Below are 57,671 nucleotides of genomic sequence, written 5' to 3'. Positions count from 1 at the left end.
TGCCCGATCCGTTCCCGACGCTCGTCGCTGGCTACCGGCAGTGGCAGGCGTTGGGGCGGCAGGTGATGAAGGGCCAGCCGGGCTACATGATCTTTGCTCCGGTCACCGGCAGGTTCGCTACGGCCACGCCGTCGGATGCCGGGTCGTGGCGGCGGTTGGGGCCGCGGGAGAAGCCGCAGCCCGGTGAGGTGGTGCGCTCCCGCATGGTCGGCGCCCGGCCCGCGTACGTGTGGGATGTCTCCCAGACCGACGGCGAACCCCTCCCCGCTACGCCCATGCCGGTGCTGTTGGAAGGCGAGGCCCCGGAAGGGCTCTGGGACGGCCTCGCCGCGCAGATACGGGCGGCCGGATTCGAGGTCGTCTCCGTGCCGGACGAGATGGCGATCATGGGCGCGAACGGCATGACCGACTACGAGGCGCGCACCGTGTCGGTGCGGGAGAACATGCCTGCTGCTGCACGAGTGAAGACGCTGGCGCATGAGCTCGCACACGTGCGGATGCACGATCCCGACGACGTGGAAGTGCGGCAGCATCGCGGTATCCGCGAGGTAGAAGCCGAGTCCGTCGCGCTGATGATCGGTGCCGCGCACGGCATGACCACCGATGGTTACACGATCCCGTACGTCTCGACCTGGGCCGCCCGCGTCGACGGCCAGGATGCCGCCCAGGTAGTGCAGGCTACCGGCGAACGAGTCCGTAAGACCGCGCTGGCGATCCTCGACCAGCTCGACACCCTCCAGGTCGGTGACGGCACCCCACCCGGCCTGGAACGCGACACCCCGGCAGCGAAGCCTGCCCGCGCGACGTCTCGGTCGGTTGAGCCTGACCGGCCGCATACTGCGCCGGTGCTGGCGGGACGGGGGCTGTGATGCCCGACCCTCTCGACGTTCTCGCCGCGCTCATCAGAGTCGACCGGGCACCGGACCTCGCAGACGCCGCACGCAGGCTTGCGGCGGCGGGTGTCCCGGTGTTCCCATGCGAGCCCGATGGGAAGCGACCGCTCACCCGTAGGGGGTTCCTCGACGCGACCAGCAACCTCGCGCAGGTCGCTGCGTGGTGGTCGCGCACACCGGATGCCAACATCGGCCTCCCGACCGGGCAGGTGTCGGGTGTCGTCGTGGTGGATGTCGATGTTCACGGCCCTATCGATGGTCGCGTGGCATGGAAGCGCGCGGCAGACGCGGGGCTCGTCAGCGGAGCGGGTCTGCTGGTGCGGACCCCGACCGGCGGCACGCACGGCTACTTCCCGGCGACGGCAGGCGTGGAGCAGCGGTCGTGGCAGGCCGCCAATGCGGGTGTCGATTTCCGGGGCGACGGCGGCTACATCATCGCCCCACCCTCCCAACGGACCATTGACGGCACTATGCGGCGCTACCGGGTCGCTGACATCGCCGCCCACACGGTCGGACCCGTCGATGCTGCACGGCTCCGCGACTTCCTCGACCCCCGACCGACCCCAGCGACACGTAGCGGCGGGAGCATCGTCGCGGTGGATGCGGAACGGCTCGCGGCCTGGGTCGCCGGGCGGGGTGAGGGCGAACGGAACCGGGGCCTGTTCTGGGCAGCCTGCCGCCTTGCCGAGAACGGCACCCCATCCACCGACGCACTCGATGCCCTCGGCCCTGCCGCAGCACAGGCCGGACTCAGCGAGCGTGAGATCACCACAACCGTGCGCTCGGCCTACCGAGCCACCCAACCCACACCCGCTCCGCGCCCCTCGGCTGATGGGCCTCGTGGTGGGGCGGATCGCTGGCGCAGCCGCTCCGCAGCACCGTCAGCGGTCTCTCTCGGGAGGGCAGGGCTGTAATGCGTGAGACGAGTCCGCGGCGCTGGGCCGCTGGAACAGCAGTGGCGGGGACGGTGTTCATCGCCGCTGGTGCATTCTGGCTGTCCTTCACCTCACTGGCCGATCTGGCAGCACGCTCCGGGATCGGGGCAGGGCAGGCGTGGGCGTGGCCGCTGATCGTGGACGGCATCATCGTCGTCGCCACCGTCGCCGTCGTCGCTCTCGCCGGGCAACGTTCGGCCTGGTATCCGTGGGCGCTGCTGGTCGGCGGCGCGCTTGTGTCGGTGACGGCGAACGCGATCCATGCCGTCGTCGCCGCTGACGCCGACGTACCGCGCATCCTCGCGGCATCCGTAGCCGCCGTCCCGCCGGTGGTGCTGCTCGCGATCACCCACCTCACCGTCATCCTCACCCGCGCCCCGGTTCCCGCACCGGAACCTGACGCGCCAGACCGAACCGCTGTCACCGTGCGTGCCGAGACCTCCGCCGAGTCAGCGCCGAGCGCACTGGAACCAGTCTCGGCATCTGCCGGTCCCGTCGAACTCTTCCCGGTGCCTGCCGAGGCCGACTCGCTCGATCCGGCGGATCGACGAGCCGTGGGGTGGGAGCTACGGGAGGCGGGGTGGTCGAACAAGCGGATCGCCCGCGAGCTCGGCGTGCATCCCTCGACCGTCGGCCGCTGGTTCGCGCCCGCACACCTTCCCACTGACATCACCGACTCCGCCGACGAACGGGAGGAGACCACCTCATGAACAGCACCGACAACCCACAGCACACCGACCCCCGCCATGACCAGCAGCGCGTCAAGCCGCCCCCAGCAGACGAGGCACTCTCCGTACCTCGGGATCGCCCCGAAACCGAGGCCGCGACGACTCCCGAGGCAGTGCGGGCAGCGCAGGTTGCTCAAACAGGGAAGCAGCAGACCGCCGCGGTGCGTGGCCGGGGCGTGGAGTGGGTGCGCCCGACCGATCTGATGGTCCGACACTCCGCACACGCCGCCGGGCGCGGCCTCGATTTCCAGGCCGAGCTCGCCCGCCGCACCCGCACGCCGCTGCGGATCGGGATGCACGCCGCTCGGGATCGGGCACGTCGCCTGCCGCCAATCACGGCGTTCGGGCGACGCACCGTCACCTCGACGGCCCCGACGCGGCCTGGGGTCGGGATGGGGTGACAGGTCGTGGTCAAGACGGCAACCACCACAGGAGGGCGCGCTCGTGGAAGCGGGCGCGCACCTACCTGCCAGGAGGTGCCGACACCATGACCACAACCACCACCCCCAGCGGCGAGTTCGAAGCCGAGGACTTCACGACAGGCGAGGGCCTTCGGGCCCTGCTGTACCGGCTCCACACCGGCGGTGAGCACGCCTGGGTCAATGATCCGGTCGCCCGCGACCTGATGGAGTTCGCCGCCGAAAAGTACAAGGCGCTGGCGCGCAAGCACCGCCTCGATACCTGGGAGGCTGTCGCGGCGGCGTTCGACGCGATGCAGAACCGCTCCACCCGCGAAGCCAACGACCCGTGGGCGATCATCACCCACGCTGTGCGGATCACCTGCATCTACGAAGAACGCGCCCAAGGCCTCCTCTGCTCGGTGCACCAGGCCCGCCGCGCGCACGTCTCCGCGTTCCACGACCCCGAACGATTCTCCGACCGCGACACCGCACTGGCCGACTACCACCCTGCGCTCCAGGTCCGCGACAATCTGCCCAGCGACCTTGAAGCCGACCCGCACGAGCTGCTGGGTTCGGCGCAGGCGTGCATGTCAGCCACGTCCGCTGCAGAGGACGCGATCGCGCTGCTGTGCCTGCTCGACTGGCCCACCGACACCGCGCGGGCCTCGGTCGAACACGTCTGCGGCGCACTCACCAAAGCCGGAACCCGCCAGTCCGCGTACGAGGCGCTTCGCCGCGACCGGCACGCCCGCGCGCTGCTCGACCTGCCCCGCCGCACCTGGACCGTGCTGCTGAGGGCGCTGCTCGGGAACCACCACCCCGCCTACGCGGCCACCACGGCCGGGCGCGGGGTGCTGCTGCGGCTGCTCCTCGGCGAGACCTTGGAACTGCTGCTGCGCGACGACGACTTGATTCTCGCCCTCGCCATTGCTGCGCCCAGAGCCCGGGGTGGTGACCAGCGATGACCGACCCGCAGACCGGTATCCAGCTCGACCGGGCCGTCGATTCCCTGATCGTCGGCAAGCGCCACCGCACCGACCTCGGCGACATCGAGACTCTCGCGGCGTCCATCGACCGCGACGGGCTGCTTCAGCCGTTGACGATCACCATCGACGGGGTGCTCGTCTGCGGGGCACGTCGCCTGGCAGCGATCAAGATGCTCGGCTGGCGCACCGTCAACGTGTGGGTGCGAAGCGGTCTCTCGGACCGGCTCGGGCAGCTCCTCGCCGAGCAGGACGACAACATGCTCCACAAGCCCTACACCCAGCTCGAAGCCGCCGGTCTCTACCGCGAGATCAAGCAGCTCATGGCCGAAGACGCCGCCCGCCGCAAGGCCGCGACCCAGTTCAGCGCCGAGAACCAGCCAGGTGATGACGGTCCCGGAAAATTTCCGGGACCGTCAGGTGCGCTCGGCGACGCACGAGAACTCGCCGCCGCGATGATCCCCGGCGGCGGGTCGTACAAGACGCTGGAGAAGGTCGGCTACATCGAAGAGATCGCCGCCAACCCCGCCCAACCCGAGACGATTCGCACGGAAGCGGCGGCGGCGTTGGAGCGAATCGAGGCCGGCGACCCGGTGCATCCGCTGTACCTGGCGATCCACGAATCTGCGGAGGCTGCGCGTGAGGTACGTGAGGCGACGATGCACGCACTCGCCGAGGATGCCGTCGCGCGCGCCAACGCGATGAAGAAGGGCAAGAAGCCCAAACCGAGACTCAAGCCGCTCCTGCCCGACGACGCACCGCCAGTGCGCTACCCGCTGCGGGCGTTCGTCCAGACCTGGGGCGAACTGGCGAATTGGTGGACCCACTACGACGCCGACACCCTCGCGCGTGAGTTGACCGACGAGCAGTTCGACAACTTTCTCGCCACCGTCGAAGGCACCACCGGCTTCGCCGAGACCCTCCACGCCGCCCGCAAGGACACGGCTGTGCGGCCACGCCTGCGCGCCCTCTGACCACCGGCGCGGGCGGCGGGTGCTGGGCGCGCACCTGCTTGGCATGAGCCCTGCATCCACTGACCCCTCGAATCGCCGCCGACTCGTCGCCCTCGTCGCCGCCGGCATTGTCTTGCTGCTCCTGGCCGGCGTCGGCATCTACGGACTCCTCACCGGCCCCCGCAACACGACTTCGAGCACCGACGATCCGAAACCCGGCCCGGTCACGACGGAACCGCCGACCGTGCCACCGAGCACGCCCCGAGCACCCCAGGTTCCGGCGGTCCCGCGTTCCGTCGACCCGGCCACGTTCGCCCAGGGTGTCGTGTCCACGTTGTTCGCGTGGGACACCGCCTCAGGGTTGTGGCCGCTGGACTACACCTCGGCGATCCTCGCGGTCGGAGACCCCTCCGGCGATGAGCAAGCCGGGCTCGCCTCCGACGTGGCCGCCTACCTGCCGAACCGGGACGTCTGGATCGAGCTGCGCCAGTACGCCACCAGCCAGCACATCACCATCGACACCGCCTACGTCCCCGACGCATGGGCCGATGCCGTCGAGCAGGCACAACCGGGACAGCTCGCCCCTGGAACGGTCGCGGTCACGATCGAGGGCACCCGTCACCGCGAAGGCGTCTGGAACAGCCAGCCGGTCACCTCGCAGCATGAGGTGACGTTCACCGTGTTCGTCGTCTGCGCCCCGACGTATCCGACCTGCCATCTGCTGCGGCTGTCGCAGCTCGACAACCCACTGCGCTGAGAGATGTCGTCGTGTTCCGCAAACTCGCCATCGCAGCCCTCGCGCTCATGTTCTTCGCACCCGCCGCAGCACTGCTCGGCATCGGCGTGCTGATGAACCCCGCCGCAGCCCACTGCGCCACCCCCGCCGGGACCGTGAACCTCGGACCCATCCCGGACTCGCTCACCGTGACCACCGCGAACGGCGAGACCTTCACCCTGAACCGTCAGCAGCTCACCCACGCCGCCACGATCATCGCCATCGGCAACGGGCTCGATGACGTGGGACGGCCCGGAATCAAGATCGCACTCATGGCAGCGCTCACCGAGTCCACGCTGCGGATGCTCACCAACACCGGCACCTACCCCGAGTCGGCGAACTACCCCAACGACGGCAACGGCTCCGACCACGACAGCCTCGGTCTGTTCCAGATGCGCCCCCAATCCGGCTGGGGAACCGTCGCCGAACTCATGGACCCCACCTACCAAGCACGCGCGTTCTTCGGCGGACCGGCCGGCCCGAACTACCCCTCACCACGCGGCCTGCTCGACATCCCCGGCTGGCAGCAGATGGACCCCGGCGAAGCTGCCCAAGCCGTCGAAGTCTCCGCCTACCCCGACCGCTACCGCAACTACGAACCCGTCGCCGAAACCATCCTCACCGCCCTCACCAGCAGCAGCTCCAGCGTGACACCGGCGGGGTCCGGTGGACCAGCGGTGTCGTCGTCGCGCGTGGTGTTCCCACTGCCCGAAGGAACCTGGGTGGCGACATCACCGTTCGGGATGCGCGTGCACCCGATCACCGGCGAATACAAGCTGCACACCGGCGCCGACTTCGCAGCCCCCGACGGCACCCCGATCCTCGCGGTCGCCGACGGCACCGTGACGCACGCCGAGTTCACCGGCACCTACGGCGGCCTCGTCATCATCGAGCACCACATCGACGGGCGCACCGTCGCGACCGCGTATGCGCACTCATGGGAGAACGGCATCCACGTCCAGGCCGGAGACCAAGTGCGCGCCGGGCAGCACATCGCTGATGTCGGCTCCTCCGGCTACTCCACCGGGGCACATCTGCACTTCGAGGTCCGCGACGGAGGCGCGAACGGCGAGTTCATCGACCCTGCCGCCTGGCTGAACCAGCACAACGCCGCAGACCTGCCCACAGCGACCAGCGGATCACCAGCCTCCTGCCGCACGGTGGGAACCGCAGGACCGCCCTTCGGGGTCGATGGAGACCCCGACCGGCTCGTCGACGATCCCACCACCGGCGGGCAGATCACGGCCCGGATGCTGCACCTCTACCAGCAGACCCTCGCCGCGTTCCCCGACACCGGCTGGGGCTGCTACTCACCCCGACCGGGCACCAAGTCCGAGCATCCCCTCGGACGCGCCTGCGACATCACCTTCGGCAACCAGATCGGCCAACGTCCCAACCCCGCCCAGCTCGAAGCCGGCTGGCGAGTCACGAACTGGATGAAGGAGAACGCCGGGGTGCTCGGCATCGAGTACCTGATCTGGCAAGGGCAGATCTGGTCTCTCGCCCGCGACGATCAAGGCTGGCGTCCCTACAACGGTGGCGGCATGCACGACCCCACCTCGATCACGGGATCGCACAGCGATCACCTCCACGTCACAGTCAAAGTTGGTGCGTGATGGGCGTCTTCCCCGACTTCGACGGCCTCGGCAGCATCGGCGACCTCCGCGCCGTCGTCGGCGCGCTCTTGACCTTCGTCCTCATCGTCGCCGTACTCATGCTGATCGTCTCCGCGATCGTGTGGGCCATCGCGACCTCCCACGGCAACTACGCCACCGCAAGCAAAGGCCGAACCGGAGTCCTCGTATCCCTCGGCGCTGCCGTCCTCGCCGGAGGCGGCGTCGCCTGGATGAACTGGCTCCTCAACCTCGGGCAACAACTCTGAGCCGCAAACCTCCAACCCCGGCGGTGCCCACGTCCTCGATGACGTGGGCACCGCTGTTTCTGCTGACGGCGGGGCGGGAGGGCGCGCGGGCGCACCTGCCGTGTGTACCCCGTCTGCGAGTTCGTGGGCGGGCCGCCCGTCGCCAAGGAGACCTACCGTGTTCGATCTGCTCGCCAACGTCATGTCCGCGCCGATGCTGGTGCCGATGGACATCAACATCGACCCCAACACCAACGGGCTGCCGGGGATCAACCAGCTGCGCACCATCGTGGGCGCGGTGATGACCATCGGCCTGATCCTCAGCGTCCTCGCCCTGATCGTCTCCGCGATCGTTTGGGGCTTCGGAGCCAACAGCAGCAACCCGCACCTCGCCTCGCGCGGAAAGATCGGCGTGCTCGTCTCCTGCGGCGCAGCGGTGATCTGTGGCGCGTCGGTGACGCTCATCAACTTCTTCTGGAACGTCGGCCAGCAGGTCTGACCAGCCGGTCGTCGTCGAGAGCTGGAGTTCGAGATGGGCGTGTGCGACGTTCCTGTGATCTCGTCGGTGTGCGATGCCGTCGGCGAAGGTGCCGCTTCCTTGGTTGCGGCCCCGTTCGACTGGCTTGCCCAGGCGATGGGTGCCGCCGCCGGGTGGCTGTTCGAGGCGGTCTGGTCGGTCTTCGACACCACCACGCTGGTGGATGTCACCAAGCCCGGCTACGTCGCCGTCTACAACCTGCTGTTCGGCATCGCGGTCTTCGTGATGCTGATCTTCTTCTGCCTCCAACTCATCACCGGCCTGATCCGCCGCGACCCCACCGCACTCACCCGCGCCGCCCTGGGGCTGGCGAAGTCCGTCCTCGGGTCGTTCGTGGTCATCACGCTCACGGCGCTGCTGTTGGAAGTCGTCGATCAGCTGTGCATCGGGATCGTGCAGGCCGCCGGGGAGACCACCGAGTCGATGGGCGACAAGATCGCCCTCCTCGCCGCCGGGCTGGTCGGGATCAATATCGCCGCCCCCGGTGTCGGAGCGATCATCACCATCTTCATGGCCGGCCTTGCGATCACCGCCGCCGCCATCGTGTGGCTGTCCCTTCTCGTCAGGAAAGCGCTGCTGCTGGTCGCGGTCGTCTTCGCTCCGCTCGCGTTCAGCGGCGCATCCTGGGACGCCAGCCGGGGATGGATCGGGAAGTGGGCGATGTTCGTCGTCGCCCTGATCTGTTCCAAGCTCGTCCTCGTCGTTATGTTCCTGGTCGCGATCACCCAGGTCTCCGCACCCATCGACGCGGACCTGGCGTCGGTCAGCGATCCCATCGCGGGGATCGTGCTGATGGCGATGGCCGCGTTCGCTCCCTATCTCACCTACAAGTTCATCGCGTTCGTCGGGTTCGACATGTACCACGCAATCGGCTCCGAACAGGACGCCAAGAGCGCACTCAACCGCCCAATCCCAGTCCCGTCCAAGCCGCAAGGCGGCGCAGACCCGAAGAAGGTACTCGACGGCAGCAGTGGCGGCGGCAACGCGAGCGGAAGCTCCGGGAGCGGGAGCAGCGCGCCGCCACCGCCGAAGACCCCGGCACCGACACCCGCTGCGAGCGGCGGAGGCGCGGCAGGCGGTGGAGGTGCCGCAGCGGGCGGAGGTGGAGCAGCCGCGGCCGGTCCCGTGGCCGCGGGCGTGGTGATCGGGGCGAGTGTCGCCAAGGGTGCCGCCACGGCTGGACCCAAGGCCGGGACGGCGCTGGGAGCCCAAGGCGAGCACGCCGCCGACGCTGCCGCGCAGACCCCGCCGCCACCGTCCGCGTCGCCAGCGGTGGCATCGCCGTCGACCCCCACACCGCGCCCGCCGAGTGCCGATCCGTCGCCGCCGCCGAAGCAGCCTCCGCCGCCCGCGCCACGCCCGACGAAGGAGTAGACGATGAGCAGCACGAACAACGACCGGCCGACCGCGGGCGAGCTGGTGCCGGTGAAGTTCTCCCGCCTCACCCGACGCGGTGTCCTCCTCGGCCTCTCGCTGACCCAACTCATCACCCTCGCCATCGGCGGAGCCACCCTCATCGGCGCGTTCTACGCCGGAGGCGGAATGCTGCTCGCCTACACCGCCCCGATCTGGGTACTCGCCGCCGCACTGACCTGGATACCCATCGCGGGCAGACCGATCGTGGAATGGCTACCGATCGCCTGCTGGTGGCTATGGCGCACCACCGGCGGGCAACTGCTCTACCGGCGCAGGATCGTCGTACCCCGCCCCGTCGGCACACTCGCGCTGCCCGGAGACATGGCACGGCTGCGCGAGTACACCGACCCCGACACCAGCGCCGGGATGATCCATGACCCGCACGCCGCCACCCTGACCGTGGTGTGCGAGGTCACGCATCCCGCGTTCGTGCTCCTCGACCCCGGTGAGCAGGAACGCCGCGTCACCTCCTGGGGCCGAGTCCTTGCCACCGTTTGCCGGTCCGGGCGCATCGCAACCCTGCAAGTCCTCGAACGCACCCTCCCAGACTCCGGCACCGGCCTAGCCGAATGGTGGGCCACGCACGGCACCCCCGACGGGTCATGGGCAGCCGACACCTACGCAGAGTTGATCGAACGTGCCGGTCCCGCCGGCGAGCGCCACGCCACCACACTCTCGCTGTCGCTCGACATGCGTGCCAGCGCCCGGCAGATCAGAACCGCCGGCGGCGGGATACGCGGTGCCGCCGCCGTGCTGCGGCAAGAGATGAACACCCTCGTCGCCGCGCTCCGCTCCGCCGACCTGTCACCGTCAGGATGGCTCGCCCCAGGGCAGATCGCGGTCATGCTGCGCTCGGCTTACGACCCAGCCATCGCCGCCACCCTGGAACGTCACGGCAGGCTCGGCCAGTCGCTCGCCACGGCAGGTCCAGTCGCAGTCACCGAGACCTGGAGCCGGCTGCGCACCGACTCCGCCCACCACGCGGTGCTCTGGGTCAGCGAATGGCCGCGGTCGCTGGTGTATCCGGGGTTCTTATCACCGGTCCTGCTGTCCACCGGCATCCAGCGCTCGTTCTCGCTGATCTGCACCCCGATGCGCTCCGACCAGGCCGCCCGCGACATCCGCAAGAAGAAGGTCGAGCACATCTCCGACCAAGCCCAGCGCGCGAAGATCGGCCAGATCGAGGACGCCTCCCAGACCGCCGAGTACCACGACGTACTCCAACAAGAAGCCGACCTCACAGCCGGTCACGGCATCCTGCGCTACACCGGCCTCATCGCTGTGTCCGCACCCACCGTCGAGGAACTCGACGCAGCGGTGGCCGCCATCGAGCAAGCCGCGATCCAAGCCTCCTGCGAGACCCGGCTGCTCGTCGGCCAGCAAGCAGCCGCGTTCACTGCCGCCGCGCTACCGCTCTGTCGCAAGGTGTAGAGGCTACGCGGACGGCAACTCAGCAGCAGAGGCACTGGCAGCCCGAGCTTCGGTGCGACCAGAAGCGCCATCTGCGATCACAGTCACGAGGGCATCGATGCTCTCGTGGTCGGCGTCAGCAGGGAACATCCACTGGACATCACTTCGTTCTGTGGTGACGCCGATGGTTGGCCGCACTCGATCTCCGTGATTCGTTCTCGGACGCACGTACTTCACCTCATCGAGTGGGTAGGTGGTGCCGAGCTCGCCACGACGTAGAAGCGCCTTCGGTGTCGCGGTGACGATTCGGCGGTCTGTCACTGCGACGAAGGTGCTGGACGTGAGTATCTCGGCCATCGCGCCGGCCCTTCCGGGGGCGAGCGCGTCCCAGGCGGTATCGACACGCTTGGCCAGGAGCGCTGGCACCACTCCTGTGAGGTTGTGTGCGCCGGTCTCGTACGGGAACGCAATGCTGCGGAGTTGTTCACCGTCCTCCAGGAACCACCGAAGCACATGCAGATAGGGATCAAGATCGAGCCCTTCGGGTGCGCACACTGTGGCCGGCACTGCTGGCATCTCGACTGCTGGCTGGAGCATGTCGGCCAAGGGCTCGATGGCTTCGAGGAGCTGCCTGCAAGTGAGCTGAGACGCCTTTGCATCCTTCCGCTTCTTCGTGAGAGGCACGGTAGCGCGACCGGGGAGCTCGGCGATGATCCGCAATTCACGCACGAGTGACTCGGTCAACGAGCGGATTTCGGAGAGCGACTCGTTGATCTCGGCGGGCGTGTTCCGGGCGATCCGGTCGAAGAGCTGCGCTTCGCTCTCGTCGTTGGTGCTTCGTGTTCTGGCGAGGGCAGCCCGGACCGCCTGGTACTCCGCGTGGGTCTTCAGCGAGCTGAGCAGCGCGTAGGTATCGAAGACGATTGCTTCGGCGTTGGATTCGAGGTACTGACGGCGAGCGCGACCCTCCACCTTCCCGAGTTCCAGAACGTGGCCAGCCACGTTCTTGCGGTACAGCTTCAGTTGCTTGCGGATGTTGGGGCCGCTGGGAGCGATGGGCTCCCAGACAGAGTCTGTGATGGCGTCGAGTTCGCGGGTCTCCTTCACCGCCTCATCCACGGACTCCGCCAGCCCTTCAAGCTCTGCCCATTGCTCGTTCCGGATGACCTTGAGCGTCTGCGTCGTGAGCTGAATGTTGGAGCGGACGAGGCCCGAAATCTCACCGAGCTGCATCTGGAGCGCGATCATGGCGACAGCCGGGCCGATGGCTGCGATCGCCGTGGCGGCCGTCATCGAAGCGGGGATGAAGCGTGCCTGCGCGACCATTTCACCGTTCTTGAAGATCGCCCCGAGCTTGGCGCCGTCCTTTGCTGCCATCTGGCCGCCGCTCTTCAACAGAGACAGCGTCGCATCGTTGACGCGGAAGAGGCCTTGCGCGCTCGACACAGCTTCCGCAACGTTTCCGACGATGGTGCCTGCGTTGCCGAGGGAGCCAAGAGCGGTGGAGAGCTGGGCGCGGTCAAAGGAGGGCACCATGTCGAGGCTGATGAGTTCAAGACCGTCGGGGACTTCGCCGAATACGACTGCGACACCTGGTGTCACTTCGACGAGGGTCGTGGATGTCGCGAGTTCATGCGCGTCAGACCTGATCTGACCATCTTCCTTGGCCTGCCCGTCAACGGCCTCGTCGCTACCGGACTCGTCGCGCGCGTCGTCCATGTGGGCTCTCCTTCTCGCCGGTGACTGCCTTGTGCCTCCCTCCGACGCCTCCGTCAAGTATGTCAGCCGACTCCGACAGCGCCGGGGTGCTTCACAGTGCACCTCCTCATCACACGACTCCCGAGGAGGCCGACCATGCCCACGTTCTTCGATTCGACTGCCGACGCTGCTGAGGCGTCCGAGGCGCTGCGGGGGTTGGCTCACGCGAGCCGGGGCTTCGATCAGCCCGCGCAGATGTATGGGGTGATCGGCGACCTCTCGTCGGGGATGCGGTCGCTGCGGCAGGTGCTCGATCAGATCGCGGATGTTCACGAGCGCAAGGTTGCGCACGCGTTCAACGACGACGGAAGCCACGAGGCCGGGGTGCGGGACGCGCTGGCTACTGCGGAGGAGTTGCGCCAGTCGGCGAACCTCGTGGACCGGGCCTACGACCGGCTCGCGGAGGGCTTCATAGCGGCCGGCCGGATCGCCTGGCACCCCGACCCCGCCGTCGAGGAGGCCGCGCCGTCCAGGTGGGTCAACGTGGTGTTCCTTCAGGGCGATGAGGCCGACAGGCCGTTGCGCATCCTCGGTGAGCTGGGGCATGTCGATGCGGTGGACTACCTCGCGAAGTGGGACTACGGGGACGAGACCACGCAGGCTGCGCTGGAGAACGGGTACGTCTACGACGAGCCCGGCCAGGGAACCAACGACCAGGTGGCGATCGCCGGCGACTACGCGCTGGTCGTCAACCCACACGTCGGGTACGTCTCGCTGCTGCGCCGCTACACCGAACCCGACACCGAGGCTCAGGAAGCGGCACAGACCGGGCCGTCCCCGACGCGGAACGGCCCGGAGCTGCGGGTGTCGCACTCATCGCCGAGTGCTCCGAAGCGGACCGACCTTTCGTCCTCGAAGCGGGATGGGTCATGGTTCGAGCCCGCGAAGATCGCCGCGGTGAAGCAGGCGCGGGGGCTGGGGCTGTGACCCAGGATCGGGAACGGCTGCACACCGCTGTTCTGGTGGCACCGTCGAAGGAACGCCGGAAGCTCCGCAAGCAGCGCCACCGCGCAGAAGCCCGCTTGCATGCCGAGCAGCGCAAGGCCACACTCGCGTCCGCCAAGCTCAAGGCCGAGCAGGAGCGGGCCGAGCGGCGCGCCACGATCTACCTCCCGAAGGCCGGCGAGCCAGGTGCCGCGCGGTTGCGGACGCCAGGCCGGTTCCATCTGACCAGGCATCAGGACACCTCGGCGACGCTGGCGGGCGCGTATCCGTTCGTCGCCGAGGGCGGCCTCGGCGCCGATGGAGTGTTCGTGGGGCAGGACCTGTACTCGGGTGGGAGCTTCGTCTACGACCCGTGGGTGCTGTACGCACGCGGGATCATCACCGCACCGAATGTGGTGCTGGCCGGGATCGTCGGCTCCGGGAAGTCGAGCCTCGCCAAATCGCTCTATACGCGGTCGTTGCCGTTCGGGCGGCGCGTATACGTTCCCGGCGACCCGAAGGGCGAGCACACCGCGGTCGCCAACGCCGTCGGCGGACGCGCGATCGTGCTCGGCCACAGCCTCAACACCCGCCTAAACCCGCTCGACGAGGGCCACCGGCCAGCGGGCCTCTCGGATGAGCAGTGGACCAACACGGTCGCGGCCCGGCGTCGTGACCTGATCGGTGCGCTCGCCGAGACCGTGCTCGCACGCGGGTTGTCGCCGTTGGAGCACACCGCGATCGACATCGCCCTGACCCAGATGGTGCGGGAGAACGATGTGCCGATCCTGCCGATGGTCGTCGACCGCATCCTGGCACCCAGTGCGGATGCCGACGGCAGGCTGGCCGAGGACGGGCGTCTGGTCGGTCACGCGCTGCGCCGTCTCGTGGCCGGTGACCTGGCCGGGCTGTTCGACGGCCCGTCCACGGTCAGGTTCGATCCGTCGTTGCCGATGATCTCCCTCGACCTGTCCCGGGTCACGGAGAACTCGACGCTGATCTCGGTGTTGATGACGTGCTCGTCGGCGTGGATGGAGTCCGCGCTGCTCGACCCGAACGGCGGGCAACGGTGGGTGATCTACGACGAAGCCTGGCGACTCATGTCCCACCCGGCGTTGCTGCGGCGGATGGACGCGCATTGGCGACTGGCCCGGCATTACGGGATCGCGAACATGCTGATCTTCCACAAGCTCACCGACCTCGACAACGTGGGCGACCAAGGCTCCGCGATGCGGTCGCTGGCCAACTCACTGCTCGCGAACGCCGAGACCCGGATCGTGTACCGCCAGGAATCCGACCAGCTCGGCCCGACCGCGACCGCGCTTGGCCTGACCGGCACCGAGCAACAGCTCTTGCCGAACCTCGGCGTCGGCCAAGGGCTGTGGCGAATCAAGGCCAGGAGCTTCGTCACACAGCATCAGCTGCACCCTGCCGAGCTCGCCTTGTTCGACACCAGCAGCCGCGCGGCGGGAGGCCACCGATGAACCTCACCAGCCCGCGCCGATCTGACCCGAACGACGACGAGAGTATGGCTCCGGTTGAGTTGCCGCACGTCCTCGTCATCGTCGCCGTCGACGGGACACTGACCGCGACCGTGGATGGGAGACCATTCCCGGCACCCGGTGAGACCGCGTGGACGCGAACGACGTTCGGGCCGCTCATGGATGCGATCACCAAGGACCGAACCGTCGCGGTGCGGGTGGAGGTGCGGGAGTGCGATGGGAGCGTCTTCACTGACATCATCCGTCCCCGCGCACCCCGACGCGCCGTGGCGTTGCTGGAGAAGCCGGTGCCGGAGACGCGGCGGAGTCGTCACGCACGCCGGGTGCCGCGTTTGATGGAGGTCACCGCCGACGGGTTCGTTCCCGGTGAGGATGTCGCCGTCGCGACGATCGTCTCCCACACCGACGCCACCGGAACCGGTGAGGCACGCGCGCTCATCGACCTCGACACCATCCCCGATGCTGCGGGGCAGGAAGTGATTCTGCTCGGGCGTATCTCGGGCACGTTCGCGGTGCGGCGGTTGACATGAGCCAGCGACAGGCAGGGGGCATGGGCGACGAACTCACCAACGCCGCCCTGATCGGGCTGATCGGCATGTTCGGGATCGCGCTCGTTCTGCGCGCGGCCGGCAGCGTCACCGCGTTCCTCACCGGCCTGCCGCAGCCGGACGCCGGCCCGGCTGCGGGCCTCGGGGTGCTGTTCAACCCCGCCGACCCCGCGACCGCGCTCAGCGCTGACGGGCTCAACCCGATCCTGTACTGGCTCGTCAGTGCCGTCATGCTCGGCGGGCTTGCCGCCGCGGCCGTCTGGGTCTGGATCATGCTGCGCCACCACACCAGGAAGACCGAGACCGACCCTCACCGCCTCGCCGGAATCGCCACCAGCCAGGAAGTGAAGACGGCCGCGTCAGCGAAGGCACTGCTACACCGTGCTGGGACGCTGCGGCCGTCGCTGGAAGCCCCGACACCGGAGGATGTCGGCTACCTGCTCGGAGCCAGTCGCGGCACGAAGGTATGGGCATCGGTAGAGGACTCGATCCTGCTGATCGGCCCACCCCGCTCAGGCAAGGGCCTGCACGTCGTCATCAACGCGATCCTCGACGCACCCGGCGCAGTCGTCACGACCAGCACGAGGCCTGACAACCTCACAGCGACCCTCCGCGCTCGACGCCGCAAGTGTGGGCCGGTCGCGGTGTTCGACCCGCAACACCTCGCTGAGGGCATCCCCGCCGGGCTGTGCTGGTCGCCCATTCGCGGCTGTGACGATCCGTTGACCGCGATGATCCGAGCTAACGGCCTCGCCGCCGCCACAGGACTCAGTGCTGGCGGGGTCGAGTCGGGCGGGTTCTGGGAGGGCAAGACCCGCACCGCACTTCAGAGCCTGCTGCACGCTGCCGCGCTCGACGGCCGCCAGCCGGCCGAGTTGTTCAGATGGACTCTTGACCCCAGCGCCGCGTCGGAGGCCGTCGCCATCCTCAACTCGCACCCGAACGCCGCGATGGGCTGGGACGACTCCCTGGCCGCGATGATCGACGCCGATCCCAAGACCCGCGACAGCATCTGGCAAGGCGTCTCCCTCGCACTCGCTGCCCTCGCGGACCCGCGTGTACTGGATGCCGTCACGCCAGGACCGCACGAACACTTCGACCCCGAGACCTTCCTCACCGAGCAAGGCACCCTCTACCTGCTCGCCACCGGTGCCGGTGCAGGAGCGTCCGCGTCACTGGTCGCGGCGTTCGTCGAAGACCTCATCGAAACCGCCCGCCGACTTGCGGCCCGCTCACCCGGAGCGCGGCTCGATCCGCCACTGTTGCTCGCACTCGACGAAATCGGAAACCTGGCCCCTCTGCCGTCACTGCCGACGCTCATGGCCGAAGGCGGCGGCACCGGCATCACGACTATGCCGGTCTTGCAGTCCCTCGCCCAAGCCCGCGACAGGTGGAGCGAACACCAGGCCGGCGCGATCTGGGACGCCAGCATCGTCAAGATCATCCTCGGCGGCGCATCCAACAGCCGCGACCTCCAAGACCTCTCCACTCTCATCGGAGAGCGAGACGAGTACACCGACAGCGTGACCCTCGGCGACCACGGCACCCGCTCGAATCAGCGCTCGATCCGCCGCGTCCCGATCCTGCCGCCAGACCGCATCCGCACCCTGCCATTCGGCGCCGGCATCACGATGCTGCGCTCCGCGCCGCCCATCGTCACCGACCTACGCGCCTGGCCGACCCGCGCCGACTCCGCGCAGCTCCGCAGCGACCGCGACGAACTCGAAGCACTCTTACGGCGACCTGCCTCCTGACGCTGCGCCTGGGTGCCGAAGCGCACCTGCCTGACACAGCGACCACACACGGCTGGTCGCCCGAGTTCAGGAGGACGCCATCATGGCCATTCGCACCCACCAGTCCATCTCCGGTTTCGTTGCCTCGGACCCGCAGCTCAGCTACACCGACCGCGGCGACGCGCGTCTGTACATGAAGGTCGGCATCGAGCACTACCGCAAGGAGCCCGACAACTCCTTCACGCAGTTGGAGACGACCTTCCACGACCTCATCGCGTATCGCGGTGCCGCCGAGCAGGGAGCCGAGCGGCTCGCCAAGGGCGACAACATCATCGCCGACGGGCGTGTGCGCGACTACTCCTACGAGCGCAACGGCCAGCGGTACGAAGGTGAGGAGTTCATCGCGACGCGCATCGGACACGATCTCGCCCGCACCCGCTACGAAGTGGATCGCAGCGAGCGCACTTCTGGCCGAGACGCCACGGCGTTCGCCGCCCCTCAGCAGGCCGCAACATCCGCCGCGACCGCCATCGGAATGTGAGCGACTCAGCCATGACCGATCAGTTCCTTCCCGAGCACGACGACATGCCACCCGAGGCCGGCCCGGCGTCATCGCGATTCGACGTGCCCGAGCCGCCGCACCCGGTCAACTGGAACTTGCTGACCGCCAACGATCTCGAAGCAGAGTTGCTCGAACTGAACCGCTGGGTGGACTGGCTTCGCCACACCTACGGTCTTCCGGCCAGTGTTGTGCCGCCCTACTGGCACCGTCACCCCGAACTCCTCTGGGAGCTTTCCGCGCTGCACCTGCACTGGCTGTGCGCGTACGACCCCGAGCAGAACGGCTCCGCGCCGCTCGGCTGGCACCGCGACTTCGCCGATACCCGCGCCCGCCTCCGCGACTGGGTGGCGGCCTGCGGCACCCGCCTCGACCGGGACCGCCCGACTCGCCAGACGAGCTGGCCCGGCGAAGACCCCGCCCAGCCCATCGAGGACTCACCGATCACGGATCGCGACGAGGACTTCGTTCGGTTCGTGATCGACATGGTGAACGCACGCCAAGAGGCAGAGGATGCCTTCTTCGCAGGCGTCGACCCGGAGACCGGCGAGGTGTGAATCGTGGCGCGCCGCTATGAACGGAAGACCGGGCAGCGTCAGCAGAGCGAGCGCGAGCTGACGATCCGCGCCGAGTTCCACGAGCCGCCCGACCTGGACAAGCTGTGCGAGCTGCTGATCCGCCTGGCGCTCCAGCAATCGGGCTCGTGCCGTTCAGAAGGCGCGACGCGACCGAAGCGCCCTCGCGCCACGGCGAGCACGTCGTCGTAGAATGTAGGCATCCGTCGCGGATGGCGGATGTTGTGGTCCTAGCGCTTCGCCTCGGCGGGGCAAAGTAAACGTGGCCGATCCGGCCTAGTCCTACAGCCTTCGGGCTCTTCTCACGATCAACATCCGCTCTCACAAGTCCGCGGCGGCAGGACCAGTGACTGTGGAGAAGAGCCATGACGATCATCGACGCGGACCGCACCGCGATAGACAGCCTCGTAGCGCCAACCCCGTTCCCCGGATCGTTCGCCGTCTCGTACCTGCGGGTCTCCACCAAGGAGCAGGCGGAGAAGGGCGGCCAGGCGGAGGGATTCTCGATCCCCGCGCAGCGCGAGGCGAACCAGCGCAAGGCCGACCAGCTCGGCGCAACGATCATCGAGGAGTTCGTGGACGCGGGCGAATCGGCGCGCAAGGCCGACCGGCCCGAGCTGATGCGGATGATCCAGTACGTCGCGAAGCACAAGACGAACTACTGCATCGTCCACAAGGTCGACCGGCTCGCCCGAAACCGTGCCGATGACGTGACGATCCACCTTGCGCTCAAGGACGCCGGCGTCACGCTGGTCTCGGCCACGGAGAACATCGACGAGACCCCGTCCGGGATGCTGCTGCACGGCATCATGTCCTCGATTGCCGAGTTCTACTCCCGCAACCTCGCCACCGAGGTCGTCAAGGGTCTGTCGCAGAAGGCCGCGCAGGGTGGCACCGTGACGAAGGCACCCATCGGATACCTCAACGTCGGGGTACGCGACGAGTTCGGGCGGGAGGTGCGTACCGTCGAGATCGACGAGGAGCGGGCGCGGCTGGTCAGGTGGGCGTTCCAGGTGTTCGCATCCGGCGATTGGACGACCAGCCAACTCCACCAGGAACTCGTGGCGCGCGGGCTCACGACCGCGGCGTCGCCGCGGCGACCATCCCGGCCCATCGGGAAGTCGTCAGTGCATCGGATGCTGACGAACCCGTACTACAAGGGCAGCGTCCGCTACCAAGGCGTGACCTATGCCGGAGCGCACGAGGCCATCGTCCCCAACGAGGTATGGGATCAGGTGCAGACCGTGCTCGGCACGCACCGCTCGGCCGCGGATGCGACCCAGGTGCACGAGCACTACCTGAAGGGGACGGTGTTCTGCGGGCAGTGCGGCTCGCGGCTGCTGGTGTGCAACGCGAAGAGCAGCCAGGGGACTATCTACCCGTACTTCGTGTGCGCCAGCCGCCACGGTGGCAGAGGCGACTGCACCCGGCAAGCGATGCTGATCGAGCAGGTCGAACGACTCATCGAGCGCTTCTACGACAAGGTGCAGATCGACCCGGAAACGATCGAGGCGGTCTCGGCGATGATTCATGCCAGGTTCGACGAGATGATGGCCGAAGGTGCCGCCGAGCTCGCCGACCTCGCGTCCCGGAGGACCCAGCTCGAAGGCGAGCAGCAGAAGCTGCTCCAAGCCCACTATGCCGGGGCCATCCCGCTCGACCTGCTCAAGAGGGAGCAGGATCGGATCACCGCGTCGTTGGAGACCATCGAGCACCGGATCAACGCGCACCACGGCCACTACGCCGACGCGCGGGCGAACCTCGACGACTCGCTGAAACTGCTGTCCAACGCAGCCGACCTCTACGAGCACGCCGACGACGCGAACCGCAGGCTGTGCAACCAAGCACTGTTCAAGGCGATCTACATCGACGAGGACAACGACGTGCGCGTCGGCTACCGCAACCCGTACGACGGGCTGAGCCTGTCCGGCCTCCATGCCGACGCCTTGAGCTGGGCCGCCGAGGCGAAGAAAATGGGCCAGGTGGGAACCGCGACCAAGGGTGGCCCCTTGGTCGCAAGTTCACACCTGACCCGTTTGGGGTGAGTAACGGGACTTGAACCCGCGACGTCCTGGACCACAACCAGGTGCTCTACCAGCTGAGCTATACCCACCATGACCACACATCAACCGGCTGAACCGGCTCGAAAGAGCATACCCATCATTTGCTGGAAGTGCGAATCGGCGTCCATCGCCCGCCCTACTCGACGTCCTGTTCACCGATCGGCGCCGACCCCAGGTTCTTCGCGACGGCACCGGTCAACGAGCCCTGGTGGCGGCGCGAGATGATCCGGGCGTCCTGGGTGGCCGGGCCGGGGGCTGGGACGAAGACGGCCTCGCGGTAGTAGCGCAGTTCCTCGATGGACTCCTGGATGTCGGCCAGCGCACGGTGGTTGCCGGACTTCGCGGGGGAGTTGTAGTAGGCCTTCGGGAACCAGCGGCGGCTCAGCTCCTTGATGGAACTGACGTCGACGTTGCGGTAGTGGACGAAGCCCTCCAGCTCTGGCATGTCCCGAGCCAAAAAGGCGCGGTCGGTGCCGATGGAGTTGCCCGCCAGGGGCGCCTTGCGGGGTGCCGGGACGTGCTCGCGGATGTAGCTGAGCACCATCTCTTCGGCCTCACGCATGCTGATGCCGTGCGGCAGGTCCTCCAGCAGGCCCGAGGTGGTGTGCATCTCTCGGACGAAGTCGCCCATCTGCTCCAACGCCTGGTCCGACGGCTTGATGATCAGGTCGACGCCCTCACCCAGCACGTTCAGTTCCGAGTCGGTGACCAGGGCGGCCACCTCGATCAGGGCATCGGCACCCAGGTTGAGGCCGGTCATCTCGCAGTCGACCCAGACCAGGGTCTCGCTGGTAACACTCACCGTTGTCGGCTCCTTGGGCAGTGGTGGCGCGGGGCGCCCCAGGCAGGACTCGAACCTGCGCACTACAGATTAGAAGGCTGTCGCTCTATCCGCTGAGCTACTGGGGCTCGGCCCGAAAGGGCCTCAGCAAGCATATCCCGGTCCGATCCGGCCGGGCGCTACGCTGGGGCCCATGGCCACCACTGCGAGACTTGAGCGTCGGGCGCGCGTGCTCAACGGCATTCCGCGCAAGCCGGACCTCAGCAAGCCCCGCGCCCTGCGGTTGGCCAGGAACCCGTGGATCTGGTCGACCATCCTGCTCGCGCTGATCAGCTTCATCGGGCTGTGGGACATGTACGCCATGATGCATCCCGACGTCGTCGTCGAGGGTGGCGTCATCCCCGGCATCCAGAACCAGTCGTTCATCCTGGCCGCGAAGTACGCGTGGCCCACCGCTGCCGTCTACGTGGTCCTGTTCATCCTGCTCGACCGCTTCCGCCGGCAGAACATCTGGATGTACATCACGGCCTTCCTGTGGGGCGGGGCGATGTCGACCTGGTTCAGCATCTACGTCAACACGTGGATGGGCGAAATGCTGGGGGTCACCGGCGCCGATCCCAGCACCGGGTCCCGCTCGGCCGTCTTCTCGGCGCCCTTCGTGGAGGAGGCCGTCAAGGTGTCCTTCCTGTTCTTCCTGGCGATCATGGCCCGCTACCGGCTGGTCAGCAGCCTGCAGATGGTCAGCATGGCCGGCATCAACGCCATCGGTTTCGCCTTCGTCGAGAACATCGTCTACTACTCCCGGGCCCACAACTTCGCCACCCTGACCCCGCAGATCGCCGACCCGGACGCCGCGGTGCTCGACCTGGTCATGCTGCGCGGCGTCTACACCTCGTTCGGGCACCCACTGTTCACCAGCCTGGCGGCCTTCGGCATCGTCGTGGGGCTGCGCCACCGCGCCAAGGTCGTCCGGATCTGCGCGCCGCTGGCCGGCTTCGCCTTCGCCGCGCTGGGCCACATGGCCTTCAACGGCATCGCCTCGATCATCCCCGAGGACAAGATCCGGATGTACTGGTTCATCGGCCTGGGCGTGGTCGCCATGATCATCATCACCCTGATCGGCCACGCCATCGCCGAGGGACGACGCATCCGCGCCCGGCTCACCGACTACGTCCGGATGGGCTGGCTGCAGCCGTCGGACCCGTTCATGTACTCGCGCACCCGCAGCCGGGTCGCCATGATCACCATCGCCCTGTTCCAGCCGCGTCGGCTGCCGGCCACCCTCACCGTGATGAGGCACATGACCGACCTGGCCTACCTGCGCGACAGCATGACCCGTGGCCTGATCGACGAGGCCGGCTACGAACGTGCCCGTGACCTGATGGAGGAGATCGAGGCGCTGCGCCCGGTGGCCGTCACCTCGAATGCCCACGGCGAGAAGATCGTCTGGCCCAGGGTGAAGCTGCCCAACCGTCTGCGCGGCGCCCTGCCGGCGCGGGTGCCGGTCAATGCCAGCCCCGTCAACCCCCAATGGGCGCCCCCCGGCGGCCGCTGAGGAAGCACCGCACCGTTGCCTCGAGGAGATGGTGACCGGTTGCGGCCAAGCCGGGCCGCGGCATGTCATTGTGGTCTGCGTGTCGACGAATGATCTGGTCCAGTCGCTGACGGCGCTGCGCGCGCAACTGGCCGCCGTGCAGCTGCCCCTGCCGCTGCCCGGCGCGCAGGCACAGCAGCGCACCGCCCGTGCCATGACCGAGCAGTTGGACGACTACATCCTGCCGCGGCTGGCGAGCATCGACGCGCCCCTGCTGTGCGTGGTCGGCGGCTCGACCGGCGCCGGGAAGTCGACGTTGGTCAACACCCTGCTCGGTGCCCAGGTGACCCGGCCCGGGGTCATCCGTCCCACCACCCGCAGCCCTGTGCTGGTCCACCACCCCGAGGACGTCGCGTGGTTCAACGACGACCGCATCCTTCCCGGGCTGATCCGCTCAACCGTCTCGACCCAGGACGCCCGCTCACTGCAACTGGTGGCAGACCCGACGCTGCCGAAGGGACTGGCCCTGGTCGACGCGCCCGACGTGGACTCGGTCGTCGAGCAGAACCGGGCACTGGCCGCGCAGTTGCTGCAGGCCGCCGACCTGTGGCTGTTCGTCACCTCTGCGGCCCGCTACGCCGACGCGGTGCCATGGGAATACCTGCGCCAGGCCGTCCAGCGTCGCGCCGCGGTGGCGGTCGTCCTGAACAGGGTGCCGCCGGCGGCCATGGCCGAGGTGCCGCCGCACCTGGGCCAGATGATGACTGAGCGCGGGCTGGGCGACTCGGCGCTGTTCGCGGTGCCCGAGACCGCCACCGACGAGCAGGGAATGCTGCCCGATTCCGCCGTCTCGCCGATCCGCACCTGGCTGGCCGACCTGGCCGCCGACCAGGGCACCAAGGCCGCCGTCGTCATGCAGACCCTGGACGGGGCCATCGCGAACCTGGTCGCGCAGGCACCAGTGGTCGCCGCCGCCGCGGACGAGCAGACCCAGGCGCTGGTGCAGATCCGCGAGGATGCCCTTTCCTCGTTCGTGGAGGCCAGCCGTGCCGTCGCCGTCCAGACCGCCGACGGCACCCTGCTGCGCGGTGAGGTGCTGGCCCGGTGGCACGAACTGGTCGGCACCGGTGAGTTCATGCGCGCCGTGGAGCAGAAGATCAGCTGGCTGCGCGATCGGGCCTGGGCCGCCATCGTGGGCAGGCCACCCGAGGTCGACAACATGAAGGTCGCCGTCGAGAACGGACTGGAGGCGCTGGTCCGCGAAGAGGGCAATGCCGCCGCGGAACGCGCCGAGGCGGCCTGGCGGGCCAACCCGGCCGGCCGTGACCTGCTGGAACGGCACCTGGCAGCCGGTGGTGAGGACCTGGCTCGGGCCTCGTCCGGCTTCCCGACGGCGGTGGCGCGGATGGTGCGCGACTGGCAGGGTGACGTCATCGACCTGGTCACCAACGAGGGCATGACCAAGCGCTCCCGGGCCCGGCTGATGGCCTTCGGGGTCAACGGTGCCGGGGTGGCATTGATGGTGGTCATCTTCGCCCACACCGGTGGCCTGACCGGCGCCGAGATCGGCGTCGCCGGGGGCACCTCGGTGATCGCCCAACGCCTGCTGGAGGCACTCATCGGCGATGACGCCGTGCGCGCCCTCGCCACCCGGGCCAAGGCCGACCTGGACGCCCGCGTGCAGGCGCTGCTCGCCGGCGAGTACGCCCGCTACGAAGCAGTCCTGGACGCGGCCGTCAACCCCGACCAGGTCGAGGGGCTGCGACAGGCCATCGCCGCGGTGCAGTCGGTGCGCGGGGACGACGACCGGGCCCTTCCCGGCGGGGCCAGCCTCGAACTCGAGTCCGGGGGACCGGCGGCCATCGGACCGGGCGAGCAGCCGCAGGTCGTCACCATGAACCAGCTCGCCCCCGGGAGTGACCTGGGCGGCGCCGAACAGGTTCAGGCCGAACTCCTGCAGTCCAGACCCGAACCACGCCAATCGGGGGGCGACCGATGAGCAAGCAGCGTCGCCTGCCCGAACGTCTGGTCGCCCTGAGGCAGGCAGCCGAACTGGCCCGGGGCCGATCCGACGACCATCTGGTCGACCGCGCCGAACAGGTGGCCACCAAGGCCGACGGGCGACTCGCCTTCAGCGGTGACCACACCGTCGTCGCACTCGCCGGTGCCACCGGATCGGGCAAGTCCTCGGCCTTCAATGCCATCACCGGTGCCGAGATCGCCGAACCGGGAGTGCGCCGACCCACCACCTCCAAGGCGCTGGCGGCAACCTTCGGAGCGGCACCAAGTTCCGACCTGCTCGACTGGCTCGACGTGCCCCGACGCCAGGTCGTCGCCGAGGTCCCGAAGGGACTTGACGGTCTGGTGCTGCTCGACCTGCCCGACCACGACTCGACACAGACGCAGCACCGGGTCGAGGCCGACCGGTTGGTCGAACTGGTTGACATGCTGATCTGGGTGGTCGACCCGCAGAAGTACGCCGACGCCGCCCTGCACGACCACTACCTCAAACCCATGAGGCACTACGCCGCCACGATGGTGGTGCTGCTGAACCAGGTCGACACCCTCACCCCGCAGCAGGTCGAGGACTGCCTGGCCGACCTGCGCCGACTGCTCGACTCGGAGGGCTTGTCCGGGGTGCGGGTGTTCGGCGTCTCGGCGCGCACCGGGCAGGGCATCGACCAGGTGCGGGCGCTGCTGGCGAAGGTCGTCAAGGACAAGTCCGCGGCCGCGCAGCGTCTGGGCCAGGACGTGTCCGAGGCGGCTGACGGGCTGCGCGAGGGCCTGGGTGCCGGCACGGCCGGCGCCGTGTCCGGGGCCGCGCAGAAGCAACTGGTCCGCTCACTTGCCGGCGCCTCCGGGGTGGACGTGGTGGTTGAGGCGACGCTGCAGGCGACCCGCCGCCGGGGCGCAGTGGTCACCGGATGGCCGGCGCTCAGCTGGATCGGGTCGCTGCGTCCCGATCCGCTGCGCCGACTGCGACTGGGCGCCCTGCCCAAGGCCACCAGCAAGCAGGAGCTGGAGCCGGCTCGGGTGCAACGCACCAACATCGTCCGCGGTGAGGGTGCGTCGAGGGCACGCGTGGACTCCGCGATCCGGGTCGTCTCCGACGACGTCTCCGCGGGCATGCCCCGCGGGTGGGCCGACGCGGTGCGGGCAGCCTCCCGGACCCACCAGGCAGTGCTGCCCGACGACCTGGACCGCGCCGTGGCGACCACCGACCTGGCCATGGACCGCGGCTTCGGCTACTGGCGCGCCATCCAGGTCGTCCAATGGGTGCTGATGGCCGCCGTGGTCGTCGGCCTCGGCTGGTTGCTGGTCGACTTCGTGCTGGCCTACTTCCAGATGCCGCCGTTGCCAACGCGTCAATGGCGTGGGGTTCCGGTGCAGACCTGGCTCGTCGTCGGTGGTGTGGCCGCCGGCCTGCTGTTGGGTCTGATCAGCCGGGTCCTGGTCGAGGTCACCGCCCGATCGAAGGGGCGACGGGCCCAGACGGTGTTGAACCGCTCGATCACCCGGGTGGCCGAGGAGAAGGTGATCGGACCGGTCAACGCGGAGCTGGCGAGATACCGGCAGTCAGTCGAACAGGCCGACCTGGCCCGCTGAGCCGAGTCGTCCGCTGAGCCGAGTTGTCCACAGAGTGTTGTCCGTTCGACGACGGGCGGCACGAGGGGCCCATGGTCGGTGCGCACCCACTGCCGCACTCTTGAGGAGAACCCATGGACGCACTGATCACCCTGTCGGGCAATGTCGGCACCGACGTCGAATTCACCCAGGGCGAGGGCTGGAGCTATGCCCGCTTCCGACTGGCCTGCACGCCACGCTTCCTGCGCAACGGGGAGTGGACAGACGGTGAGACCACCTGGATCAACGTCCGGGTCAGCCACCGCACCGCCGTCAACGTCAAGGAGTCGATTCGCAAGGGCGACCCGGTCCTGGTCACCGGCAAGCTGCGCACCCACGCCTGGACCAATGGTGACGGCGAACGCTTCGACCGCCTGGTGGTCGAGGCGACGTCGCTGGGGCACGACCTGACCCGCGGCACCACGTCGTTCACCAAGAACGAGCGCTCCGAAGCCGAGCCGAGGGGTGGTGAGGATGACGGTGACGACTCGGCGACTGCCGAGGTCACCGCGGCCAAGGTGGCGTGAGCCCGAACGGTGGTGCGGGCCGGTTCGTCGGGGTACTGGCATACTTGACCACGGCCCGCACACCCTCCACCAAAGGAAATGACCTTCTCGATGGCTGAGTACATCTACACCATGCACAACGTCCGCAAGTCGGCCGGTGACAAGGTGATCCTCGACAACGTCACGTTGTCATTCCTGCCCGGGGCAAAGATCGGCGTGGTCGGCCCGAACGGGGCTGGCAAGTCGACGATGCTGAAACTGATGGCCGGTCTGGACAAGCCCAACAACGGTGAAGCCCAGCTCGCGAAGGGCGCCACCGTCGGCATCCTGCTGCAGGAGCCGCCGCTCACCGAGGACAAGACCGTCTGGGAGAACGTCGAAGAGGCCGTCGCCGAGACCAAGCAGATGCTGAGGCGCTTCAACGAGATCTCCGACAGCTTCGGTGACCCGGACGCCGACTTCGATGCCCTGATGGACGAGATGGGCAAGCTGCAGACCGAGCTGGACGTCCGCAACGCCTGGGACGTCGACACCCAGCTGGAGCAGGCCATGGAGGCGCTGCGCTGCCCGCCCGGCGACACCCCCGTCAACGTGCTGTCCGGTGGTGAGCGCCGTCGCGTCGCGCTGTGCAAGCTGCTGCTGCAGCAGCCGGACCTGCTGCTGCTCGACGAGCCCACCAACCACCTGGACGCCGAGTCGGTGAACTGGTTGGAGAGCCACCTGAAGTCCTACCCCGGCGCCGTCCTGGCCGTCACCCACGACCGGTACTTCCTCGACAACGTGGCCAGCTGGATCTGCGAGATCGACCGTGGTCGCCTGCACCCCTACGAGGGCAACTACTCCACCTACCTCGAGACCAAGCGCAAGCGCCTGCAGATCGAGGGCCAGAAGGACGCCAAGCGCGCCAAGATCCTGGAGCGCGAACTCGAATGGGTGCGGTCGAGCCCCAAGGCCCGCCAGGCCAAGAGCAAGGCCCGTCTGGCCCGCTACGAAGAAATGGCCACCGAGGCCGAACGCAACCGCAAGATCGACACCGGCGAGATCAACATCCCCGCCGGCCCCCGGTTGGGCGCCGACGTGCTGCAGGCCGTCGACCTGCAGAAGGGCTTCGGCGATCGCATCCTGATCGACGACCTGTCCTTCACCCTGCCCCGCGCCGGCATCGTGGGCATCATCGGGCCCAATGGCGTTGGCAAGTCGACCCTGTTCAAGATGGTGGTCGGCGAGGAGCAGCCCGACGACGGCCAGCTGAAGGTCGGCTCGACCGTCTCGTTCAGCTACGTCGACCAGAGCCGCTCCGGGCTCGACCCGCAGAAGAACGTGTGGGAGGTCGTCTCCGACGGCCTCGACTTCATCAAGGTGGCCAACTTCGAGATGCCCTCGCGGGCCTACGTCGCCAGCTTCGGCTTCAAGGGTCCCGACCAGCAGAAGAAGGCCGGGGTGCTGTCCGGTGGTGAACGCAACCGGCTGAACCTGGCCCTGACGCTGAAGATGGGCGGCAACGTGCTGCTGCTCGACGAGCCGACCAACGACCTGGACGTGGAGACCCTCTCGTCGCTGGAGGACGCGCTGCTCGAGTTCCCCGGCTGCGCCGTCGTCATCTCCCACGACCGCTGGTTCCTCGACCGCACCGCCACCCACATCCTCGCCTGGGAGGGCACCGACGAGAACGAGGCCAAGTGGTTCTGGTTCGAGGGCAACTTCCAGGACTACGAGGCCAACAAGATCGAACGGCTGGGTGCCGAGGCTGCTCGCCCGCACGCCTCCAAGCACCGCCGCCTCACCCGCGACTGAGTTGTTCGCGGGGGATGACCCCCTGCACCCCCACCGCGGACTCAACGCCTCGGCCAACCGGCCGGGGCGTTGTCATGTCTGCATCCGACGGCAACGCCCGCTAGCGTGGAGGCGTGAAGCTTCCTGCCAACAACGACGCCCACGCGCCTCATCCGACCTCAGCTGACGTGACCGAGGAGCTCCCCGAGATCAACTTCGACGAGCAGTTCTTCGCCGCCCGCCCGTCGCGGCTGCGGCCGAAGGCATTGCGCCGGAAGATCACCAACAACCCGATGGTGCCGCCGTTCGAGGCGACCGGTTCGAACGCCGCCTACGTGGCGTGGCTCGAAGAGCAGTCGATGCTGCACGATGCCGAGCAGATTTCGCGCCAGCTCGCCGGCAAGCACTCGATGTGGTCCAACCCCTACGCCTACCCCGACCCGCGCGCGGCGCTGGCCCGGGCCTCGGTCTGGTACACGGCCTACCCGTTGTCCCACATCACCAAGCCAGGGGAGTCGTTCCTCAGCTCGATCGGCTCCATCGAACTGTGGGAGGCGTTCAAGGCGATCGGCATTGACGCCATCCACACCGGCCCGGTGAAGCTGGCCGGTGGCGTCAAGGGCTGGGACCCCACCCCCAGCGTCGACGGTCACTTCGACCGCATCTCGATGGCCATCGACCCGCTGTTCGGCACCGAGGACGAGTTCCGGGCACTCAGCGAGACCGCCGCCCGGATGGGCGGCACCGTCATCGACGACATCGTTCCCGGTCACACCGGCAAGGGCCCAGACTTCCGGCTCGCCGAACTGAACTACCACGACTACCCGGGCATCTTCCACATGATCGACATTCCCGAGGAGGCCTGGCACCTGTTGCCCGAGGTCCCCCCGGGCCGGGACTCGATCAACCTCACCCCCGAGGCCGAGCAGGCACTGGCCGAGGCGGGCTACATCATCGGCGCATTGCAGCGGGTCATCTTCTACGAACCGGGCGTCAAGGAGACCAACTGGTCGGCCACCCCGCCGATCCGCGACTACAAGGGCACCGTGCGCCGCTGGGTCTACCTGCACTACTTCAAGGAGGGCCAGCCCACCATCAACTGGCTCGACCCCACCTGCTCGGGCATGCGGCTGGTCATGGGTGACGCCCTGCACTCCCTGCTCGACCTGGGCACCGGCGGCCTGCGACTGGACGCCAATGGCTTCCTCGGGGTCGAGCGCAGCGTCGATGCACCCGGCTGGTCCGAGGGCCACCCGCTGTCATTGGCGGCCAACCAGTTGATCGGTTCCCTGGTCCGCAAGGTGGGAGGGTTCACCTTCCAGGAGCTGAACCTGGCCATCGACGACATCCAGCAGACCGGCGCCGTCGGCCCCGACCTGTCCTACGACTTCATCACCCGCCCCGCCGCCCAGGTGGCGCTGGCCACCGGCGACACCGAGTTCCTGCGCCTGGTGCTGCGTGAGGCCATGGCCATCGGCATCGACCAGGCGGCGCTGGTCCACGCCCTGCAGAACCACGACGAGTTGACCTACGAGCTGGTCCACTTCGCAGCCGCGCACCGCGACGACGTCTACCACTTCGGCGGCGAGGAGTACACCGGCCACCGGCTCGCCGAGCACATCCGGCAGACCATGCGCGACACGCTGACCGGCGAGGCCGCCCCCTACAACGCCATCTTCACCACCAATGGCATCGCCAGCACCACCGCCTCCATCGTCGCCGCCAGCCTGGGCATCACCGACCTGGACGAGATCACCGACGGCGTGACCCGCCGCATCATGGCCGCCCACCTGCTGTTGTGCAAGTACAACGCCTGGCAGCCCGGGGTCTTCGCCCTGTCCGGCTGGGACCTCGTCGGGGCGCTGCCGCTGCCCCGCGAGCAGGTCAAGGCCCTGATCAGCAATGGCGACACCCGATGGATCGAACGCGGGGCCTACGACGTGCTGGGCGTCGCCCCCGAGGCGACCGCGTCCGCATCCGGGCTTCCCCGCGCCCGCAGCCTGTACGGCTCGCTGCCCGAGCAGCTCAAGCGCGAGACCTCGTTCGCCAGCCGACTGGCCGACGTGCTCAAGGTGCGCAAGCGCAACCGGCTGGACTCGGCCAAGCTCATCGACGTGCCCGAGGTGGGCAACAAGTCGCTGCTGGTGATGATCAACGAGCTCGAGACCGGGTTGACCCAGATCACCGTCCTCAACTTCGGCGCCGAGAAGATCGAGGCCCGCATCCAGTCCGAGGTGCTGCGCCCCGGCCGCGTCTTCGACCTGAGCACCCGCCGCAAGGTGGGCGTGGTCGACGACCTCAAGGGGTTCAACCTGGAACTGCCCGCCTTCGCCGGTTACGCCTTGGTCGTGCGCGACTGAGGGTCCCCGGCCCCGTCCTGGTGGGTCGCGAGCAGCTGGGCCAGCGACATTGAGTCGCGCTGCTCCAGGTCGGCGACCTGCTTGCGGCAGCTGAACCCGTCGGCCAACACAATCGCGTCGGGGTGGGCGCGCAGCGCCGGCAGCAGCGCGGTCTGCGCCACCGCGACCGAGGTGTCGTAGTGGCCCACCTCGACGCCCCAGTTGCCCGCCAGCCCGCAGCAGCCGCCGAGGGTGATCACCTCGGCACCGGTGGCGGCCAGGACCTTGGCGTCGGCCTGCCACCCCAGGATGGAGGCGTGGTGGCAGTGCGGCTGGACGATGATCGTGTGGCCGGCCAGGTCGGGGGCGGTCCAGCCCTCGTTTCGGCCGATCAGTTCGGCCAGGGTCAGGATCGACTCAGAGACGGTCTGCACCCGCGGGTCGTCGTGCAGCAGTTCCGGGGCGTCGCTGCGCCACACCGCCAGGCATGAGGGTTCCATGCCGATGATGGGTGTGCCCGAGGCAGCGATTGGGTGCAGCACGTCCAGGGCGGTGCGCAGCTGCTTCCTGGCGCCGTCGAGTTGGCCCGTGGTGATCCAGGTCAGGCCGCAGCAGGCGTCCTGCTGCAGCACCTCGGGGGCATACCCCAGCGACTCCAGCACCTGCACCAGGCTGGCCAACTGCTGGCCCACGAAGGCGTCGACGAAGGAGTCCACCCAGACCACCACCCGGGGGCGGCCGGCGGCCGGGGCGGGTCGGGCGAACTGGCGGCGGGCGCCACGTCCGCTGCGGAAGGTGGGCAGTGGGCGTCGCTGGTCGACGCCGGCGGCCCACTTGGCGGCCTGTGACAAGCCGGGGACGCGCAGGGCGAGGTTGGCCAATGCCCCCAGACCCGGCAGGCGTCCCATCAACCGGCCCCAGCGGGGCAGCCATCCCATCGAGTAGTGCGACCGGGGACGCAGCCGTCCTCGGTAGGACTCGTGCAGCACGCGGGTCTTGTAGGCGGCCATGTCGATGCCGGTGGGGCAGTCGCGGGCGCATCCCTTGCAGCTGAGGCACAGGTCGAGGGCCTCGTGCACCTCCGGCGAGCGCCACCCCTGCGAGACCAAGGACCCGTTGACCATTTCCTGCAGGATCCGGGAGCGGCCGCGCGTGGAGTCCTTCTCGTCGCGGGTCGCCTGGAACGAGGGGCACATCACCTGACCGCCGGCCATCCCGTCGGCCAGGCACTTGCCCACCCCCGAGCACTGGTGCACGGCCTCGACGAACTCGGGGTGGCTGGTGCGCAGCGGCGAGGTGACCGTCGCCGAGACGCGAATGTCGGCAGCCACCGGACGCGGGTCGACCAGCACGCCGGGGTTGAGCAGGTTGTCCGGGTCGAAGATGGCCTTGACCTGACCGAACAGGTCGATCACCTCGGGGCTGAACATGCGCGGCAGCAGCGCCGAGCGGGCACGACCGTCGCCGTGCTCACCCGACATGGACCCGCCGAGGCTCGCCACCAGGTCGGCGGCCTGCTCGACGAAGACCCGGTAGGCCTCGTCGCCGCCCTCCTGGTCGAGGGGGAAATCGATGCGGCAGTGGACGCAGCCGTCACCGAAGTGGCCGTAGGGCAGGCCGTGCAGGCCGTGGCTCTCCAGCAGGGCGTCGAACCGGCGCAGGTACTCGCCCAGGTGTTCGACCGGCACCGAGGCATCCTCCCAGCCGGGGAAGGCCGGCCGCTCGAGGCTGACCCCAGCCAGCCCGGCGCCATCGGAGCGGATCTTCCACAAGGCCTTGACGATGATCGGGTCGTCGACCAGCCACGCCTCCAGCGCGTCCGCGGCCGCCACCATGGCCTCGGCCCGGGCGCGCACCTCGGCGGGGTCGTCACCGACGAGTTCGACGAAGACCCAGCCGTCACCGGCCGGCAGGGGCGGCACGGCGTCGGGACCCTTGCTGCGCACCACCACGTCGACGATGCGACGGTCCATGCCCTCGGCGGCGGTCGGACGGAACCTGGCCAACGCCGGCATCGCGTCAGCGGCCGCAGCCATCGACGGATAGCCCAGGGCCACCATCTGCTTGACGGGGGCATCGGCGACCAGACGGACGGTGGCGCGGGTGATGATGCCCAGGGTGCCCTCCGAGCTGGCCATGAACCGGGCCAGGTCGAACTTCTTCTCGGGCAGCAGCCAGCTCATCGCATAGCCCGAGCCCATCCGCGAGAAGGTGCCCAGTTCGGTGCGGATCGTCCCCAGGTGGGCACCGACCAGGTCCTTCAGCGGCGCCAGCGCCGGCGGTGGCTCGGTCGTGGCGAGCGCCGGATCGGCATGCGGGGACCGCAGGGTGACCAGGTCACCGGTGCCGGTGAGCACCTCGAGTTCGACGATGTTGTCACTGGTGCGCCCGTACCCCATGGCGCGCGGACCGCAAGCGTCGTTGGCGATCATGCCGCCAATGGTGCAGCGCGACGAGGACGACGGGTCGGGGCCAAAGCGCAGCCCGTGCGGGGCGGCGGCCTGCTGCAGGACGTCCTGCACGACGCCGGGTTCGACGGTGGCAGTGCGGGCATGCGGGTCGATGTCCAGGATCCGGTTCAGGTGGCGCGAGACGTCGATGACCAGCCCGGTGCCGATGGCGTTGCCACCACAACTGGTGCCCGCCCCTCGCATGGTGACCGGGACGCCGGCGGCCAGGGCGGCCCGGGCGACGGCGATGAGTTCCTCGCGGGTGCGGGGGAAGGCAACGCCCTCGGGCACGACCCGATAGATCGAGGCATCGGAGCTGTACAGGCCGCGGGTGATCGACGACTGGTCAATGTCGTGACCCTCCAGGACGGTGGTCAGGTGGGGGGCACGGGTCTCGTCTTGCACGCTCACCCGGTGATCATCTCACGGGGGCTTCGAGGCGCGGCCTGCGCTCAGTCGTGGTGGGAACGCAAGGTGGGACGTTCAGAGGGCTGGGCGTTCAACACCGCCTGCATCGCACGTCCGATCGCGGCATAGTCCTCGGGGTCGACGACGTCGATGAAGATGTCGCGCACCGACTGCACGTGGGTGGGGGCAGTGCGGGCGAGCAGCGCGTAGCCCTCATCGGTGAGCCTGGCCAGCACGCCGCGGCCGTCGTCGTTGGCCGGGCGACGCTCGACCAGCCCGTCGTTCTCCATCCGGGCAATGGCGTGGGTGAGCCGGGACCGGGACTGGTGGACGCCTTCGGCCAGCAGCGACATGCGCATCTCCCGGTCGGGGGACTCCGACAGGCTGACCAGGATCTCGTAGTCACCCAGCCCCAGGCCGTGGGGCCGCAGCACCCGGTCGAGGTGGTCGTTGACCCGGGCCCCGCCGAGCAACCAGGCGCGCCAGGTGCGCTGCTGGTCGTCCGTCAGCCACAGGTCGTCGCTGACGGGGCCCTGGTCGGAGGAATCGGATGCCATGGGTCCCAGACTATCGAGCCGACACTCGCGGGCGGCAGGGGGAGCCGTCATGTCTGGCCAGCGACTACCCTGAGCCCCCGAGGAGGAATGTGGTGGACGAGACACAACGCTGGTTCGACGCGTCCGGGCTGGACATCCGCGCCCGCGGCGAGGTGTTCACCGTCGACCTACCGGTGCGCTGGGGCGACATGGACGCCCAGGGGCACGTGAACAACGGCGTCTACTTCGACTACCTGCAGGATGCCCGCGTCGACTTCCTGGTCGCTGGCGGGGTCACCAGCATGCTGGACGGGGTGGTGGCGGTCGCCCACACCATCGAGTACCGGGCGCCGATCACCTACTCGGAGCGTCCGGCCCACGTGCAGATGGTGGTGCTGGAGCGGCGAGCGGCGAAGTTCCGGGTCGGCTACCTGATCGTCCACGACGGCGTGCTGTGCGCCCTGGCGGCGACCACCCTGACCCCGTTCGACATGGTCGCACAGCGTCCCCGCAGGCTGGTCGACGACGAGATCGCCCTGCTTGACCGGCACCGCTGGCAGATCGAGCGTCCCTTCCGGGCACTGCCGAAGCCCGCCCTGCCGGGTCGCGGCCACCGGTCCGAGGTGTTGACCCGCTGGTCGGACGTCGACCGGTTCAACCACGTCAACAATGTGCGGATGTTGGACTTCTTCCAGGAGGGGCGCATCCAGATGACCACCGCTGCCGACCCGCTGGCAGCCCGGATGGGGTCGTCCGGGCCGGCCGAGGGACGTTCGCTGTGGCTGGTGGCCCGTCAGGACGTGGACTACGTCGCCCAGATGTCGTTCCGGCGCGAGCCCTACCCGATGTACACGGCCGTCACCCGGATCGGGAACTCCTCGCTGACGCTGGCCGCCGAGATCGTTGAACCCGAGTCGGGTCAGGTGATCAGTCGCGCGCAGCACGTGATGGTGCGGGCCGACCAGGAGGGGCGTCCGCGCCCGATCGAGGACGCCATGCGGGCGTCCCTGGCACGGTTTGCTGTCTAGGGTCTGGAGGTCGTCGTGACGTCCACGTAACGTGGCGTCATGGCAGGAATCCAGTCCGCAGCCGAGGTGCTCCAGGTCCTCGTCGACGAGGGCGAGTTGCCGGGATTCGTCCTCGGCGTCCGAAAAGATGGCGCCACCGAAATGGTCGCCAGCCACTTCGAGGCGGATGCGCAGTTCCTCCTCACCTCCAACACCAAGCCGATGGCCGGCGCGCTGGCGGTGCGGTTGGTGGAACGGGGCGTCGTCGGGCTGGACGACCCGGTCGCCGAGCACCTGCCCGAGTTCGCCGAGCCGTCGGTGCTGGTCCGTCCTGACGGTCCACTCGAGGAGTGCGTGCCGGCCGAGCGGCCGATCACGCTGCGGCACCTGCTGACCATGACCCCCGGGTTCGGCTGGGTCGCCGAGGAGGGGCCACTGTCCGCGGCGATGGCCGAGCGGGGGGTGCTGCCCGGCCCTTTCCCGCCGCTGATGACCCCCGACGAGTACGTCGCCCGGCTGGCGTCATTGCCGCTGGCCTCCCAGCCGGGGAGCCGCTGGCGCTACCACCACAGCAGTGACGTGCTGGGCGTGCTGTTGGCCCGTGCCACCGGGCACTCGGTGACCGACCTGGTCCGCGAGCACCTCACCGGGCCGCTGGGATTGCGCGACACCGGCTTCGTGGGTGACCCCGCCAGGATGGTCCCGATGGTGGGCGCCGAGGTTCCCGAGGGGCTCTTCACCCGCGCGCCCCTGTTCGAGTCGCTGGCTTGCGGCCTGGTCTCGACGGTCAGCGACTACTTGGTGTTCCTGGAGGCGTTGGCGCACGGGGAGCCGATCCTCAGCCAAGAATCGGCCGCTCAGCTGCGCCAGGACCAGTTGACCCTCGAGTCACGTCCCGGCAGTGAGGGCTTCCTGGCGCCCGGCGGCGGCTACGGATTCCAGGTGGAGGTCCGCCCCGACGGGTCGGTGGGGTGGGCCGGTGGGCTGGGCACCATCGGTTACACCGATCCCGGCAGCGGGACGGCGGCTGCGCTGTTCATGGCGCAGTCGTTCGAGTTGCCCGGCACGGCTCGCGCAGTCGAGGCCTTCTGGACCCTGCTGCGCTGAGCTGAGCCGAGCCGGCGATGCGATGCTCAGGCGGTGCGCAGCCAGACGGCGGCGTCGCTGGGCAGCAGACCATCCTCCAGCGGGATGCTGGCGACGATGACCTCACCCTCGACCGCGACCGGCTGGGAACCGAAGTTCACGACGCACCGGAAACCTGGCTCACGGGTGAACGAGAGCACGTCGTCGTCGGTCTCGTCCCAGACCATGCTGCCCTCGCCGAGCGCCGGGTTCTGGCGACGTTCGGCCAGCAGCGTCCGGTACAGCTCCAGCATTGACCCGGGCATCCCGGTCTGCGCCTCGACCGTGAGGTCGGCCCAGTGGGCCGGCTGCGGCAGCCACGGCTCGGCGTCCACACCGAACCCGAAGGGCTGTTCGGTCCCGGACCACGGGATCGGGACGCGGCATCCGTCGCGACCGCGGCTCGTGTACCCGGAGCGCTTCCAGGTGGGGTCCTGCAGCTTGTCCTCGGGCAGGTCCTCGACCTCCTCCAGGCCGAGTTCCTCACCCTGGTAGACGTAGGCACCGCCGGGCAGGGCGAGCATCAGCAGCGCCGAGGCGCGGGCGCGTCGGCGTCCCAGTGCGAGGTCGGTGGGCGCCTTGGCCAGGGCATCACCCAGGTGCAGTTCGTCCTTCGCCCGATCGGGACCCGAGTAGTCCAGTCCCGACGGCTGCTTGCCGAAGCGGCTCACCGAACGGTAGTTGTCGTGGTTGTTCAGCACCCAGGTGGTGGGGGCACCGACCTCCTCGTGCTCGGCCACGCTCTGCGAGATGACCAGCCGTAGGCTCTGCGGCGTCCAGGCGCTCAACAGGAACTCGAAGTTGAACGAAGAGTGCAGGCGTCCCTCCGCGACGTAGTGGATCCGTCGGTCGCTGGGCAGGTAGGCCTCGGAGACGTAGACCCGAGGGCCCAGCTCGCTGTCGGCGTACTCGTCGGCGATGGCACGCCAGTGCCGCTGGTGCTCGGCCATCGAGGGGCGATCCCACAGGGGTGAACCCTCAAACTTCTCCAGGGTGCCGTAGCCGGTGACGGGGTCGATGGGCAGGTCGGGGAAGTTCTGGTCCTTGAACAGGGAGTCGGCGACGTCAATGCGGAACCCGTCGATGCCGCGGTCGAACCAGAACCTCAGCACGTCGTCGAACATCTCGCTGACGGCCGGGTTCTCCCAGTTCCAGTCGGGCTGTTCGGGGGCGAACATGTGGCAGTACCACTGGCCCGGGGTGCCGTCGGCCTCGACGACGCGCTGCCAGGCACCCCCACCGAACATCGCCCCCCAGTTGGTGGGCGGCTCGTCGCCATTCGGGCCCTTGCCGTCACGGAAGATGAACATGTCGCGTTCGGGTGACCCGGGTCCGGCGGCGAGGGCCGCCTGGAACAGCGGGTGCTCGTTGGAGCAGTGGTTCGGGACGAGGTCGATGATGACCCGGATGCCACGTTCGTGGGCCTGCTGGACGAACTCGTCGGCGTCGGCCAGGGTGCCGAACTCGGGCTTGATGTCGCAGTAGTCGGCGACGTCGTAGCCGCCGTCATGCAGGGGAGAGGGGTACCACGGCGAGACCCACACGGCGTCGACGCCGAGGTCGACCAGGTGGTCGAGGTGGTTGATCATGCCACGGACGTCGCCGGTGCCATCGTTGTTCGAGTCGGCGAAACTGCGCGGGTAGATCTGGTAGACCACGGCACTGCGCCACCACGAATGGTCGCTGAACGAGGAATTCACAAAGCTCCTTGACTGTTGGGGGTCGCCGTCCAGCCTATGGGACATGGGCGGCGAGCACGTCAGGTCGGTGGCAAGCGCGAGCCGACGTTCTGCCCCGGACGCCAAAAGGTCCGGCCAATGCAGTGATTGGGCCGGACCTTCTGGCGTGAATGCCACGATTGCCTGATCGGGGTCACCACTGAGTGGGGGTGCAGGGGGTCATCCCCCGCGAACAACCCAGTGTGGGGGTGCAGGGGGTCATCCCCCGCGGCATGGATCAGATGTGGCCACGGGAGCAGGACTTGACCCGTGGACACGACCCGTGGGGGTGCAGGGGGTCATCCCCCGCGAACAACTCGGTGTGGGGGAGCAGGGGGTCATCCCCCGCAAACAATTCAGTGCGTGTCGGTGGCCTCGATCTCGGAGCGGTCACCCGACCACAGCGTGTGGAAGGTGCCCTCGGCGTCGATGCGACGGTAGGTGTGCGAGCCGAAGAAGTCGCGCAGCCCCTGGGTGAGGGCGGCGTTCAGGCGGGGTGCGCGGACCATGTCGTAGTACGACAGTGCCGAGGCGAACCCGGGAATCGGGACGCCGGCCTGGGTGGCGCGCACCACGACCCGACGCCAGGCGTCCTGGGAGTCGGCCAGCCCGGCCTTGATCGAGGGGGCCTCCAGCAGGGTGACCAGGTTGTGCGCGGCGTACTCGTTGGCAATCCGGTCGAGCAGCTTGGCGCGGATGATGCAGCCGGCACGCCAGATGCGGGCCACCGCGGCAACGTCAATGTCCCAGCCGTACTCCTCGGCGGCAACCTTGATCTCGTGCAGGCCCTGGGCGTAGGCGATGACCTTGGACGCCCACAGCGCCTGCCGGATGTCGTCGACGAAGGCGTCGCGGTCCTCGGCGGACAGGGTGCGGTCGGGACCCTGCAGGGCGGCCTGGCCGGCGGCGCGCAGGTCGGCGTGCGACGAGACGGCGCGGGCGAAGACCGACTCGGCGATCGAGGCGGCGGGCACGCCCAGGCTCAGGGCCTCCTGCACGGTCCAGGTGCCGGTGCCCTTCATGCCGGCAGCGTCGGTGATGACGTCGACCAGCGGCTTGCCGGTCCGGGTGTCGACCTGGGCGAGCACCTCGGCGGTGATCTCGATCAGGTAGGAGTCGAGGTCGCCGGTGTTCCAGGTCTTGAAGATCTCGGCCGACTCGGCGGCGCTGAAGCCGGCACCCTTGAGCAGTTCGTAGGCCTCACCGATGAACTGCATGTCGGCGTACTCGATGCCGTTGTGCACCATCTTCACGAAGTGGCCGGCCCCATCGGTGCCGATGTAGGTGCAGCACGGCTCGCCGTCGACCTTGGCCGAGATGTCCTCGAGCATCTTGCCGACGTACTCGTAGCTGTGCGGTGAACCGCCAGGCATGATCGAGGGTCCCTCAAGGGCACCCGTCTCGCCACCGGAGATGCCGGCGCCGACGAAGTGCAGGTCGTGGCCGCGCAGCTTCTCCTCGCGGCGGCGGGTGTCCTGGAAGTAGGCGTTGCCGCCGTCGACGACGATGTCACCGGCCTCGAGCAGGGGGATCAGTTGGTCGATCACGGCGTCGGTGCCCTTGCCTGCCTTGACCATGATGATGATCCGACGCGGTGACTCCAGCGAGTTGACGAAGTCCTCGAGCTGCTCCGACGCGATGAAGTTGGCCTCGGCATGCTCCTCGAGGACCGTCTCGGTCTTGGCCCAGGTGCGGTTGTAGATCGCGGTGCGGTAGCCGTGGTTGGCGAAGTTGCGGGCCAGGTTCGAGCCCATCACCGCCATCCCAATGACGCCGATCTGTGCCGAGCCGGTCCGGTCGGCTGCAGAGGTCTGCTCGCTCATCAATTACTCCTCGAAATGCTGTTAGCGGTCGCCGCGTGCGGCCATGCGAGTCCCATCCTGCCGCAGTCGCCCGCCAGGGGGCAGGGCTTGCCACCTGTTGCCCGCGTAGCCTGCGGCCTTTGGTGAACGATGTGCCGCCTGGGTCGTCCTGACGCGGCACTTGGTGAACGATGTGCCCGTCCGGGGTTGTCTGACCCGGCTTTGGTGAACGATGTGCCGTCTGGGTCGTGCTCACGCGGCACTTGGTGAACGATGTGCCGTCTGGGTCGTCCTGACCCGGTCTTTGGTGAACGATGTGCCGCCTGGGTCGTCCTGACCGGGCACTTGGTGAACGATGTGCCGTCTGGGTCGTCCTGACCCGGCACTTGGTGAACGATGTGCCCGTCCGGCGTCCCCGGGGTGATCCGCGACCGTGGCAACAGACGGCAAGCACGGGCCGGCCGGTGATCCTCGATGCCAGACTGGGGCCAACGACTTCAGCCTGTGCACCGTGAGCATCTGGACCAAGGAGAACAATATGGAACTGCGCGCCGACGCCAAGTGGTCGATGGTCATCGCCACCTCAATGGGTATCCGCATCACCCCCGAGAACTTCCAGCAGGTCCAGACCTCGGACCGCTACTTCATGCATGCGACCTCGGCGGAGTCGAATGTCGCCTCGGTCTCCTCCCACCTGGGACTGCCCGTCAAGGTGCTGACCAACTTCGTCGAGGGCAGCCCCATCTCGGCGTTCATCAAGGCCAACCTGCGTGCCCGTGGCATGGCCTACGAGGGTCCGGACCTGCCGCAGGGCGGCGCCTGGGGCTACCGCCACCAGTTCAACATTGCCGACTCGGGCTACGGCCTTCGCGGTCCCCGCGTCTGGAATGACCGCGCCGGTGAGGTCGGACTGGCGCTGGACGTGAAGAACTTCGACCTCGAGAAGCTGTTCGTCGACGAGGGCGTCAAGGTGGTTCACCTGTCCGGGCTGATCGCGGCGCTGTCGCCCGAGACCAGCCAGTTCTGCCTCGAGGTGGCGCGCATCGCCAAGGCCAATGGCACCAAGATCGCCTTCGACCTCAACCACCGTGCCTCGTTCTGGAAGGGACGCGAGACCGAACTGCGGGCCGCCTTCCACGAGATCGCCTCGGTCACCGACATCCTCATCGGCAACGAGGAGGACTTCCAGCTGGCGCTGGGCATCGAGGGCCCCGAGGCCGGTGGCGACCAGGTCTCGAACAAGATCGACGGCTTCAAGGACATGATTGGCCGGATCACCGAGGTCTACCCGCAGGCTTCGGTCATTGCGAACACCCTGCGTGAGGTCGAGACCGTCAACCGTCACCTGTGGGGTGCGGTGGTCTGGTCGGGCGGCGAGTTCTCGGTGGCCGAGCCCCGCGAGATCGGCGTGCTCGACCGTGTCGGCGGCGGCGACGGATTCGTCGGCGGCCTGCTGTACGGACTCATCCAGGGCTGGGCCCCCGAGAAGTGCATGCAGTTCGGCTGGGCCACCGGCGCCCTGGCCGCGACCTCGCTCACCGACTACGGCACCCCCGCCGACGAGGAGCAGGTCTGGAGCATCTGGGAGGGCAACGCCCGCGTCAAGCGCTGACGTTCCCGCACGAATCGGGGTCAATGGCGACCCCACCCCTGTCGTGGCCCGTTCACCGAGAGTGTCGGTGGTCGGGCCACGATCGTGCCGTCACTGTAGCTTTGCTGCGGCTGCGGCTGCGCCTGCGCCTGCGCCTGCGGCTGCGCCTGCGGGTGCTGCGGCTGCGGGGACGCCGACGAACGAGCGGGCGTTGATGGTCATGACGATCAGTCAGATCAGGTCGAACACCCGCGGAGTCAACACCGCCATCCCGCCCACCAGGCAGGCCAGCGTGGCGGCCAGGAAGACCAGGTGCCACAGCGACATAGGGGTCCGGGTCAACCGCGCCAGCTGCCCGGCATCGGAGTCCCGCGCGGGACGTCTGGCCAGTTCAATCGTCGGGCGCGGGGCCGACAGCAGCAGCAGCCATGTCAGCAGGTAGGCGATCCAGGACTGGTGCACCGGCTCCAGGTACCAGGACGCGGCAGCGATGCCGGCCAGCACGACGACCATCACCAGCAGCCCGTAGAAGTTGCGGATGAACAGCAGCATGAGCGCCAGCAGCACCGCCCATGCCCACAGCAGCCCCACCGAGTACCCGGCGGCCAATGCCAGTGCCGCCCCCAGGCCCGTCACGCCAGGCGCCAGGTAGCCGGCCAGCAGGGTTGCCACCATGCCGGGGCCCTTCGGTCGACCTCGCGACACGGTCAGCCCCGAGGTGTCGGAATGCAGCCGGATGCCGGACAACTGTCGTCCGGTCAACGCCGCCACGGCGGCGTGCCCGGCCTCATGGACGATGGTGACCAGCATCCGCACCAGCGGCCAACCGAGCAGCACCATGGCCAGAGCCACGGCCCCCAGCAGCCCCACCACGGTGGGCGAGGGCACCGGCTGGGGTGTGATGATGCCCTGCCAGATGTCGTTCAGCATGCCAACTCCTGCAGCGGTCCTGCGAGCCAACGCTGCACTTCGCGGGGTGTCCGCAGCCGCACCACGACCAGGTGGTCATGGCTGGCGGCGACCTGGGGAATGCGCTGGACGTACTTGTTCCTGGTCGAGAACGACCAGCGCAGGATGTGTTCGGGGTCGGTGAAGATGGTCCGCAACGCGGGTTCCACATTGCCGTTCCACAGCACCTCACCGCGCAGACGGCGCCGCAGGGTCCGGCTCACCAGGCGCGGCACGGTGACGCGCCAGTAGGGCAGGTCGAGCCACACCAGCAGGTCCGCCCGGTCGACCAGCAATTCGCGCACCGGGCGGTACTGCCATTCGGTCACCCAGGTCGGGTCACTGGTGAAGACCTGCACGTCGGCCACGAAGCTCGGCCGCGGGGTCCAGTTCGGGCCGTGGTACAGGGAGTCGATCTCGACGTGGGCGATCCCCAGCACGTCGGCGATCCGAGCGGCCAGGGTGGTCTTGCCGGTGCCGGAGACGCCAGCCACCAGTACCCGGCGGGGGCGCTGTGGCAGCGGCGTCTCGGCGTCAAGCATCCGTGCACACTACCGCTCGGTTGGCCCCGCCCACGTCCGGCGGCCCCGCCACCAGGTCGCGACCACCGGGTCGGGCAGGTCGCGGCCGTGGTAGGGGTTGTTGCGCCCCAACGACAACGACTGCTCCCGGTCGACGATGCCGCGACGCGCCGGGTCCACCAGCACCACGTTGGCCGGTTCCCCGACCGCCAGCGGACGACCCTGGTGGGGCAGGGACCCGATCCGTGCCGGGGCGTGGCTCATCCGGTCGGCAACCTGGTCCCAGCCCAGACGCCCCGGATTCACCAGGGTCTCGATCACGGTGGCCAGGGCCTGCTCGATGGCGATCATCCCCGGCTTGGCCTCAGGGAACGGCTTCGCCTTGTCCTGGGCACGGTGCGGGGCGTGGTCGGTGGCCACCACGTCAATGGTGCCGTCGGCCAGGGCGGCCCGCACCGCCTCGACGTCCTCGGCGCTGCGCAGCGGAGGGTTGACCTTGTAGGTGGTGTCACCGGAGCGCAGCTCGTCCACCGACAGCAGCAGGTGGTGCGGCATCACCTCGGCGGTCACCCGCACCCCGCGCGCCTTGGCCCAGCGCAGCACCTCGACGCCCTCGGCGGTGGACACGTGGCAGACGTGCAGCCGGGTGCCGAGGTACCCGGCGATCTGCACGTCGCGGGCGATGATCACCGACTCGGCGATCGTCGGCCACCCGTCCAAGCCCAGTTCCGCCGACACCGGACCCTCGTGGCAGCAGGCCGACGGCCCGGCCAACGACGCGTCCTGGCAGTGCTCGGCCAGGACGCCGTCGAACGGCTTCAGTTGCTCCATGGCGGCGCGGACCAGCCCGGCCGTGGGCACCGACAGGCCGTCGTCGGAAAAGACGGTCACCCCGGCCGCGGCCAGGTCGGCGATCGACGACAGTTCCTGGCCGGCCAGCCCGCGGGTGACAGCACCGATGGGGACGACCTCGGCGGACGCATCGGTGGCCAGGGCACGCACGTGTTCGGCCCGCTCACCGGTGTCGGTCACCGGATCGGTGTTCGCCATGGCGAAGACGGCGGTGAATCCTCCGCGGGCGGCGGCGGCCGTGCCGGTGCTGATCGTCTCGGCGGCCTCCTGCCCGGGCTGTCGCAGGTGGGTGTGCAGGTCGACGAAACCGGGCAGCGCCACCAGGCCGTCGGCGTCGACGCGCGTCGCCCCGACGGCAGGGGAGTCGACCAGTCGACCATCGGCCAGGTGCAGGTCGGTGCGGGTGCCGTCCGGCAGGGTCACCCCAGTGATCGTCCAGCTGGAGGCGCTCATGCGGGTGCTCCCGGCGTCCAGTCGATGTCGGCGCGCCACGGACGCTGCTTGAGGGTGGCGCGGACGCTGTCGGCCGAGCAACCCAGGGCGGTCAGGAAGATCGCCATCCGCACCTTGAGCCCGTTGTCGGTCTGCTTGAAGATCGCCAACCCCGGCAGGTCGTCCACGTCGGCGGACAGGTCGTAGGCGTCCTGCCGGGCATCGCGGGGCAGCGGATGCATGATGATGATGTCCTGGTCAACACCGGCCTGCTCGAGCAGTCCCCGGTTCAGCAGGCTGCCGCGCACCGTCGCGTGCAGTTCCTCGGTCATCCGCTCGCGCTGCACGCGGGTGGCATAGACGACATCCGACCCGTTCAGGGCCTCGACCACCGAATCGCACTCCACCACGGTGTTGCCATGGGCGCGGGCATGGTGGGCGATGGCATCGGGCAGTTCGAGGCTGGGCGGACTGAACAGCCGGAAGGTGATGCCGTCGTTGACCGACAGCAGCTTGATCAGCGAGTGCACGGTGCGGCCGTACTTCAGGTCGCCGATCACCGCGATCGTGGCCCCGTCCAGCGACCGGCCGCGGCCGGCCAGTTCACGGGTGAGCGTGTAGGAGTCCAGCAGCGCCTGGCTCGGGTGCTCCCCGGCACCGTCACCGGCATTCATCACCGGCACCGTCGAGGCGGCCGCGAACTGCGCCACCGACCCCTCGTCGGGGTGCCGCACGACCAGCACGTCGGAGTAACCCGAGATGACCCGCGAGGTGTCCTCGATCGACTCGCCCTTGGCCATGGACGAGAACGTGAAACCGGTGGTCGTGGTCACCTCACCACCCAGGCGCAGGAACGCCGACTCGAAGCTCAACCGGGTGCGGGTACTGGGTTCGAAGAAGAGGCTGCCGAGCACCGCCCCGTCCAGGACGGTGCACACGCTCTGGCGTCCGGCGATGGGATCAACCACATCAGCCAGTTCGAAGAGACGTTCCAGCCGGTCGCGGTCGAACTGGGCGACGCTCAACAGGTGGCGTCCGGCGCCGAACATGGGCAGCGTTTGCTGGGTGGACACGGGGGACCTCCTGCGGTGGGCTGCTCAGGAACCTAGCACTGCGCCACGATGCGCCGTGCCCGCGTCAACGATGTGGCCCCCGGCGTCGCCAAATGGGCATCCGGCCAGCGGCTTCGGCTAGTGTGTGGGCCATGATCGCTTGGCTTGCACTGCCGCTCGAGGTCCTGCCTGGGTGGCCGGTACCGGAACCCGCCTCGACCCTGCACATCCTGACGCTCACCGTGCTCGGCCCACTGGCGGTTCTGGCGGTCCTGGCCGTGATCGGCTGGACCCCGCGCCTGATGCGCAAGGCACGCGCCGGCGCCGCTGCCGACGGAGTCGCCCTGACCGACGGCCACGCCCAGGACGCGGCGGCGCTGGCCCCCGGCGAGTCTCCGGCCCGTCGCGCAGCCATCGACAACTGACGACCGGGCGGCCACCCGCGCCACCCGCACGACGCACAGAAGGTGCCCTGCCAGTTGGCATGGCACCTTCTGCGTCTGCTGCCAGCACCGGGTGGCAGTCGGCGGCTCAGCCGCGGCTGGCCTGCTGGGCGCGCAGGGCGCGGGCCAGCGCATCGCGGCGCTCGGTCACGGTACGGGTGACCTGGTCGGAACGCTCAGCTGCCGCCAACCACTGGTCGACCTGGTCGACGTAGCCCTGATCGGCGTCCAGCGGGAACAGCAGGGTGAGCACCGCATCGACGGCCGCGTGGCCGCGTCCGTCCCAGCCGTCGCGTCCCTCCGAGATGGCCTCGGCCACCTCCAGGTACAACGCCCGGTAGGGCGTGAGCAGTTCGTCCTGGTCGTACTGCCAGAAGTTCAGGCAGATCTGGCGGTGGGTGCCGTTGGGAATGCCCGGCTCGGCAGTGGCACGCTGCCACGCCTCGGCCTTGGTGTCCGGGTCGGCGAGCGCGGCCAGCACACCGGCCGCCTGCTCGGCGCCGCTGATGGTGTTGTCGCGCTCCAGTTCGGCGGCCACCTCGGCCCGGCCGACCGCCCCCTGGCGGGCCAGGGCCGTCAGCAGACGCCAGCGCATGTCGGTGTCGACCTGCAGCCCCTCGGCAGCCTCGTCACCCTGCAGCCAGGCCAAGAGCAGCTCGGCACCCTCAGGGGTGTGGACCGACTGGATCAGCGCATTGGCGAAGGCCAGCTGGTGGTCGGAGCCGGGCTCGGCCTGCTTCAGCGCCAGCGCGAGACCGCGGACCAACTGTCCCCGGACCTCGCCGCGCAGCTCCGGGGCGGTGTAGGAGGTCGCCGCCAGCGTCGCCTGACGGTTCAGCGTCTGCACCGCTGTCAGGTCGGACTCGCCCCCCACACCGCGGGCCACCAGGTCGGTGTAGTCGCGCGACGTCATCTCGCCGTCGCGGGTCATGTCCCAGGCAGCGCCCCACAGCAGCGCCCGTGCCAGCGGGTCGTCCAGTGAGTCGATGGTGCTCACCGCGGTCTCCAGCGAGCGGGGGTCGAGGCGCACCTTGGCGTAGGTGAGGTCCTGGTCGTTGAGCAGCACCAGGTCGGCGGCCGGCTGACCGACCAGTGCCTCGATGTCGGTGCGCTCACCGGTGATCTCGACCTCGACCGAGTCACGGCGGACCAGCACGTCGCCGGCCAGGTCGAACAGGCCGATGGCCATCTTGTGGGTGCGCAGGGTGGGCCAGTCGGGGTTCGCGCTCTGCACCACCGCGAAGCGAGAGAAGGTCCCCGCCTCGTCCACCTCGAAGTCGGCGCGCAGGGTGTTGACGCCGGCCTTCTCGAGCCATTCACCGGTGAACCAGCCCAGGTCACGCCCCGAGGCCTTCTCCAGCGCCGCCAGCAGGTCGTCGAGTTCGGTGTTGCCCCAGGCATGGGTGGCGAAGTAGTCGCGGACACCGGCCAGGAAGTCGTCCTGGCCAACCAGGCTGACCAGCTGCTTCAACGTGGAGGCGCCCTTGGCGTAGGTGATGCCGTCGAAGTTCTGTTCGACGGCGCGCAGATCGACCATGTCGGCGGCGATGGGGTGGGTGGTCGGCAACTGGTCCTGGGCATAGGCCCAGCCCTTGCGGGCGTTGGCGAAACTGACCCACGGGTCGACGCCGCCATGCTTGGCGACGATCCGGCTCTGGGCGTAGTGGCTGGCCCATTCGGCGAACGATTCATTGAGCCACAGGTCGTCCCACCACTTCATGGTGACCAGGTCGCCGAACCACATGTGTGCCAGTTCGTGCAGGATCGTGTTGTCGCGGCCCTCGTAGGCCGCCGAGGTCACCCGCGAACGGAACAGGTACTCGTCGCGGATGGTGACCAGCCCGGCGTTCTCCATGGCCCCGGCGTTGAACTCCGGGACGAACGCCTGGTCGTAGGTGCCGAACGGGTACGGGGTGCCGAAGTCGGCCTCGAAGACCTCGAAACCGCGTTTGGTGGTGGTCAGCACGCGGTCGGCGTCCAGGTGTTCCTTGACCGACTGGCGGCACAGCACCGAGGCCGGCACCGGCCCGGAGGTGCTGTCGATGGTGTCGGTCACCACGTGGTACTCCCCGGCGACCAGGGCGGTGATGTAGCTCGACATGGGGGGAGTGGGGGCAAAGGTCCAGCGGGCCAGGTCATCGCTGTCGGCGAGCGGCTCGGGCTCGACCGCGGCGGCATTCGACACGACGACCCAGTGCCGGGGTGCGGTCACGCGCAGCGCGAAGGTGGCCTTCTGGTCGGGCTGCTCGAAGTTGGCGAACATCCGCCGGGCGTCGGCGGTCTCGAACTGGGTGTACAGGTAGACCCGGCCGTCGGCGGGGTCGACGAACCGGTGCAGCCCCTCACCGGTGTGGCTGTAGCGGCAGACCGCGGTGATGGTCAGCTCGTGGTCGCCGGCCTCGGCGCTGAACGGGAACCGGGTGCCGGTGAACGTCTGCGGGTCGAGCGGCTGGCCGTCCAGGACGACCTCGCGCACCGCATCGGCGATCAGGTCGATGTGCGTCGGGTCGCCCGACAACGTCTCGAAACGAGCGGTGGTGGTCGACACGAAGGTGTCGGCATCCTCGAGGCCACGCCCGCCGAGATCGACGGCCACGTGGTAGCTGTGGCTGCGCACGATCGCCGAGCGAGCGACGGCCTCGTCACGCGTGATGTTCGTCATCGAAGTCCTTTCACGCCCGCCACGGCGCGGCGGATCCATACGAGGCTAGGCCATTACCCCTCGTCAGCCCACGTGACGGGGCCGTGCGGGGACCAATTGTCGCCCGAAGTCCCCGGGACGATTCCGCCGAGGGCGCAGCGTTGAAGCCGCATCCGCTGTCAGTGGCCACCGTTAGGCTGGCGGCATGACCATCAATGTTGACTTCTGGTTCGACCCGTTGTGCCCGTGGGCGTGGATGACCTCACGCTGGATGCTCGAGGTCGAACAGGTGCGTGACGTGCACACCACCTTCCACATCTTCAGCCTGGCCATCCTGAACGAGGACAAGGACGTGCCCGAGGAGTACCGCGCGGGCATCGAGGCCGGACGACCCGCCACCCATGCGGCGATCGGCGTCCTGGACCAGTACGGACAGGAGGGTCTGCGCACCTTCTACACCGCGCTGGGCACCGCCTACCATCCGCAGGACCAGCCCAAGGACGGCGCGACCCTGCGCAAGGTGCTCGACGAACTGGGCTACGACGTCACCATCGCCGACCGGGCCGAGGCCGGCGAGTGGGCCGACCGGGTGCGGGAGTCCTTTGAGACCGGCATCTCGCTGGTCGGCGGCGAGGTCGGCACCCCGATCGTCAAGGTGCATGACGTCGCCCTGTTCGGTCCGGTCATCTCGCCCGCCCCGAAGGGTGAGCAGGCCGGGGAACTGTTCGACGGCTTCGAGAAGATGGCCGCCTACCCCGGCTTCTTCGAGGTGAAGCGCACCCGCACCGTCGATCCCATCTTCGACTGAGCCATGGCACCAGCCCCGTCAGGCGAGCTGCCCGAGGGTCTCGACCCGCAGGTCCGGCACCGCTGGACCGACCTGGCCGAGAAGATCACCGACGCCCAGCAGGCCTACTACGGACGCGACGCGCCCACGGTCTCGGACGCCGAGTACGACCAGTGGCTGCGTGAACTCGGGGAACTGGAACACCAGTTCCCCGAGTTGTGCACCCCGGACAGCCCCACCCAGCGGGTGGGTGCCGCGCAGAGGATGACCGACTTCGCGCCGGTGACGCACCGGCGAGCGATGACCAGCCTGGACAACGTGTTCTCGGCCGAGGAACTCGACGACTGGCTGGCCCGCGTCCACCGAGGGCTGGGCACCGAGCAGGTCGACTTCCTGCTGGAGCCCAAGATCGACGGGCTGGCCATCAACCTGACCTACGAGGACGGCCTGCTGGTGCGCGCCGCCACCCGTGGCGACGGCCGCGTCGGTGAGGACGTCACCGGCAACGTCCGCACCATCGCCGGCGTGCCCCACCGCCTGAACGGCACCGACATTCCCGACCTGGTCGAGGTGCGCGGCGAGATCTTCTTCCCGATCGAGGCCTTCGCCGACCTCAACGCCGCGCTCGTCGAGGCGGGGAAGGCGCCCTTCGCCAACCCCCGCAACGCTGCCGCCGGGTCGCTGCGCCAGAAGGACCCGACGGTCACCGCGACCCGTCCGCTGCGGATGCTGGTGCACGGACTGGGTGCCAGCAGCGGCTTCCAGGTCGCCCGCCAGTCCGAGGCCTACGACCTGCTCCGCGGCTGGGGGCTGCCCACCACCGCCCACTACGAGGTGGTCGACAGCGTCGAGGCCATCCACGCCTTCGTCCGCCGCTACGGCGAGCACCGCGACACGGTCGAGCACGAGATTGACGGGGCAGTGGTCAAGGTCGACGACCTGTCCCAGCAGGGCGAGTTGGGCTTCACCAGTCGTGCCCCGCGCTGGGCCATCGCCTACAAGTACCCGCCGGTCGAGGTGAACACCCGGCTGCTCAGCATCGAGGTCAACGTCGGACGCACCGGCCGGGTCACCCCCTACGGGGTGATGGAACCGGTGGTGGTGGCCGGCTCGACCGTGTCGATGGCGACCCTGCACAACGCCCACGAGGTCAAGCGCAAGGGCGTACTGATCGGCGACGTCGTCGTGCTGCGCAAGGCCGGTGACGTGATTCCCGAGATCCTGGGCCCGGTCGTCGACCTGCGCGACGGCAGCGAGAGCGAATTCGTGATGCCGACCCGGTGTCCTGCCTGCGACGCCGAGCTGCGCCCCGAGAAGGAGGGAGACAAGGACATTCGCTGCCCGAATGCCGAGTCCTGCCCGTCCCAGCTCCGCGAGCGCCTGTTCGGGCTGGCCTCGCGCAGCGCCCTCGACATCGAGGCGCTCGGCTGGGAAGCGTCCATCGCGCTGCTCACCTCGGGAGTGTTGACCAATGAGGCCGGCCTGTTCTCGCTGGGCGCCGACGACCTGGTCACGGTGCCCTTCTTCACCCGTTCCGCCAAGAAGGCCGAACTCGCCGACCCGGACGCGGTGCCGCCGCCGGGCGTGGTCGACGGACAGGTGCTCAGCGCCAACGGACTGAAGTTCCTGAACAACCTGGACAAGGCCAAGCAGCAGCCGCTGTGGCGGGTGCTGGTGGCCTTGTCGATCCGCCGCGTCGGGCCCACCGCGGCCCGGGCACTGGCCACCCAGTTCGGCTCATTGCAGGCCATCCGGGAGGCTCCCGCCGAACAACTGGCCGCCACCGACGGCGTGGGCAGCGTGATCGCCGAGTCCATCCGGGAATGGTTCGACGTCGACTGGCACAACGCCATCGTGGACGCCTGGGCCGAGGCCGGGGTGCGGATGGCCGACGAGCGCGACGAGTCCATCCAACGCACCCTGGAGGGGCTGACGGTGGTGGTCACCGGATCCCTGGAGGGCTTCAGCCGCGACGGTGCCAAGGAGGCCATCATCACCCGCGGCGGCAAGGCCTCGGGCTCGGTCAGCAAGAACACCGACTTCGTGGTGATCGGCGCCAATGCCGGCACCAAGGCCGCCAAGGCCGAGGAGCTCGGACGGCCGATCCTGGACGAGGCCGGCTTCGTGAGGCTGCTCGAGGGCGGCCCGGCTGCCGTCAGCGAGCCCTCCGAGGACGAGGAGTGATCAGCAGGCGCGCCGTGATCAGAAGAAGCGCAGCGTCCGGGGTGCCTGGGCGACGCGGAACAGGTCGTCGAAGCGGGCCACCGCCAGCGCCGAGCCCTGCACCCGTCCGGCACCGGCCAGCACCCGGGCGCTGAGCCCGCCCAGGTACAGCGAGCTGAACGCCTCGATACCCATCACCAGGTCGGCCTGGCGGCTGGTGGGCTCGGCCTCGGCGCGACCCTCACGCACCTGCAGGTGCACGGTGCCGTCGGCCAGACCCGACGGGTCGTGCACGGTGATGGTCAGCTCGCCATCGTGCTCGAAGTGGCGCGCCCGCAGCGCGGAAGGCACGTCGAGCACCCGCGTCCACATCGCGTCGCGCACCTCGGTCGACTTCAGTCGGCGGGCATCGACCAGTCCCCAGCGCAGCGGGCCGTGCGGGTCGCCGCGACGGAAGGTGGCCTTCTTGACGAGGTCGTGGTGGCCGATGAAGGCCCACAGCGCCAACTCGGCCGCCGGGTCCAGCGCCAGCAGTTCGATGACTTGCAGTTCCTCATGGTCCTTGATCCGGTAGGTGAGCAGCCCGTCGACGACGCCCGCCTCGTCCCGGTGCGCCACCGCCCGCACGTTCCGATCCACCTTGCCGGACTCCCAGTCGAAGGTGCCCAGCACGCTCGAGACGTGGGCGGCGCTGGCGCCGTGCGACCCGCGGTGGCTCCGGTGCCAGGCCTCAAAGGTGTCCTGCCACAGGGCGGCCGCCTCGGCGGAGGTCGGCTCGAGCTGGACGATGCTGCCGCTCGGCTCGCTGCGCAGGGCGAAACCTTGGCTGATGTCGACCTCGTAGCTCTCGTGCAGCATCGAGACCCCGAAGCCGAAGCGTCCGTAGATCGTCGCCTCGGTGACGGTCAGCGCCGCCAGGCTCTGACCTCGCTCCTTGGCCTCGGACAGGTCGGTCATCATCATCGTCCGCAGCAGCCCCTTGCGGCGGGCGGTCTGGCGCACCGTCACGTTGGTGATGAAGTTCGCCGGCTCGAGGTGCCCGCCGCCGGTGTTGATGGTGTTGTCCCAGGACAGGAATGTCGACAGGGGTGCGCTCAGCGCGCCCGGCAACTGCGCTGCCTCACTGTCGGGGGCATAGCTGACGGCGCGGACCCGGCCGGCGTCGGCGGCCAGGAACTCGACCTGCTTGTCGATCTGCTCCGGGGTCGAATCCTCGGACAGGAACCCGAGCGAGACCGCCCTGATCCAGGCTTCGAGTTCGGGGCTGCGGGTGGTGGCGTCAATCCGGCTCAACGTGTAGTCGTTCACCGCTGCAGCCTAGCGAGACGGATCTTGGGGTCGCTGGTGTTCTTCCCCACGTGACCTGACAAGATGGGCCCATGCGCGTTCACATTGCCACCGACCATGCCGCCTTCGAGTTGAAGGAATACCTGGTCGCCGAGCTTCGGACCCGGGAGTACGAGGTTGTCGACCATGGCGCCGACAGTTACGACGCCAACGACGACTACCCGACCTTCGTGATCCCCTGCGCCGAGGCGGTCGCCGCCGAACCGGGGTCGCTGGGCATCGTGCTGGGCGGGTCCGGCAACGGCGAGCAGATCGCGGCCAACAAGGTCAAGGGCATCCGTGCCGCCCTGGCCTACAACCCCGAACTGGCCAAGCTGGGCCGACAGCACAACAACGCCAACTGCGTCGCCCTGGGCGGCCGGATGCAGGCGCTGGACCAGTCCCTGGCGATCGTGCTCGCCTTCCTCGAAACGCCGTGGACCAATGAGGAACGTCACGCCCGGCGCATCGACATGCTGGCCAAGTACGAGCAGACCGGCTCGCTCTGAGCCCACCGGCGCCGTCTGCCCTCAGCGTCGGCGGCGTCCCTGGGCGCGGGCCAGCAGGTCAGCCACCACGCGTTCGGCCTGCGCCAGGTCGGACGCGTTGGGCCGCGAGACCTCCCGTGCCCGCAGCGCCCGGTCCCAGCCGACCAGTCCGGTGATGCCGTCGCGGCCGAACTCACGCTTTTCGGTGGCACGTTCCGGGCGGGCGTTCATGGCGGCAGTCTAGCGGCGGCACCGCGTGGAATACTGGCCGACAATCCGGGGCACCCATGGTGCTCGGCGTCGATTCGCAGGAGGCACTTCTTGCCCGAAGGTCACGTGATCCATCGGCTCGCCCACGCGCTGGGCGACGCCTTCGGACAACGCAGCGTCGAGGTCAGCTCGCCACAGGGACGGTTCGCCGCCTCGGCCGAGTTGCTGGACGGGCAGGTGCTGACCGGCGCCGAAGCCTTCGGCAAGAACCTCTTCGTCGAGTTCGCTGCCCCCATTCCCGACCCCATCGTCCACATCCACCTCGGGCTGATCGGCAAGCTCGCCCTGGCCCCGGCGGCGCCACCCCAGGGCCAGGTGCGGCTGCGGATCAGCGATGGCGAGGTGGCCGCCGACCTGCGCGGTCCGCAGACCTGCGCCCTGGTCACCCCGGCACGCCGCGACCAGGTGGTGGCCGCGCTGGGCCCCGACCCGATTCGTGCCGATGCCGACCCCGACAAGGGATTTACCAGGATCAGGCGCTCGGCCAAACCCATCGCGGCACTGCTCATGGACCAGAAGGTGGCAGCCGGGGTCGGCAACATCTACCGCGCCGAGGTGCTGTTCCGGCATCGGCGCCACCCGATGACCCCCGGCAACCGGATCAGCGCCAAGGAGTGGGCCTCCATGTGGAGCGACCTGGTGGTCCTCATGCGCCAGGGCGTGGTCGACGGACGCATCGACACCGTCCGTGACGAGCACCTGCCCGACGCCATGGGTCGGCCGCCGCGCGAGGACCGGCACGGCGGCGAGGTCTACGTGTACCGCCGCACCGGCCAGCCCTGCCACGTCTGCGGCGGCGAGGTGCACAGCACGATCCTGGAAGCCCGCAACCTGTACTGGTGCCCCGCATGCCAACGCCGCCGCTGATCCGCTGGCAGGAACTGGAGTTCCAGGTGACCGAGGCCGGTGACCTGGCCCAGGTCAGCGACCTCGCCAGCGGCCAGGTCCTCCTGCGCGGGCTGCGCATCGACCTGCCTACACCGTGGACCGCTGCCGGGGTGGTGCTGCTCAGCAACGAGATCGAGCAGAACTTCACCCACCCCAGCGGTGCCACCGCCGTGGTCCGGCAGGTCTGGGAAGAGGCATGGACGCTGCGGATCACGCTGCTCAACACCTCATCGGAGCAGGCACAGGTGCCGGCGCCGCGACTCCGGTTCGCCGCGTCCTGGCCCACCCGGCGGTGGCTGGCCGGAGGCGAGGCATCCATCAGCATTGACCCCGGACGCGCCGAACAACTGCTGCTCACCCAACTGCGGGGCCAGGCGCGCTCCGGTGACGGCGAACTGTTGCTGGCTCCCGACCCGCTGGTGCTTGCCGCCCAGACCGAGAACGCCGGGCCCGGCCAGTTCCAGGTCTCGTGGCGCGGGGCATGGCTGGTCAACCACGCCCAGATCGCCCGCGTCCTGCCCTTCTGGTGGCCCGAACGCGTCGCCCTCGCCGAGGGCGAAGAGGTGGTGCTGTCGCTGCCGGACGCCGCCACCACCGCCACCGACGGGGTCACCATCGCCCTCGAGGACGAGGACACCTGGCTCAGCGGCACGCCGGGACGCCACGCCGTGCACGTGCACAACCGACTGGGCACCACCGACCTGCACCTGTGGTGGGGTCGCAACCTGGAAGCGGCCCAGCATCGTGAGGCCACCCGCCTGCTGGACGTCACCGACGCCCGCACCTGCGAGCCATGGGAGGCCTGGATCATCACCCGGGCGGCCCACCTGGTCGGTTCCTACGAAGCCGAGGAGTACCTGTTCACCGCCGTCGAGGAACGGTGCGCCCGCTCCGGCCCCGTGCATCCCCTCGACGTGATGACGGTCAGCTCCTGGCTGGCCGAGCACCCCGACGAGGACGACGTCTGGGACGGCCTGACGGACCTGGTCACCCGGATGCCGACGGTGCCCGGCAGCCAGCTCGCCCTGGTCCATGCCCGACTGCTGGCCATGCAGTTGGGCCGCACCAGCCCCGGGCTGCGGGCCCAGCGCTCACCGGTCTCCGAGGACCTCAGCCGCGTCGAGCAGGCCATCTGCCGGGTCGAGGCGAGTTTGCTCAACCCGCCCGACGCGCCTGACGAGGAGTGCTGGCGGGTGGCCGGGCTGCTCGGCGCCGGGCTGCCCGGAGAGACGGTCGGACTGGTGCGCCTGGCGCAGGTGCACACCGTGACCGCCCTGTACCCCGAGCACTGGGATTTCACCGCCCGCTGGCCGGTGCCGCTGGCCACCGCCCGCGAGGCCGCCCGGCAGAAGATCGTGGCAAGCGTTGATCTGCCGGACGGCTGCGAGGCCTTGGGCTGGGTGCTGGCCGGACTCTGAACTCAGGCCGGTGTCACCACCCTGGCGGCGCCACCACCACCGCGGGTGGTCTCGGCGGCAGCCGTCAACCGTCGTCCGTCCACCTCAATGCCGGAGGCGAGCCCGATCGATCCGCTGTTGGTCAGGGTGTGTCCCAGCGCCCGCAGGCCGTCGCCGGTCGCCGAGGCGTGCAGTCCGCCGTCCACACCGGCGCTGGCGCCGTTGCGCGAACTGATCCGTGGGGCGGCGATGGCCGCAACCAGCGGCAATCCCCGTTCCAGGTGGCCCAGGATGATCTGGGCCACCGTCGTGATGATGGTGGCGCCACCGGGGGTACCGACCGACAGCACGGCGCCTTGACGGTTGGACAGGATCGTGGGGCTCATCGACGAGCGCGGCTGCTTGCCCGAGCCCGGCAGGTTGGGGTCGGGAACCCCGGGAGTCAGCGGCACGAAGTTGAAGTCGGTCAACTCGTTGTTCAGCAGGAAGCCGCGTCCGGGAACCGTGATCGCCGAGCCGGCGGTCTGCTCGATGGTCAGCGTGTAGGCCACCGTGTTGCCCCACTTGTCGACCACGTTGAAGTGGGTCGTGTGGGGGCCCTCGTAGGGTTCCTTCTGGGCGGCACCCAGCGGCGGGGGAGTCGTGTAGTCGCCGTCGGGGAAGCCGAACGGGATCGGACGGGCGTGGGCGCGGGTGGGGTCGAACAGACCGGCGCGCTCCCGGGCGAAGCCCATGCTGAGCAACTCACGGACCGGCACGCCCTGCACATCACCGACCCACCGGTTGCGGTCGGCAAAGGCAATCGAACTGGCCTCGGCGAAGCGGTGCAGGTAGTCGACCTCCGAGACCTGGGACAACGGAATGCCGGTGCGCTCCTCGAAGGCGGTGATCAGGTTCAGGATCGAGCCGACCGCGATCCCTCCCGAACTGGGCACTCCCATGCCGTGGACCGCCAGGGTTCCCTGACGGCTCCGGAACTGGCTCTCGGTGGGCTTGAGGATGCTGGCGCGGTAGCGGGCCAGGTCGATGGAGCGCAGCTGTCCCTTGAGCACGCTGACCCCGGAGACGGTGGTCGGGTTGGCGGCCTCACGGACGATCTCGCGGGCCAGTTGGCCGTGGTAGAACTCGTTGACGCCCTTGCGGCGAATCAGCCGGTAGGTGTCGGCCAGGTCGGGGTTGGTGAAGACCGCCCCCACTTCGGGGGCGGAGCCGCCGGGCAGGAACAGTGCGGCCGAGGCCGGGAACTTCGCCAACCGGGCAGCATTGGACAGGGTCTGGTTGCGGAAGTTGGCGTCGACGATGAACCCGCGGCGGGCCAGTTCCTCGGCAGGCTCCAGCAGCTCGCCGAGCCGTCGGGTGCCGAACCGCCGCGCGGCAACGGCCCAGGTGGCCAAGGTGCCGGGGGTCCCGATCGACAGGCCCGAGGTGACGACTTCGCTGAAGTTGAGCGCGTTGCCATTGCCGTCGGTCAAGGACTTCTCGTGGAACGTGCGTGGCGCGGTCTCGCGGCCGTTGATGGTCCACACCTTGCCGGTGCGCGCCTCACGGTAGACGAAGAATCCGCCGCCGCCGATGCCCGACGAGTAGGGCTCGGTCAGGCCCAGCACCGCCGCGGTGGCAATGGCCGCGTCCACGGCATTGCCGCCGCTCTTGAGCACCTGCAGCCCGATGGCGCTGGCGTAGGGGTCGACCGACGAGACAGCGCCCCCCGACC

The 57,671-nt window shown here is 69.0% G+C and carries 49 protein-coding genes and 2 tRNA genes (1 of these 51 running past the window's edge); 35 read left to right on the top strand and 16 right to left on the bottom strand.

Annotated elements, in window-relative coordinates:
- From IPV09_RS03335 to IPV09_RS03280, 12 genes are all read left to right on the top strand, one after another.
- Nucleotides 1-869, top strand: the 3' portion of a protein-coding gene (locus IPV09_RS03335; RefSeq protein WP_207473681.1) for an ArdC-like ssDNA-binding domain-containing protein. 205 nt of this gene lie to the left of the window's left edge; only the last 869 of its 1,074 coding nucleotides appear in the window; its start codon lies beyond the left edge, outside the window; the stop codon is at nucleotides 867-869.
- Complete coding sequence (locus IPV09_RS03330; protein WP_207473680.1) at nucleotides 869-1,807, top strand: bifunctional DNA primase/polymerase; 939 nt, start codon at nucleotides 869-871, stop codon at nucleotides 1,805-1,807. The genes IPV09_RS03335 and IPV09_RS03330 overlap by 1 nt, the downstream gene beginning before the upstream one ends.
- 53 nt (nucleotides 1,808-1,860) lie before the next feature.
- Entirely contained in the window at nucleotides 1,861-2,538 is a 678-nt protein-coding gene (locus tag IPV09_RS03325; RefSeq protein WP_370590203.1) for a DUF2637 domain-containing protein, read from the top strand.
- Nucleotides 2,535-2,957, top strand: coding sequence for a hypothetical protein (locus IPV09_RS03320; RefSeq protein WP_207473678.1), 423 nt, complete (start codon nucleotides 2,535-2,537; stop codon nucleotides 2,955-2,957). The genes IPV09_RS03325 and IPV09_RS03320 overlap by 4 nt, the downstream gene beginning before the upstream one ends.
- 86 nt (nucleotides 2,958-3,043) lie before the next feature.
- Complete coding sequence (locus IPV09_RS03315) at nucleotides 3,044-3,922, top strand: hypothetical protein (RefSeq protein WP_242681177.1); 879 nt, start codon at nucleotides 3,044-3,046, stop codon at nucleotides 3,920-3,922.
- Nucleotides 3,919-4,914, top strand: a complete 996-nt coding sequence (locus IPV09_RS03310) for a ParB N-terminal domain-containing protein (protein ID WP_207473674.1) — start codon at nucleotides 3,919-3,921, stop codon at nucleotides 4,912-4,914. Before IPV09_RS03315 ends, IPV09_RS03310 begins: the two co-directional genes overlap by 4 nt.
- A 43-nt stretch (nucleotides 4,915-4,957) precedes the next feature.
- Nucleotides 4,958-5,650 carry a hypothetical protein gene (locus IPV09_RS03305; protein WP_207473672.1) on the top strand — a complete coding sequence of 231 codons (693 nt, stop codon included), beginning with the start codon at nucleotides 4,958-4,960 and terminating at the stop codon, nucleotides 5,648-5,650.
- 11 nt (nucleotides 5,651-5,661) lie between these two features.
- Nucleotides 5,662-7,284 (top strand): M23 family metallopeptidase, encoded by a 1,623-nt coding sequence (locus IPV09_RS03300; protein ID WP_207473671.1) that lies wholly within the window; start codon nucleotides 5,662-5,664, stop codon nucleotides 7,282-7,284.
- Nucleotides 7,284-7,550: a DUF6112 family protein gene (locus IPV09_RS03295; RefSeq protein WP_207473737.1), complete on the top strand. Its 267-nt coding sequence runs from the start codon at nucleotides 7,284-7,286 to the stop codon at nucleotides 7,548-7,550. The genes IPV09_RS03300 and IPV09_RS03295 overlap by 1 nt, the downstream gene beginning before the upstream one ends.
- A gap of 181 nt (nucleotides 7,551-7,731) precedes the next feature.
- Complete coding sequence (locus tag IPV09_RS03290) at nucleotides 7,732-8,028, top strand: DUF6112 family protein (protein WP_207473735.1); 297 nt, start codon at nucleotides 7,732-7,734, stop codon at nucleotides 8,026-8,028.
- A 33-nt stretch (nucleotides 8,029-8,061) separates the two neighbouring features.
- Nucleotides 8,062-9,441: a conjugal transfer protein TrbL gene (locus IPV09_RS03285; RefSeq protein WP_207473670.1), complete on the top strand. Its 1,380-nt coding sequence runs from the start codon at nucleotides 8,062-8,064 to the stop codon at nucleotides 9,439-9,441.
- Between the two features lie 3 nt (nucleotides 9,442-9,444).
- Complete coding sequence (locus IPV09_RS03280) at nucleotides 9,445-10,914, top strand: SCO6880 family protein (RefSeq protein ID WP_207473669.1); 1,470 nt, start codon at nucleotides 9,445-9,447, stop codon at nucleotides 10,912-10,914.
- Between the two features lie 3 nt (nucleotides 10,915-10,917).
- On the opposite strand, the gene IPV09_RS03275 is transcribed toward IPV09_RS03280, so the two are convergent.
- Nucleotides 10,918-12,612 (bottom strand): hypothetical protein, encoded by a 1,695-nt coding sequence (locus IPV09_RS03275; protein ID WP_207473668.1) that lies wholly within the window; start codon nucleotides 12,610-12,612, stop codon nucleotides 10,918-10,920.
- A gap of 135 nt (nucleotides 12,613-12,747) precedes the next feature.
- Here IPV09_RS03275 and IPV09_RS03270 point away from each other — a divergent pair, with 135 nt between their 5' ends.
- The 8 genes from IPV09_RS03270 to IPV09_RS03235 all read left to right on the top strand — a co-directional run bounded on the left by IPV09_RS03270 (nucleotide 12,748) and on the right by IPV09_RS03235 (nucleotide 20,537).
- Nucleotides 12,748-13,578, top strand: a complete 831-nt coding sequence (locus IPV09_RS03270) for a hypothetical protein (RefSeq protein WP_207473667.1) — start codon at nucleotides 12,748-12,750, stop codon at nucleotides 13,576-13,578.
- The gene (locus tag IPV09_RS03265) at nucleotides 13,575-15,059 is read left to right on the top strand and encodes an ATP-binding protein (RefSeq protein WP_207473666.1); all 1,485 of its coding nucleotides are present in this window, start codon (nucleotides 13,575-13,577) and stop codon (nucleotides 15,057-15,059) included. Before IPV09_RS03270 ends, IPV09_RS03265 begins: the two co-directional genes overlap by 4 nt.
- Nucleotides 15,056-15,607, top strand: coding sequence for a hypothetical protein (locus IPV09_RS03260; RefSeq protein ID WP_207473664.1), 552 nt, complete (start codon nucleotides 15,056-15,058; stop codon nucleotides 15,605-15,607). The genes IPV09_RS03265 and IPV09_RS03260 overlap by 4 nt, the downstream gene beginning before the upstream one ends.
- A gap of 20 nt (nucleotides 15,608-15,627) precedes the next feature.
- Nucleotides 15,628-17,379 carry a type IV secretory system conjugative DNA transfer family protein gene (locus tag IPV09_RS03255; RefSeq protein WP_242681176.1) on the top strand — a complete coding sequence of 584 codons (1,752 nt, stop codon included), beginning with the start codon at nucleotides 15,628-15,630 and terminating at the stop codon, nucleotides 17,377-17,379.
- 82 nt (nucleotides 17,380-17,461) lie between these two features.
- Nucleotides 17,462-17,899 (top strand): single-stranded DNA-binding protein, encoded by a 438-nt coding sequence (locus IPV09_RS03250; RefSeq protein WP_207473661.1) that lies wholly within the window; start codon nucleotides 17,462-17,464, stop codon nucleotides 17,897-17,899.
- 11 nt (nucleotides 17,900-17,910) lie between these two features.
- On the top strand, nucleotides 17,911-18,474 hold the full coding sequence (locus IPV09_RS03245; protein ID WP_242681175.1) for a DUF4913 domain-containing protein: 564 nt from the start codon (nucleotides 17,911-17,913) through the stop codon (nucleotides 18,472-18,474).
- A 3-nt stretch (nucleotides 18,475-18,477) separates the two neighbouring features.
- Nucleotides 18,478-18,684, top strand: coding sequence for a hypothetical protein (locus IPV09_RS03240; protein WP_207473659.1), 207 nt, complete (start codon nucleotides 18,478-18,480; stop codon nucleotides 18,682-18,684).
- Nucleotides 18,685-18,857: 173 nt separating this feature from the next.
- Nucleotides 18,858-20,537, top strand: coding sequence for a recombinase family protein (locus IPV09_RS03235; RefSeq protein ID WP_207473658.1), 1,680 nt, complete (start codon nucleotides 18,858-18,860; stop codon nucleotides 20,535-20,537).
- On the opposite strand, the gene IPV09_RS03230 is transcribed toward IPV09_RS03235, so the two are convergent.
- From IPV09_RS03230 to IPV09_RS03220, 3 genes are all read right to left on the bottom strand, one after another.
- A tRNA-His gene (locus IPV09_RS03230) sits at nucleotides 20,530-20,605 on the bottom strand. The two genes, IPV09_RS03235 and IPV09_RS03230, sit on opposite strands and share 8 nt — an antisense overlap.
- 86 nt (nucleotides 20,606-20,691) lie before the next feature.
- Complete coding sequence (gene orn / locus IPV09_RS03225; protein ID WP_370590201.1) at nucleotides 20,692-21,357, bottom strand: oligoribonuclease; 666 nt, start codon at nucleotides 21,355-21,357, stop codon at nucleotides 20,692-20,694.
- Between the two features lie 34 nt (nucleotides 21,358-21,391).
- Nucleotides 21,392-21,464: transfer RNA gene (locus tag IPV09_RS03220), tRNA-Arg, on the bottom strand.
- A 65-nt stretch (nucleotides 21,465-21,529) separates the two neighbouring features.
- Here IPV09_RS03220 and IPV09_RS03215 point away from each other — a divergent pair.
- The 6 genes from IPV09_RS03215 (at nucleotide 21,530) to treS (ending at nucleotide 31,133) form a co-directional block, all read left to right on the top strand.
- The gene (locus IPV09_RS03215; RefSeq protein ID WP_207473657.1) at nucleotides 21,530-22,891 is read left to right on the top strand and encodes a PrsW family intramembrane metalloprotease; all 1,362 of its coding nucleotides are present in this window, start codon (nucleotides 21,530-21,532) and stop codon (nucleotides 22,889-22,891) included.
- Nucleotides 22,892-22,970: 79 nt separating this feature from the next.
- Nucleotides 22,971-24,869, top strand: coding sequence for a dynamin family protein (locus IPV09_RS03210; RefSeq protein WP_207473656.1), 1,899 nt, complete (start codon nucleotides 22,971-22,973; stop codon nucleotides 24,867-24,869).
- Entirely contained in the window at nucleotides 24,866-26,476 is a 1,611-nt protein-coding gene (locus IPV09_RS03205) for a GTPase (protein WP_207473650.1), read from the top strand. The genes IPV09_RS03210 and IPV09_RS03205 overlap by 4 nt, the downstream gene beginning before the upstream one ends.
- A 113-nt stretch (nucleotides 26,477-26,589) precedes the next feature.
- Nucleotides 26,590-27,021, top strand: a complete 432-nt coding sequence (locus IPV09_RS03200) for a single-stranded DNA-binding protein (protein WP_207473649.1) — start codon at nucleotides 26,590-26,592, stop codon at nucleotides 27,019-27,021.
- Nucleotides 27,022-27,111: 90 nt separating this feature from the next.
- The gene (gene ettA / locus IPV09_RS03195) at nucleotides 27,112-28,794 is read left to right on the top strand and encodes an energy-dependent translational throttle protein EttA (RefSeq protein ID WP_207473647.1); all 1,683 of its coding nucleotides are present in this window, start codon (nucleotides 27,112-27,114) and stop codon (nucleotides 28,792-28,794) included.
- Between the two features lie 113 nt (nucleotides 28,795-28,907).
- Nucleotides 28,908-31,133: a maltose alpha-D-glucosyltransferase gene (gene treS / locus IPV09_RS03190; RefSeq protein ID WP_207473645.1), complete on the top strand. Its 2,226-nt coding sequence runs from the start codon at nucleotides 28,908-28,910 to the stop codon at nucleotides 31,131-31,133.
- On the opposite strand, the gene IPV09_RS03185 is transcribed toward treS, so the two are convergent.
- Both IPV09_RS03185 and IPV09_RS03180 read right to left on the bottom strand, forming a co-directional pair.
- The gene (locus tag IPV09_RS03185) at nucleotides 31,109-33,973 is read right to left on the bottom strand and encodes an FAD-binding and (Fe-S)-binding domain-containing protein (RefSeq protein WP_207473643.1); all 2,865 of its coding nucleotides are present in this window, start codon (nucleotides 33,971-33,973) and stop codon (nucleotides 31,109-31,111) included. The two genes, treS and IPV09_RS03185, sit on opposite strands and share 25 nt — an antisense overlap.
- 41 nt (nucleotides 33,974-34,014) lie before the next feature.
- Nucleotides 34,015-34,527: a MarR family winged helix-turn-helix transcriptional regulator gene (locus IPV09_RS03180; protein ID WP_207473642.1), complete on the bottom strand. Its 513-nt coding sequence runs from the start codon at nucleotides 34,525-34,527 to the stop codon at nucleotides 34,015-34,017.
- Between the two features lie 92 nt (nucleotides 34,528-34,619).
- On the opposite strand from IPV09_RS03180, the gene IPV09_RS03175 reads away from it, so the two are divergent.
- Together IPV09_RS03175 and IPV09_RS03170 are read left to right on the top strand one after the other, a co-directional pair.
- Nucleotides 34,620-35,534, top strand: a complete 915-nt coding sequence (locus IPV09_RS03175) for a thioesterase family protein (protein WP_207473641.1) — start codon at nucleotides 34,620-34,622, stop codon at nucleotides 35,532-35,534.
- Nucleotides 35,535-35,573: 39 nt separating this feature from the next.
- Nucleotides 35,574-36,620 (top strand): serine hydrolase, encoded by a 1,047-nt coding sequence (locus tag IPV09_RS03170; RefSeq protein WP_207473640.1) that lies wholly within the window; start codon nucleotides 35,574-35,576, stop codon nucleotides 36,618-36,620.
- Nucleotides 36,621-36,646: 26 nt separating this feature from the next.
- Here IPV09_RS03170 and IPV09_RS03165 read toward each other — a convergent pair whose 3' ends face one another.
- Together IPV09_RS03165 and gndA are read right to left on the bottom strand one after the other, a co-directional pair.
- Nucleotides 36,647-38,338 (bottom strand): glycoside hydrolase family 13 protein, encoded by a 1,692-nt coding sequence (locus IPV09_RS03165; RefSeq protein WP_207473639.1) that lies wholly within the window; start codon nucleotides 38,336-38,338, stop codon nucleotides 36,647-36,649.
- Between the two features lie 374 nt (nucleotides 38,339-38,712).
- The gene (gndA, locus tag IPV09_RS03160; protein ID WP_207473638.1) at nucleotides 38,713-40,179 is read right to left on the bottom strand and encodes an NADP-dependent phosphogluconate dehydrogenase; all 1,467 of its coding nucleotides are present in this window, start codon (nucleotides 40,177-40,179) and stop codon (nucleotides 38,713-38,715) included.
- 490 nt (nucleotides 40,180-40,669) lie between these two features.
- On the opposite strand from gndA, the gene IPV09_RS03155 reads away from it, so the two are divergent.
- Nucleotides 40,670-41,770 (top strand): sugar kinase, encoded by a 1,101-nt coding sequence (locus IPV09_RS03155; RefSeq protein ID WP_370590200.1) that lies wholly within the window; start codon nucleotides 40,670-40,672, stop codon nucleotides 41,768-41,770.
- Between the two features lie 210 nt (nucleotides 41,771-41,980).
- Here IPV09_RS03155 and IPV09_RS03150 read toward each other — a convergent pair whose 3' ends face one another.
- From IPV09_RS03150 to pyrB, 4 genes are read right to left on the bottom strand one after another with little or no spacing between them, the layout of a single operon-like run.
- Nucleotides 41,981-42,679, bottom strand: coding sequence for a M50 family metallopeptidase (locus IPV09_RS03150; protein WP_207473637.1), 699 nt, complete (start codon nucleotides 42,677-42,679; stop codon nucleotides 41,981-41,983).
- On the bottom strand, nucleotides 42,673-43,239 hold the full coding sequence (locus IPV09_RS03145) for an AAA family ATPase (protein ID WP_207473635.1): 567 nt from the start codon (nucleotides 43,237-43,239) through the stop codon (nucleotides 42,673-42,675). The genes IPV09_RS03150 and IPV09_RS03145 overlap by 7 nt, the downstream gene beginning before the upstream one ends.
- Nucleotides 43,240-43,248: 9 nt before the next feature.
- On the bottom strand, nucleotides 43,249-44,523 hold the full coding sequence (locus tag IPV09_RS03140) for a dihydroorotase (RefSeq protein WP_207473634.1): 1,275 nt from the start codon (nucleotides 44,521-44,523) through the stop codon (nucleotides 43,249-43,251).
- Complete coding sequence (gene pyrB, locus IPV09_RS03135) at nucleotides 44,520-45,575, bottom strand: aspartate carbamoyltransferase (protein WP_370590199.1); 1,056 nt, start codon at nucleotides 45,573-45,575, stop codon at nucleotides 44,520-44,522. Before pyrB ends, IPV09_RS03140 begins: the two co-directional genes overlap by 4 nt.
- Before the next feature lie 131 nt (nucleotides 45,576-45,706).
- Between pyrB and IPV09_RS03130 the strand changes: the two genes are divergently transcribed.
- Nucleotides 45,707-45,979 carry a hypothetical protein gene (locus IPV09_RS03130; protein WP_207473633.1) on the top strand — a complete coding sequence of 91 codons (273 nt, stop codon included), beginning with the start codon at nucleotides 45,707-45,709 and terminating at the stop codon, nucleotides 45,977-45,979.
- 106 nt (nucleotides 45,980-46,085) lie between these two features.
- On the opposite strand, the gene pepN is transcribed toward IPV09_RS03130, so the two are convergent.
- Nucleotides 46,086-48,659, bottom strand: coding sequence for an aminopeptidase N (gene pepN / locus IPV09_RS03125; protein ID WP_207473632.1), 2,574 nt, complete (start codon nucleotides 48,657-48,659; stop codon nucleotides 46,086-46,088).
- A gap of 184 nt (nucleotides 48,660-48,843) precedes the next feature.
- Here pepN and IPV09_RS03120 point away from each other — a divergent pair, with 184 nt between their 5' ends.
- Both IPV09_RS03120 and ligA read left to right on the top strand, forming a co-directional pair.
- A complete protein-coding gene (locus tag IPV09_RS03120) occupies nucleotides 48,844-49,446 on the top strand; it encodes a disulfide bond formation protein DsbA (RefSeq protein WP_207473631.1) in 603 nt (200 codons plus the stop codon).
- Nucleotides 49,447-49,449: 3 nt separating this feature from the next.
- Nucleotides 49,450-51,609: an NAD-dependent DNA ligase LigA gene (gene ligA / locus IPV09_RS03115; protein ID WP_207473630.1), complete on the top strand. Its 2,160-nt coding sequence runs from the start codon at nucleotides 49,450-49,452 to the stop codon at nucleotides 51,607-51,609.
- Nucleotides 51,610-51,627: 18 nt separating this feature from the next.
- Here the strand turns inward: ligA and IPV09_RS03110 are convergent, their stop codons facing one another.
- A complete protein-coding gene (locus tag IPV09_RS03110) occupies nucleotides 51,628-52,896 on the bottom strand; it encodes a GNAT family N-acetyltransferase (protein ID WP_207473629.1) in 1,269 nt (422 codons plus the stop codon).
- Between the two features lie 71 nt (nucleotides 52,897-52,967).
- Here IPV09_RS03110 and IPV09_RS03105 point away from each other — a divergent pair, with 71 nt between their 5' ends.
- Complete coding sequence (locus IPV09_RS03105) at nucleotides 52,968-53,423, top strand: ribose-5-phosphate isomerase (protein WP_207473627.1); 456 nt, start codon at nucleotides 52,968-52,970, stop codon at nucleotides 53,421-53,423.
- Nucleotides 53,424-53,444: 21 nt separating this feature from the next.
- Here the strand turns inward: IPV09_RS03105 and IPV09_RS03100 are convergent, their stop codons facing one another.
- Complete coding sequence (locus IPV09_RS03100) at nucleotides 53,445-53,633, bottom strand: hypothetical protein (protein WP_207473626.1); 189 nt, start codon at nucleotides 53,631-53,633, stop codon at nucleotides 53,445-53,447.
- A gap of 90 nt (nucleotides 53,634-53,723) precedes the next feature.
- On the opposite strand from IPV09_RS03100, the gene IPV09_RS03095 reads away from it, so the two are divergent.
- Complete coding sequence (locus IPV09_RS03095) at nucleotides 53,724-54,539, top strand: Fpg/Nei family DNA glycosylase (protein ID WP_207473625.1); 816 nt, start codon at nucleotides 53,724-53,726, stop codon at nucleotides 54,537-54,539.
- Nucleotides 54,512-55,978, top strand: a complete 1,467-nt coding sequence (locus IPV09_RS03090; protein WP_207473624.1) for a hypothetical protein — start codon at nucleotides 54,512-54,514, stop codon at nucleotides 55,976-55,978. The genes IPV09_RS03095 and IPV09_RS03090 overlap by 28 nt, the downstream gene beginning before the upstream one ends.
- 2 nt (nucleotides 55,979-55,980) lie before the next feature.
- On the opposite strand, the gene IPV09_RS03085 is transcribed toward IPV09_RS03090, so the two are convergent.
- A partial coding sequence (locus tag IPV09_RS03085; protein WP_207473623.1) for a gamma-glutamyltransferase family protein occupies nucleotides 55,981-57,671 on the bottom strand: 1,691 nt, incomplete at its 5' end.

Origin of the sequence: Tessaracoccus sp. SD287 (assembly GCF_017355265.1) — a bacterium.
Lineage (GTDB): Bacteria > Actinomycetota > Actinomycetes > Propionibacteriales > Propionibacteriaceae > Aestuariimicrobium.
This window is presented reverse-complemented; position numbering and strand designations above follow the sequence as displayed.

Coding starts and splice junctions, on each gene's coding strand:
- IPV09_RS03200 (WP_207473649.1), top strand. CDS start 26,590: ATGGACGCACTGATCACCCTGTCGGGCAATGTCGGCACCGACGTCGAA.
- IPV09_RS03255 (WP_242681176.1), top strand. CDS start 15,628: ATGGGCGACGAACTCACCAACGCCGCCCTGATCGGGCTGATCGGCATG.
- IPV09_RS03295 (WP_207473737.1), top strand. CDS start 7,284: ATGGGCGTCTTCCCCGACTTCGACGGCCTCGGCAGCATCGGCGACCTC.
- IPV09_RS03275 (WP_207473668.1), bottom strand. CDS start 12,612: ATGGACGACGCGCGCGACGAGTCCGGTAGCGACGAGGCCGTTGACGGG.
- IPV09_RS03145 (WP_207473635.1), bottom strand. CDS start 43,239: ATGCTTGACGCCGAGACGCCGCTGCCACAGCGCCCCCGCCGGGTACTG.
- IPV09_RS03285 (WP_207473670.1), top strand. CDS start 8,062: ATGGGCGTGTGCGACGTTCCTGTGATCTCGTCGGTGTGCGATGCCGTC.
- pepN (WP_207473632.1), bottom strand. CDS start 48,659: ATGACGAACATCACGCGTGACGAGGCCGTCGCTCGCTCGGCGATCGTG.
- IPV09_RS03120 (WP_207473631.1), top strand. CDS start 48,844: ATGACCATCAATGTTGACTTCTGGTTCGACCCGTTGTGCCCGTGGGCG.
- IPV09_RS03150 (WP_207473637.1), bottom strand. CDS start 42,679: ATGCTGAACGACATCTGGCAGGGCATCATCACACCCCAGCCGGTGCCC.
- IPV09_RS03130 (WP_207473633.1), top strand. CDS start 45,707: ATGATCGCTTGGCTTGCACTGCCGCTCGAGGTCCTGCCTGGGTGGCCG.
- IPV09_RS03280 (WP_207473669.1), top strand. CDS start 9,445: ATGAGCAGCACGAACAACGACCGGCCGACCGCGGGCGAGCTGGTGCCG.
- IPV09_RS03290 (WP_207473735.1), top strand. CDS start 7,732: ATGTCCGCGCCGATGCTGGTGCCGATGGACATCAACATCGACCCCAAC.
- ligA (WP_207473630.1), top strand. CDS start 49,450: ATGGCACCAGCCCCGTCAGGCGAGCTGCCCGAGGGTCTCGACCCGCAG.
- IPV09_RS03250 (WP_207473661.1), top strand. CDS start 17,462: ATGGCCATTCGCACCCACCAGTCCATCTCCGGTTTCGTTGCCTCGGAC.
- IPV09_RS03140 (WP_207473634.1), bottom strand. CDS start 44,523: ATGAGCGCCTCCAGCTGGACGATCACTGGGGTGACCCTGCCGGACGGC.
- IPV09_RS03105 (WP_207473627.1), top strand. CDS start 52,968: ATGCGCGTTCACATTGCCACCGACCATGCCGCCTTCGAGTTGAAGGAA.
- IPV09_RS03310 (WP_207473674.1), top strand. CDS start 3,919: ATGACCGACCCGCAGACCGGTATCCAGCTCGACCGGGCCGTCGATTCC.
- IPV09_RS03100 (WP_207473626.1), bottom strand. CDS start 53,633: ATGAACGCCCGCCCGGAACGTGCCACCGAAAAGCGTGAGTTCGGCCGC.
- IPV09_RS03215 (WP_207473657.1), top strand. CDS start 21,530: ATGGCCACCACTGCGAGACTTGAGCGTCGGGCGCGCGTGCTCAACGGC.
- IPV09_RS03170 (WP_207473640.1), top strand. CDS start 35,574: ATGGCAGGAATCCAGTCCGCAGCCGAGGTGCTCCAGGTCCTCGTCGAC.
- IPV09_RS03305 (WP_207473672.1), top strand. CDS start 4,958: ATGAGCCCTGCATCCACTGACCCCTCGAATCGCCGCCGACTCGTCGCC.
- IPV09_RS03315 (WP_242681177.1), top strand. CDS start 3,044: ATGACCACAACCACCACCCCCAGCGGCGAGTTCGAAGCCGAGGACTTC.
- IPV09_RS03320 (WP_207473678.1), top strand. CDS start 2,535: ATGAACAGCACCGACAACCCACAGCACACCGACCCCCGCCATGACCAG.
- ettA (WP_207473647.1), top strand. CDS start 27,112: ATGGCTGAGTACATCTACACCATGCACAACGTCCGCAAGTCGGCCGGT.
- IPV09_RS03260 (WP_207473664.1), top strand. CDS start 15,056: ATGAACCTCACCAGCCCGCGCCGATCTGACCCGAACGACGACGAGAGT.
- IPV09_RS03245 (WP_242681175.1), top strand. CDS start 17,911: ATGACCGATCAGTTCCTTCCCGAGCACGACGACATGCCACCCGAGGCC.
- IPV09_RS03180 (WP_207473642.1), bottom strand. CDS start 34,527: ATGGCATCCGATTCCTCCGACCAGGGCCCCGTCAGCGACGACCTGTGG.
- IPV09_RS03330 (WP_207473680.1), top strand. CDS start 869: ATGCCCGACCCTCTCGACGTTCTCGCCGCGCTCATCAGAGTCGACCGG.
- IPV09_RS03205 (WP_207473650.1), top strand. CDS start 24,866: ATGAGCAAGCAGCGTCGCCTGCCCGAACGTCTGGTCGCCCTGAGGCAG.
- gndA (WP_207473638.1), bottom strand. CDS start 40,179: ATGAGCGAGCAGACCTCTGCAGCCGACCGGACCGGCTCGGCACAGATC.
- IPV09_RS03270 (WP_207473667.1), top strand. CDS start 12,748: ATGCCCACGTTCTTCGATTCGACTGCCGACGCTGCTGAGGCGTCCGAG.
- IPV09_RS03235 (WP_207473658.1), top strand. CDS start 18,858: ATGACGATCATCGACGCGGACCGCACCGCGATAGACAGCCTCGTAGCG.